The 56,651-nt window shown below is 72.6% G+C and carries 47 protein-coding genes, 1 other RNA gene and 2 pseudogenes (2 of these 50 running past the window's edge); 31 read left to right on the top strand and 19 right to left on the bottom strand.

Annotated elements, in window-relative coordinates; genetic code table 11:
• Together ACIOC1_RS09975 and ACIOC1_RS09970 are read left to right on the top strand one after the other, a co-directional pair.
• Window positions 1–521, top strand: the 3' portion of a protein-coding gene (locus tag ACIOC1_RS09975; protein ID WP_355345447.1) for a C4-type zinc ribbon domain-containing protein. The gene continues 223 nt to the left of window position 1, outside the view; only the last 521 of its 744 coding nucleotides appear in the window; the start codon falls outside the window, past its left edge; its stop codon occupies window positions 519–521.
• A 20-nt stretch (window positions 522–541) separates the two neighbouring features.
• Window positions 542–1,291 (top strand): annotated as a pseudogene (locus tag ACIOC1_RS09970) (histidine phosphatase family protein); the annotation flags it as partial.
• A 76-nt stretch (window positions 1,292–1,367) separates the two neighbouring features.
• Here the strand turns inward: ACIOC1_RS09970 and eda are convergent.
• Window positions 1,368–1,985 carry a bifunctional 4-hydroxy-2-oxoglutarate aldolase/2-dehydro-3-deoxy-phosphogluconate aldolase gene (gene eda, locus ACIOC1_RS09965; protein ID WP_355345320.1) on the bottom strand — a complete coding sequence of 206 codons (618 nt, stop codon included), beginning with the start codon at window positions 1,983–1,985 and terminating at the stop codon, window positions 1,368–1,370.
• A 93-nt stretch (window positions 1,986–2,078) separates the two neighbouring features.
• On the bottom strand, window positions 2,079–2,864 hold the full coding sequence (yaaA, locus tag ACIOC1_RS09960) for a peroxide stress protein YaaA (protein ID WP_355345317.1): 786 nt from the start codon (window positions 2,862–2,864) through the stop codon (window positions 2,079–2,081).
• A 254-nt stretch (window positions 2,865–3,118) separates the two neighbouring features.
• Here yaaA and rnpB point away from each other — a divergent pair.
• Window positions 3,119–3,524: RNase P RNA component class A (rnpB, locus tag ACIOC1_RS09955), an RNA gene on the top strand.
• 289 nt (window positions 3,525–3,813) lie between these two features.
• Window positions 3,814–5,970 (top strand): SpoIIE family protein phosphatase, encoded by a 2,157-nt coding sequence (locus tag ACIOC1_RS09950; protein ID WP_401304164.1) that lies wholly within the window; start codon window positions 3,814–3,816, stop codon window positions 5,968–5,970.
• 171 nt (window positions 5,971–6,141) lie between these two features.
• Here the strand turns inward: ACIOC1_RS09950 and ACIOC1_RS09945 are convergent, their stop codons facing one another.
• The 3 genes from ACIOC1_RS09945 to ACIOC1_RS09935 form a co-directional block, all read right to left on the bottom strand.
• Window positions 6,142–7,308, bottom strand: a complete 1,167-nt coding sequence (locus tag ACIOC1_RS09945) for a type III polyketide synthase (RefSeq protein ID WP_401714938.1) — start codon at window positions 7,306–7,308, stop codon at window positions 6,142–6,144.
• A gap of 189 nt (window positions 7,309–7,497) precedes the next feature.
• The gene (locus ACIOC1_RS09940) at window positions 7,498–7,710 is read right to left on the bottom strand and encodes a hypothetical protein (protein WP_401853144.1); all 213 of its coding nucleotides are present in this window, start codon (window positions 7,708–7,710) and stop codon (window positions 7,498–7,500) included.
• 63 nt (window positions 7,711–7,773) lie between these two features.
• The gene (locus ACIOC1_RS09935; protein ID WP_391047240.1) at window positions 7,774–8,979 is read right to left on the bottom strand and encodes an MFS transporter; all 1,206 of its coding nucleotides are present in this window, start codon (window positions 8,977–8,979) and stop codon (window positions 7,774–7,776) included.
• Between the two features lie 46 nt (window positions 8,980–9,025).
• On the opposite strand from ACIOC1_RS09935, the gene ACIOC1_RS09930 reads away from it, so the two are divergent.
• Window positions 9,026–9,781 (top strand): AraC family transcriptional regulator, encoded by a 756-nt coding sequence (locus ACIOC1_RS09930; RefSeq protein ID WP_401853141.1) that lies wholly within the window; start codon window positions 9,026–9,028, stop codon window positions 9,779–9,781.
• Window positions 9,782–9,796: 15 nt separating this feature from the next.
• On the opposite strand, the gene ACIOC1_RS09925 is transcribed toward ACIOC1_RS09930, so the two are convergent.
• Window positions 9,797–10,687, bottom strand: coding sequence for a winged helix-turn-helix transcriptional regulator (locus tag ACIOC1_RS09925; protein WP_401853139.1), 891 nt, complete (start codon window positions 10,685–10,687; stop codon window positions 9,797–9,799).
• A gap of 153 nt (window positions 10,688–10,840) precedes the next feature.
• On the opposite strand from ACIOC1_RS09925, the gene eno reads away from it, so the two are divergent.
• On the top strand, window positions 10,841–12,133 hold the full coding sequence (gene eno, locus ACIOC1_RS09920) for a phosphopyruvate hydratase (RefSeq protein WP_401853136.1): 1,293 nt from the start codon (window positions 10,841–10,843) through the stop codon (window positions 12,131–12,133).
• Window positions 12,134–12,374: 241 nt separating this feature from the next.
• Window positions 12,375–12,974 carry a molybdopterin-dependent oxidoreductase gene (locus ACIOC1_RS09915; RefSeq protein WP_391047229.1) on the top strand — a complete coding sequence of 200 codons (600 nt, stop codon included), beginning with the start codon at window positions 12,375–12,377 and terminating at the stop codon, window positions 12,972–12,974.
• Between the two features lie 40 nt (window positions 12,975–13,014).
• On the opposite strand, the gene def is transcribed toward ACIOC1_RS09915, so the two are convergent.
• A complete protein-coding gene (def, locus tag ACIOC1_RS09910) occupies window positions 13,015–13,608 on the bottom strand; it encodes a peptide deformylase (RefSeq protein WP_401853134.1) in 594 nt (197 codons plus the stop codon).
• A gap of 76 nt (window positions 13,609–13,684) precedes the next feature.
• Between def and ACIOC1_RS09905 the strand changes: the two genes are divergently transcribed.
• The 5 genes from ACIOC1_RS09905 (at window position 13,685) to ACIOC1_RS09885 (ending at window position 18,717) form a co-directional block, all read left to right on the top strand.
• Window positions 13,685–14,236 (top strand): winged helix-turn-helix domain-containing protein, encoded by a 552-nt coding sequence (locus tag ACIOC1_RS09905; protein WP_401853132.1) that lies wholly within the window; start codon window positions 13,685–13,687, stop codon window positions 14,234–14,236.
• A 510-nt stretch (window positions 14,237–14,746) separates the two neighbouring features.
• Complete coding sequence (locus ACIOC1_RS09900) at window positions 14,747–14,926, top strand: hypothetical protein (RefSeq protein ID WP_401853129.1); 180 nt, start codon at window positions 14,747–14,749, stop codon at window positions 14,924–14,926.
• Window positions 14,927–15,153: 227 nt separating this feature from the next.
• Entirely contained in the window at window positions 15,154–15,732 is a 579-nt protein-coding gene (locus ACIOC1_RS09895) for a WHG domain-containing protein (RefSeq protein WP_355334633.1), read from the top strand.
• A 6-nt stretch (window positions 15,733–15,738) separates the two neighbouring features.
• Window positions 15,739–16,953 (top strand): GDSL-type esterase/lipase family protein, encoded by a 1,215-nt coding sequence (locus tag ACIOC1_RS09890; RefSeq protein ID WP_401853127.1) that lies wholly within the window; start codon window positions 15,739–15,741, stop codon window positions 16,951–16,953.
• A 165-nt stretch (window positions 16,954–17,118) separates the two neighbouring features.
• Window positions 17,119–18,717 carry a hypothetical protein gene (locus tag ACIOC1_RS09885; RefSeq protein ID WP_401853124.1) on the top strand — a complete coding sequence of 533 codons (1,599 nt, stop codon included), beginning with the start codon at window positions 17,119–17,121 and terminating at the stop codon, window positions 18,715–18,717.
• A gap of 51 nt (window positions 18,718–18,768) precedes the next feature.
• Here the strand turns inward: ACIOC1_RS09885 and ACIOC1_RS09880 are convergent, their stop codons facing one another.
• Window positions 18,769–19,689 (bottom strand): phosphotransferase, encoded by a 921-nt coding sequence (locus ACIOC1_RS09880; protein WP_401853121.1) that lies wholly within the window; start codon window positions 19,687–19,689, stop codon window positions 18,769–18,771.
• A 351-nt stretch (window positions 19,690–20,040) separates the two neighbouring features.
• On the opposite strand from ACIOC1_RS09880, the gene ACIOC1_RS09875 reads away from it, so the two are divergent.
• Complete coding sequence (locus ACIOC1_RS09875) at window positions 20,041–20,529, top strand: DUF5959 family protein (RefSeq protein WP_401853119.1); 489 nt, start codon at window positions 20,041–20,043, stop codon at window positions 20,527–20,529.
• Here ACIOC1_RS09875 and ACIOC1_RS09870 read toward each other — a convergent pair.
• Window positions 20,521–21,323, bottom strand: a pseudogene (locus ACIOC1_RS09870) (IS5 family transposase). The gene ACIOC1_RS09875 and the pseudogene ACIOC1_RS09870 overlap by 9 nt on opposite strands.
• 209 nt (window positions 21,324–21,532) lie before the next feature.
• On the opposite strand from ACIOC1_RS09870, the gene ACIOC1_RS09865 reads away from it, so the two are divergent.
• From ACIOC1_RS09865 to ACIOC1_RS09830, 8 genes are all read left to right on the top strand, one after another.
• Window positions 21,533–22,591 carry a substrate-binding domain-containing protein gene (locus ACIOC1_RS09865; RefSeq protein WP_391043637.1) on the top strand — a complete coding sequence of 353 codons (1,059 nt, stop codon included), beginning with the start codon at window positions 21,533–21,535 and terminating at the stop codon, window positions 22,589–22,591.
• Between the two features lie 238 nt (window positions 22,592–22,829).
• Entirely contained in the window at window positions 22,830–24,506 is a 1,677-nt protein-coding gene (araB, locus tag ACIOC1_RS09860) for a ribulokinase (protein ID WP_401853117.1), read from the top strand.
• A 75-nt stretch (window positions 24,507–24,581) separates the two neighbouring features.
• Window positions 24,582–25,439, top strand: coding sequence for an L-ribulose-5-phosphate 4-epimerase (locus ACIOC1_RS09855; protein ID WP_401853114.1), 858 nt, complete (start codon window positions 24,582–24,584; stop codon window positions 25,437–25,439).
• Window positions 25,436–26,941: an L-arabinose isomerase gene (gene araA / locus ACIOC1_RS09850; RefSeq protein WP_401853112.1), complete on the top strand. Its 1,506-nt coding sequence runs from the start codon at window positions 25,436–25,438 to the stop codon at window positions 26,939–26,941. Before ACIOC1_RS09855 ends, araA begins: the two co-directional genes overlap by 4 nt.
• Window positions 26,942–27,339: 398 nt before the next feature.
• Complete coding sequence (locus tag ACIOC1_RS09845; RefSeq protein WP_401853109.1) at window positions 27,340–28,491, top strand: substrate-binding domain-containing protein; 1,152 nt, start codon at window positions 27,340–27,342, stop codon at window positions 28,489–28,491.
• Window positions 28,491–30,227 (top strand): sugar ABC transporter ATP-binding protein, encoded by a 1,737-nt coding sequence (locus tag ACIOC1_RS09840; RefSeq protein ID WP_401853106.1) that lies wholly within the window; start codon window positions 28,491–28,493, stop codon window positions 30,225–30,227. Before ACIOC1_RS09845 ends, ACIOC1_RS09840 begins: the two co-directional genes overlap by 1 nt.
• Before the next feature lie 61 nt (window positions 30,228–30,288).
• Window positions 30,289–31,305 (top strand): ABC transporter permease, encoded by a 1,017-nt coding sequence (locus ACIOC1_RS09835; RefSeq protein WP_401853103.1) that lies wholly within the window; start codon window positions 30,289–30,291, stop codon window positions 31,303–31,305.
• A gap of 370 nt (window positions 31,306–31,675) precedes the next feature.
• On the top strand, window positions 31,676–35,818 hold the full coding sequence (locus ACIOC1_RS09830; protein WP_401853100.1) for a beta-galactosidase: 4,143 nt from the start codon (window positions 31,676–31,678) through the stop codon (window positions 35,816–35,818).
• Window positions 35,819–35,981: 163 nt separating this feature from the next.
• On the opposite strand, the gene ACIOC1_RS09825 is transcribed toward ACIOC1_RS09830, so the two are convergent.
• Complete coding sequence (locus ACIOC1_RS09825; RefSeq protein ID WP_401853097.1) at window positions 35,982–36,998, bottom strand: acetylxylan esterase; 1,017 nt, start codon at window positions 36,996–36,998, stop codon at window positions 35,982–35,984.
• A gap of 53 nt (window positions 36,999–37,051) precedes the next feature.
• Entirely contained in the window at window positions 37,052–37,891 is an 840-nt protein-coding gene (locus ACIOC1_RS09820) for a polysaccharide deacetylase family protein (RefSeq protein WP_401853095.1), read from the bottom strand.
• Window positions 37,892–38,100: 209 nt separating this feature from the next.
• On the opposite strand from ACIOC1_RS09820, the gene ACIOC1_RS09815 reads away from it, so the two are divergent.
• Entirely contained in the window at window positions 38,101–38,961 is an 861-nt protein-coding gene (locus ACIOC1_RS09815; RefSeq protein WP_401853092.1) for an SAM-dependent methyltransferase, read from the top strand.
• 18 nt (window positions 38,962–38,979) lie between these two features.
• Here the strand turns inward: ACIOC1_RS09815 and ACIOC1_RS09810 are convergent, their stop codons facing one another.
• Together ACIOC1_RS09810 and ACIOC1_RS09805 are read right to left on the bottom strand one after the other, a co-directional pair.
• Window positions 38,980–39,840 carry a PhzF family phenazine biosynthesis isomerase gene (locus ACIOC1_RS09810; protein WP_355334593.1) on the bottom strand — a complete coding sequence of 287 codons (861 nt, stop codon included), beginning with the start codon at window positions 39,838–39,840 and terminating at the stop codon, window positions 38,980–38,982.
• A 67-nt stretch (window positions 39,841–39,907) separates the two neighbouring features.
• Window positions 39,908–40,663, bottom strand: a complete 756-nt coding sequence (locus ACIOC1_RS09805; protein WP_401304099.1) for an SDR family oxidoreductase — start codon at window positions 40,661–40,663, stop codon at window positions 39,908–39,910.
• Window positions 40,664–40,749: 86 nt separating this feature from the next.
• On the opposite strand from ACIOC1_RS09805, the gene ACIOC1_RS09800 reads away from it, so the two are divergent.
• Window positions 40,750–41,079: a 4a-hydroxytetrahydrobiopterin dehydratase gene (locus ACIOC1_RS09800; RefSeq protein ID WP_401714901.1), complete on the top strand. Its 330-nt coding sequence runs from the start codon at window positions 40,750–40,752 to the stop codon at window positions 41,077–41,079.
• A 156-nt stretch (window positions 41,080–41,235) separates the two neighbouring features.
• Here ACIOC1_RS09800 and ACIOC1_RS09795 read toward each other — a convergent pair whose 3' ends face one another.
• The gene (locus ACIOC1_RS09795; protein ID WP_355334584.1) at window positions 41,236–42,252 is read right to left on the bottom strand and encodes a Gfo/Idh/MocA family oxidoreductase; all 1,017 of its coding nucleotides are present in this window, start codon (window positions 42,250–42,252) and stop codon (window positions 41,236–41,238) included.
• Window positions 42,253–42,355: 103 nt separating this feature from the next.
• On the opposite strand from ACIOC1_RS09795, the gene ACIOC1_RS09790 reads away from it, so the two are divergent.
• The 3 genes from ACIOC1_RS09790 (at window position 42,356) to ACIOC1_RS09780 (ending at window position 45,067) form a co-directional block, all read left to right on the top strand.
• Window positions 42,356–43,660 carry a multidrug effflux MFS transporter gene (locus ACIOC1_RS09790; RefSeq protein WP_401714899.1) on the top strand — a complete coding sequence of 435 codons (1,305 nt, stop codon included), beginning with the start codon at window positions 42,356–42,358 and terminating at the stop codon, window positions 43,658–43,660.
• Between the two features lie 71 nt (window positions 43,661–43,731).
• Window positions 43,732–44,001: a hypothetical protein gene (locus tag ACIOC1_RS09785; protein WP_355334759.1), complete on the top strand. Its 270-nt coding sequence runs from the start codon at window positions 43,732–43,734 to the stop codon at window positions 43,999–44,001.
• Window positions 43,967–45,067 carry a serine hydrolase domain-containing protein gene (locus tag ACIOC1_RS09780; RefSeq protein WP_401853089.1) on the top strand — a complete coding sequence of 367 codons (1,101 nt, stop codon included), beginning with the start codon at window positions 43,967–43,969 and terminating at the stop codon, window positions 45,065–45,067. The genes ACIOC1_RS09785 and ACIOC1_RS09780 overlap by 35 nt, the downstream gene beginning before the upstream one ends.
• A gap of 35 nt (window positions 45,068–45,102) precedes the next feature.
• On the opposite strand, the gene ACIOC1_RS09775 is transcribed toward ACIOC1_RS09780, so the two are convergent.
• On the bottom strand, window positions 45,103–46,380 hold the full coding sequence (locus ACIOC1_RS09775) for a hypothetical protein (protein WP_401853086.1): 1,278 nt from the start codon (window positions 46,378–46,380) through the stop codon (window positions 45,103–45,105).
• Complete coding sequence (locus ACIOC1_RS09770) at window positions 46,380–47,195, bottom strand: polysaccharide deacetylase family protein (protein WP_401853083.1); 816 nt, start codon at window positions 47,193–47,195, stop codon at window positions 46,380–46,382. Before ACIOC1_RS09770 ends, ACIOC1_RS09775 begins: the two co-directional genes overlap by 1 nt.
• A 445-nt stretch (window positions 47,196–47,640) precedes the next feature.
• On the opposite strand from ACIOC1_RS09770, the gene ACIOC1_RS09765 reads away from it, so the two are divergent.
• The gene (locus ACIOC1_RS09765; RefSeq protein ID WP_401853634.1) at window positions 47,641–48,333 is read left to right on the top strand and encodes a CDP-alcohol phosphatidyltransferase family protein; all 693 of its coding nucleotides are present in this window, start codon (window positions 47,641–47,643) and stop codon (window positions 48,331–48,333) included.
• Here the strand turns inward: ACIOC1_RS09765 and ACIOC1_RS09760 are convergent.
• Complete coding sequence (locus tag ACIOC1_RS09760) at window positions 48,311–48,769, bottom strand: adenylyltransferase/cytidyltransferase family protein (RefSeq protein WP_355334575.1); 459 nt, start codon at window positions 48,767–48,769, stop codon at window positions 48,311–48,313. The genes ACIOC1_RS09765 and ACIOC1_RS09760 overlap by 23 nt on opposite strands.
• Window positions 48,770–48,987: 218 nt before the next feature.
• Here ACIOC1_RS09760 and ACIOC1_RS09755 point away from each other — a divergent pair, with 218 nt between their 5' ends.
• From ACIOC1_RS09755 to ACIOC1_RS09745, 3 genes are all read left to right on the top strand, one after another.
• Window positions 48,988–50,304 (top strand): glycosyltransferase, encoded by a 1,317-nt coding sequence (locus ACIOC1_RS09755; RefSeq protein ID WP_391043668.1) that lies wholly within the window; start codon window positions 48,988–48,990, stop codon window positions 50,302–50,304.
• Window positions 50,301–52,016 carry a lipopolysaccharide biosynthesis protein gene (locus tag ACIOC1_RS09750; protein ID WP_391160063.1) on the top strand — a complete coding sequence of 572 codons (1,716 nt, stop codon included), beginning with the start codon at window positions 50,301–50,303 and terminating at the stop codon, window positions 52,014–52,016. The genes ACIOC1_RS09755 and ACIOC1_RS09750 overlap by 4 nt, the downstream gene beginning before the upstream one ends.
• Before the next feature lie 209 nt (window positions 52,017–52,225).
• On the top strand, window positions 52,226–53,476 hold the full coding sequence (locus tag ACIOC1_RS09745; protein WP_355334747.1) for a hypothetical protein: 1,251 nt from the start codon (window positions 52,226–52,228) through the stop codon (window positions 53,474–53,476).
• Here the strand turns inward: ACIOC1_RS09745 and ACIOC1_RS09740 are convergent.
• Window positions 53,445–54,959: an O-antigen polymerase gene (locus ACIOC1_RS09740; RefSeq protein ID WP_401853079.1), complete on the bottom strand. Its 1,515-nt coding sequence runs from the start codon at window positions 54,957–54,959 to the stop codon at window positions 53,445–53,447. The two genes, ACIOC1_RS09745 and ACIOC1_RS09740, sit on opposite strands and share 32 nt — an antisense overlap.
• A gap of 152 nt (window positions 54,960–55,111) precedes the next feature.
• Here ACIOC1_RS09740 and ACIOC1_RS09735 point away from each other — a divergent pair, with 152 nt between their 5' ends.
• On the top strand, window positions 55,112–56,257 hold the full coding sequence (locus ACIOC1_RS09735) for a glycosyltransferase (RefSeq protein ID WP_401853076.1): 1,146 nt from the start codon (window positions 55,112–55,114) through the stop codon (window positions 56,255–56,257).
• Between the two features lie 155 nt (window positions 56,258–56,412).
• Here the strand turns inward: ACIOC1_RS09735 and ACIOC1_RS09730 are convergent, their stop codons facing one another.
• Window positions 56,413–56,651: the end of a glycosyltransferase family 2 protein gene (locus ACIOC1_RS09730; protein ID WP_355334560.1), read on the bottom strand. Its footprint extends 586 nt past the window's final position; the window shows 239 of its 825 coding nt (coding positions 587–825); the start codon falls outside the window, past its right edge; its stop codon occupies window positions 56,413–56,415.

Raw genomic sequence — 56,651 nt, 5'->3', positions numbered from 1 at the left:
TACGCCAGCGCTCCGCCCGCGACCAGCAGCGTCTGGACTCCGGCGCGGTCACCTCGCCGAAGGACCTGGAGAACCTCCAGCGCGAGATCACCTCGCTCGCCAAGCGGCAGGGCGACCTGGAGGACGTCGTGCTGGACGTCATGGAGCGCCGCGAGGGCGCCCAGGAGCGCGCCACGGAACTGGCCGCGCGCGTCGAGTCCGTCCAGGCCAAGGTCGCCGAGGCCGAGGCCCGCAAGTCCGCCGCCATCGAAAGCATCGACGCGGAGGGCTTCACGGCGGCCAAGGAGCGCGAGGTCATCGCCGGGACCGTGCCCGACGACCTGATCAAGCTGTACGACAAGCTCCGCGGGCAGCAGGGCGGCGTCGGCGCGGCGCGGCTCTACCAGAAGCGCTGCGAGGGCTGCCGCCTCGAACTCAACATCACCGAGCTGAACGAGGTCAGGGCCGCGCCCGCCAACACCGTCGTACGGTGCGAGAACTGCCGCCGGATTTTGGTGCGTACGGCCGAGTCCGGCCTGTAGTGGCGTTGGTTCACGAGGGTGCGGCGCCCGACATGGCGGCGCCCACCACCTTCGTCCTGCTGCGGCACGGCGAGACCGCGCTGACGGGGGAGAAGCGGTTCTCCGGGAGCGGCGGAAGCGATCCGTCGCTGTCGGCCGCCGGGCGGCGCCAGGCCGAACGGGTCGCGGCGGCGCTGGCCGTACGCGCCGAAGGGCCGGTGCGCGCTGAGGAGTCGGTGCGTGCCGAAGGGCCGGTGCGCGCCGAGGAGTCGGTGCGCGCCGAGGAGTCGGTGCGCGCCGAGGGGCGACTGAGTGAAGGCCACGGCATCGAGGCCGTCGTCAGCTCGCCGCTCGCCCGCTGCCGGGAGACCGCCCGGATCGCCGCCGACCGCCTCGGCCTGGACGTCCACCTCGAAGAGGGCCTGCGCGAAACGGACTTCGGGGCCTGGGACGGCCTCACCTTCGCCGAGGTACGGGACCGGCAGCCCGCCGAACTCACCGCCTGGCTCGGCTCACCCGACGTCCCGCCGCCCGGCGGCGAGAGCTTCACCGACGTCGCCGCCCGCGTCGCCGCGGCCCGCGACGCGCTGCTGACCGCCCACCGCGGCCGTACCGTCCTGCTCGTCAGCCACGTCACCCCGATCAAGACGCTCGCGCGCCTCGCCCTGGACGCGCCGCCCGAAGCGCTCTTCCGCATGTACCTCGCCCCGGCGTCGCTCTCGGAGGTGGCGTACTACGCGGACGGCAACGCGTCGCTGCGGTCGCTGAACGAGACGGCCCACCTGCGGTGAACGGGCCTTTCCCGTACGGGCCTTCTCCGTGCGGGCCTTTCCCGTACGGGCTTTCTCCGTACGGCTGTTGAGGGCGTCAGCCCCGCAGCGTCGCCGCCTCGCGCGCCAGGCTCTCCACGAGATCCCACCGCCGGGACCGCACCGCGTCGCCCGGCACCATCCACGTACCGCCGACGCACCCCACGTTCGGCAGCGCCAGGTACTCGGGCGCGCGGGCCGCGTCGATGCCGCCCGTCGGACAGAAGCGGGCCCGGGGGAGCGGTGAGGCCAGGGAGCGGAGGTACGCGACGCCGCCCGCCGCCTCGGCGGGGAAGAACTTCATGTCGGTGACGCCGCGTTCGAGCAGCCCGAGCGCTTCCGAGGCGGTCGAGACGCCCGGCAGGAACGGCACGCCCGCGCCGCGCATCGCGTCGAGGAGGCGGTCCGTCCAGCCGGGGCTGACCAGGAAACGGGCCCCCGCGCCCACGGCCGCGTCCGTCAGCTCGGGCGTCAGCACCGTGCCCGCGCCGACCACCGCGCCGGGGACGCCGTCCGCGACGGCCCGGATCGCGTCCAGGGCGGCGGGCGTCCGCAGCGTGATCTCGATCGCGGGCAGCCCGCCCGCCACCAGCGCCCGCGCCAGCGGTACGGCGTCCGCCGCGTCCTCCAGGACGACCACAGGGATGACGGGGGCGAGGTCGAGCACGGAAGTCATGCCCGTCATCCTGCCTGGCGGGCGCCAGCGTGCGCAACGGCCGTTGCGCAGAGTGCAACGAGGGTCTTGCTCCGTACCGTCGCGCCGCGCGCCTCAGTGGATCTCGCGCACCAGGACGTCGAGCCGACCCGTACCCGGCTGCTCCTCCACCGTGAAACCCAGCTTCCGCAGCGTTCGCGCGAGGCCCTTGGGGTCCTTCGGCCGGGCGCCGGACTCCAGCAGGGCGCGGACCAGACGGCCCTTGGTGGCCTTGTTGAAGTGGCTGACGACCGTCCGCTTCTCGACCCCGCCGACCACCGTCACCTGGAGCACCCGGACCGTCGCCGTACGCCCGGCGACCTCCCCGGCCGGCTTCCAGGCGCCCGCGTACGACGACGAGCGCAGGTCGAGCACCAGGCCGTCGCCCGCCTCGGCCGGCAGGACATCGGCCATCTGCCGCCGCCAGTACGCCGCCAGGCCGCCGACGCCCGGCAGCTTGACGCCCATCGAGCAGCGGTAGGAGGGGATGCGGTCGCCGAGCCGTACCGCGCCCCACAGCCCGGAGAACACCAGCAGCGACTCCTCGGCTCGGCGCCGCGCCGCCCGTCCGAGCGTCGCCAGGCCCAGCGCGTCGTACAGCACTCCGGTGTACAGCTCCGCCGCGGGCATGGCGGGCGCCGTCCGCAGCGCCGCGTTCTTGGCGACCTCGCCGCGCAGGCCGGGGCTGAGCCCCAGCACCTCCGCCGCCTTCTCCTCGTCGCCCGAACACAGCTCCACCAGCTCGTCGAGGACCGTCGCCCGCGCCTCGTTCAGCCCCGGCAGCGACAGCGAGTCCAGCGCGACCGCGGCCCCCGTCCCTCCGGTGGCCTTCCCCTCGGACGGCGGCAACAGGACGAGCACGGCATCTCCTTCATACGGTTCTTGCGGTTCGTACGGTCCAGGCGGTCGTACGGTGCGCGGGGTCGTACGGCTCGCGCTCGGGCCGCCCGCGCCTGGTCGGGGGGCCCGCACCAGAGTAGGACCTGGGCGGGCCGCCCACGGGACCTGTCCGGCCGCGCCCGGCCGGACGGCCCCGGCGGGCGGCCGTACGCTCGCCGCCGACCCCGCGGTGCTCTTCGCCCCCGCGCAGCCACTACCATGGTCCACACGGCAGACGAGCCGAGCGGACGGCCGCGTGGAGCCCTTTCGGGGGCTTCCCGAGGAACGTCCGGGCTCCACAGGGCAGGGTGGTGGCTAACGGCCACCCGGGGTGACCCGCGGGACAGTGCCACAGAAAACAGACCGCCGGGGATCTCGGTCCCCGGTAAGGGTGAAACGGTGGTGTAAGAGACCACCAGCGTCCAGGGTGACCTGGACGGCTAGGTAAACCCCACCCGGAGCAAGGTCAAGAGGGCGTCGTAGCGATACGGCACCCGCGCGGACGTTCGAGGGCTGCCCGCCCGAGTCCGCGGGTAGACCGCACGAGGCCGGTGGCAACGCCGGCCCTAGATGGATGGCCGTCTCCCGGCCGGCCGCGAGGCCGCCCGGCGACAGAACCCGGCGTACAGCTCGACTCGTCTGCCGCCACCGCCCCCTTGGGTTCGCCCGGGGCGCGAGCGCGGTCGGGCGGGCGGCGTCGTGCGTCCTTGATGTGCTCCTGGGTGCCGCGAGGGCTCTTGCCGGGAGTCGCGCGGCACGCGGACCGCAGGTGGGGGCGTGCGGGTCCACCGGGAGGGGCTGATCGCGCGGCCCGTACACCGTGTGAGTCATGGTGAACAAAGAGTCGCTTTACCTGCTCTTTATGTTTTTATTGGCTAATTGTCCGTAATGTCTGAAATCAACCGTTGGCGGATGATCGGACTTTGCCGTGATGACCAGCCCCAACTCCAGCCACGCTTCTTCCGAGGGTGCGTCCGGTGCGGGCGGCCGGGTCGGTGCCGTGCTGACGGAGATGATTCCGCAGCAGCCGCCCAGTGCGCTGAGCGCGCCGTCGGGGGCGGGGTCGGACGACACGCTCGGCATCATCGTCGTCGACGAGCGGCTGACCGTGCTGGAGGCCGATCTGGCCGGGACCTGGCTCGACGGGGTGGTCGACGGATCGGGCGCGCGGGCGACCGACCTCTTCCCGACCGAGGACGCGGCGGCGATCGCCGCCCGGGTGGAGCGGGTACTGGCCACCGGCCGCCCGCTGCTGGCGCGGGTCCAGCGCATGATCCGGCCGGACGGAACGCCCGCGGTGGTGTCGCTCTCGGTCCTCCCGGCGGCTCCGGGCCGGGTGGTGATCAGCCTGATCGACGTCAGCGCCCAGCTCGACGTCTTCGCCGCCTCCTCGACCCTGGGCACCTCCCTGGAGATCGAAACGACGGCGCGCCAGCTCGCCGAAGGGCTGCTGCCCTGGGGCGACGCCGTCACGGTGTCGCTGGCGCAGTGCCTGTGGAGCGGGGACCTGCCCGATCGGACCGAGCCGCGGTGCCGCGCCGCGTACGCCCGCGCGGGGAACCGGCCGTGGCCGCGCGGCTTCCTCCGCCTGGGCGAGCGCCTGCCGGACCTGCCCGCCCACCCCGCTTCCGACACCACCGGTCACCCCGGCGTCACCGTGCTGCCCGACCGCGCCGCCATCGAGCGGGCCCTGGGCGACGACCCGGACCTGATACGGGCCCTGGTGCCGGACCACGGCCCGCTCGCGGTGGCCTTCGCGCCGCTGACCGTCCCCGACGCCGACCGGCGGCAGCGCGTCCTCGGCACGGTCGCGGTCTGGCGGCGTGAGGACAACCCCCGCGGGGCCTTCGACGGCGACGACCAGCTCGCCGTCCAGGAACTGGCCTTCCGCGCCGCGATGAATCTGGAGCACGGGCGCCGTCATCAGCGCGAGCACCGGCAGGTCCTGGCGCTCCAGCGCAGGCTGCGCCCGCCGCACTCGCCGAGCCGGGCGATGCACACCGCGGGCGCCTACCGGCCCGCCGCACCCGACAGCGCCGGCCTCGGCGGCGACTGGATGGACGTCATCGGCCTGTCGGGCGGCCGGATCGCGCTGGTGATCGGCGACGCCGTCGGACACGGCCTGGCAGCCGCCGCCGTCATGGGCACACTGCGCCAGGCCGCCCAGACCCTGGCCGCCGCCGACCACCCGCCGGTCGAGGTGATGACCCACCTGGACACCCTCGTGGGGAGCCTGCACGCGACCGCCGAGACCGACGGCGAACTGGGCGCCGCGGCGGCGGCGCTGGGCACGACCTGCTGCTACGCCGTGTACGACCCGGCCGCCCGGCGGCTCACCGTGGTCAGCGCCGGGCACCTGCCGCCGGTGCTGGTCCACCCGGACGGGGCCGCGGAACTGCTCGCCCCGCCGCTGCACCCGCCGCTGGGCACGGCCCGCGAGGAACCGTACGAGGCCCTGGAGGTCACCGCCGAGCCGGGCGCCCTGATCGGGCTCTACACCGACGGCCTCGTGGAGCACCCGGGCCGCGACCTCGACGACGGGATGACCGCCCTGCTGGAGGCACTGTCCTGGCACTACGCGACCGGCGACCTGAGCGCCGTCGTCGGCCCGGTCGTCGACCACGTCACCGGGCCGCCGCCGCAGCACGACGACCTCACGCTGCTCCTGGCGCGCATGGACGGCCTGCCCGCGGCCGACATGCCCGCACTCCGCCTGCCCGCGGGCGATCTCACGGCGGTCGCCCGCGCACGGGCGTGGACCGGCGCCCGCACCGCCGAGTGGGGCATCGCCGACCCCCACGGCCGCAGCGCCCTGGTGGTGTCCGAACTCGTCACCAACGCCCTGCGGTTCGGCACCGGCGGCCCGGTGACCCTCCGGCTGCTGCACCTGTCCGACCGTCTGATCTGCGAGGTCACCGGCCCCTCGCACGGCAGGCCGCGGGCCGCCCGCCCCGCGGTGTCCGAGACCAGCGGACGCGGGCTCCTCGTCGTCCAGCACACGAGTGCCGCGTGGGGGACGCGGCTCGGGGAGACCGCGGGGGAGCGCACGGTGTGGGCGCAACTGGCCGTCACGGGCGGCCAGTTGTGACCAGGACCGACTGTCGGCGGCGGGTGGGCGTGATCCGCACTGACGGTCGGCGGCGGGCAGCTGTGCCCCGGACTGAACGCTGGCGGCGAGTAGGTGTCACCCGGACTGACCGTCAGCGGCGGGCAGTTGGGCCCGGACCGGCCCTGTGATCCGCGCGTCCCGTACGGCGGGCTAGAGCCACACTCCGTCCATCGCGGTGGCCGTCAGTCCCGGCGCCGCTCCGTACAGCACGGTCCGGGCTCCGGCGGGTACGCCCGCGCTGAGGGCGCGGTCGAGGACGTCGAATACGGCGGCGCCGCCACGGTTGCCGGTGACGATGCTGCTCCAGGAGTGGTCCAGCAGGTGGTCGGGCCAGGGCCCCGGGACGTCGGGCCAGGAGCTCGGGACGCTCTCCTGGATGAGTTCCAGCACGCGGGTGCCGCCCGGGTGGGCCACCAGCAGGTCCGGGTGCCAGTCCGGGTCGGTGTGACGGCCGCGCACCCACTCCCACATCGGCGGGAGCGTCGACTGCACCCACTTGGGCCCCGAGCGGTCCATCTCGTAGTGCACCCCGTCGGCGCGGGTGTGCAGCCGGTGGATGTCGGCGGTGCCGGGCACCGTGCGGTGCCACGCGGCGTCCAGCCGCAGGAACGCGCCCTGGTCCGGCCGGCCGCGGACGACGGCGGCGACCGCGGTGTCGGCGAACAGCAGCCGCATCAGCAGCGAGTCGATGCCGGTGTCGTCGGGCTGGTAGGTGGTGCTCAGCGCCTCCGCGATGACGATCAGCACCGTCGCGCCGGGGTCGGCGGCCAGCAGTTTCGAAGCGGTGGCCAGCGACCGGGTACCGGCGATGCAGGCCCACTGCGAGAACGGCAGCAGCAGCACGTCCTCGCGCAGCCCGAGCCGGTTGAACAAGGCGATGTCCAGGCCCGGCAGGGCGGGGGTGGTCGAGTTGCTGGTGACCACGTAATCCACCTGGTCAGGGGTGACTCCCGCGGTCTCCAGCGCCTGGCGGGCCGCCCGCTCCGCGCAGTCCTGGACCGTCACCCACACCGACGCGGTGCGCTCCTCGACGGTCTGCGGCACCGGCGGGCCCGCCTCTGCCGTCTTGCCGGTCTCACCCGTCTCGCCCGCCGCTGAGGCCGCGGGCCCGGGGAAGCCGCTGCGGCTCGGCGCCGTGATCGCCTCCAGGGGCTGCATCCACCGCCGCTCCCCGATCCCGGTGTTCTTGGCCATCCCGTCCGCGCGCTTCAGCCAACTCGCCCCCGGGTGACGGCCGTTGACCTCGGCGAGGATCTCCTCGGTAGTGATGGTGTACGGCCCCGGCACCACGGCGGGAGGCCACATGTACACGCTCATTCCGCACCCCCTTCCCGGCGCCCGGACGGCGCCGTATCACCGTATTGTCCCTCTCCCCGAAACGGAAGTCCGGATTCCACATTGACCGTTTCGACCTATCTGTACAGGAATTCGCCGATCTGACCGGTCAACTCGGCCGGATTCAGCGGCCCGTGCGGACCGGCCGTTTCCGTGGGTGCGGCGATATGTCTAGAATAAAGGGAGTTGGCCGGGAAAGTCGGGAATGGTGTAGCCGTCCAGGGTGCGTTGGGCGGCGGTGGGGGCGGCGGGGGATTTGGAGCCGGGGCAGGAGACGAGGGTGGCGGTGCGGGGGCCGGGGGGTGGGTCGTGGCGGGCGATGCGGCCCCCCACGACGGCGATCTCTCGGCCGCACTGGGGGCAGCGGCGGCGGGGGGATGACATGGGGACAGTCTGGTGGGCCGTGGCCCGGGGGCGCGGGAGGCGGCCCGGTCGACGTGTCGCGGATTAGCCCGCGAGGGCGGGGTCGGTGGCCGCGTCCTCCGGCGCGGCGGCGGGGGACGAGCGGGGCGCGGTGGGCTCGGGGAGGGACCGGAACAGCAGCCAGCTCAGGGCGGGCATGACGATGAGCGGGGCGAGAGCGGTACGCAGCGAGGTGGCGTCGGCGACCGCGCCGATGACGGGGGTGGCGAGGCCGCCGATGCTGACGGTGAGCCCGAGCGTGATGCCGCTGGCGGTGCCGACACGGGTGGGGAGGTAGTCCTGGCCGAGGGTGACCTGGAGGGAGAAGGGGACGTAGAGGCCGATCGAGGTGAGGGCGACGAAGAGGTAGAGGGCCGGTCCCGGGACGAGGACGACGCCCGCGACGGACGGGATCGAGACCAGATACGACCAGCGGGTGACGGTGACGCGGTCGTAGCGGCCGGCCAGCGAGCCGCCGAGGACGGAGCCGATCGCGCCGCCGATGTAGAGGACGAACAGCGCGGCGGTGCCCGCCACTTCACTGCCGCCCATGCGCTGCTTGGCGTACAGCGAGATGAAGGTGCTCAGGCCGATGAAGACGATCGAGCGGAAGACCACGGCCACGGAGAGCTTCACGAAGGACGCCCTGTCGTCGCGCCCGACGGCGACGGCGGCCGAGGTCCCGGTGGAGCGCCGCCGTTCCAGCTCGCGCAGCACCGGCAGGCACAGCACGCTGCCGACGAGCGCGGGCAGCACCAGCAGCGGGGTGAGGCGCAGGCCGCCCGTCGCGACGACGGCGGCGACCATGAGCGGGGCCAGCGCGAAGCCGATGTTGCCGCCCACCGAGAACCACCCCATCGCGCTGTGGCTGCCCCCGCTCGCGAGGCGGGCGACGCGCGCGGACTCCGGGTGGTACGCGGCCACGCCGACGCCGGAGACCGCGACGAAGACGAGCGTGAGCGCGTACGAGCCGCTGACGCCGCTGAGCGCGATGCCCGCACCGCCGAGAACGGTGCTCACCGGCAGCAGCCACGGCATCGCCCACCGGTCGGTGAGCAGGCCGAACAGCGGCTGGGCCACGGAGGACAGGACGGACGCGGCGAGCACGATGCCGGAGGCGGCGGCGTAGCTGTAGGCGCGTTCGGCGACGAAGTAGGGGACGAGGGCCGCGACGGCGCCCTGGTAGATGTCGACGCAGGCATGCCCGAAGGACAGCAGCGTGATCGAGGTGTTTTTCGGCACGTCACCCATGGTCTTCAGGCGGTGATATGTCGGGCTTCCGATAAACTGCCAACCAATGACGAAAATCCGCCATGAGCCGGTCGCGCCGACCCGTACCGAGCGGCTGGCCCCCGGCGCGGAGATCGACCCGCACCGGCACGACGACCACCAGATCGTCTACGCCGGACGCGGAGTGCTGGCCATCACCACGAGCGCGGGCTCCTGGGTCGCCCCCGCCACCCGCGCCATCTGGGTCCCCGCCGGTACGGTCCGCGCCCACCAGGCCCACGGCGAACTCGAACTCCACCTGGTCGGCCTCCCGGAGAACGAGAACCCGCTCGGCCTCGACACCCCGACCGTCCTGGCCGTCGCCCCCCTGCTGCGCGAACTGCTCCTCGCCCACACCCGCACCCCCGACGACGGCAGCCCCGAACGGGCCCGCCTGCGCGCGGTGTTGCTCGACGAACTGCGCGCCTCACCGCAGCAGCCGCTCCACCTGCCCTGGCCGGCCGCGCCCCAACTCCGGTCCCTGTGCGCGATCCTGCGCGCCGACCCGGCCGACGACCGTACGCTGACCGCCCTCGGCCGCCAGGTCGGCGCCAGTGACCGTACGCTGTCCCGGCTCTTCAAGAGCGACCTCGGCATGACCTTCCCGCAGTGGCGCACCCAACTCCGCCTCCACCACGCTCTGGTGCTGCTCGCCGAGAACACCCCGGTCACCGCCGTGGCCCACCGGTGCGGCTGGTCGTCCGCCAGCGCCTTCATCGACGTCTTCCGCCGCACCTTCGGCCATACGCCGGGCGCCTACCAGTCGCGGGACCAGGCCGGATAGCTCCTGCGCGGACGGTCAGGGACCGGCCGTCGCCAGGCGAAGCGTCTCCTCGACGGCCGCCGGAATGTCCTCGACGGGGAAGAGGACGTGCCGCACGGTGCGGTCAGGGGCGAGGACGAGGATGAGCCGTTTGAGGCGGAGCCGCCCGGCCCCGCGGAAGGTCGGCAGTCGCAGGGCGGCGGCCAGACGCTGCTGGGCGTCGGAGAGCAGCGGGTACGGGACGGCTTCGGCGGTGGCGAACGCCGCCTGTTCGTAGGGGAGTTGGGTGCTGACGCCGTGGACCGCGACGTCGGCGCGGCGGAAGTCGGCGTAGGCGTCGCGGAAGAGCCGGTTCTCCAGTGTGCAGCCGGGCGCGCCGGGGATCGGGTCCTCGCCCCAGTCGACGCCGGTGCCGGGGTAGGTGAACAGGACGGTGGCGGCGGCGTCCGGGGCGACGACGGGGCGCTCGGCGCCGTCGCTCGCGGGCAGTCGGAGATCCGCGGGCAGCCGCGCGCCCGTACCCGTACCCGTATCGGTACCGCCGCCCGCCAGGGCGTGCACGCGTGCGTGCTCCGCCCCGTCCGGCGGCGCGGTCGCCGTGGCCGACCCGTCGCCGAGGACCCAGCGGTCGCCCCAGTCCTGCATCGCCACCAGCAGCGGGAGCAGGGCGAGTCCCGAGTCGGTGAGCAGGTATTCGTAGCGAACCGGGCGGCGTTGGTAGAGGCTGCGCCGCAGGACGCCGCGCGCGACGAGCGCGCCGAGCCGTTCGGTGAGCACCTTGCGGGAGAGGCCGAGTTCGGAGGCCAGGGCGTCGAACCGCACGTGGCCGCGCGCGATTTCGCGCAGCACGAGCACGTTCCACCAGTCGGCCATCACCACGGCGGCCTGGGCGATCCCGCAGTCCTCGTCGGCGTTGTGCATCCTCATCCGCACAGAGTACATTCACTTTCTGAACTCACTTTGTTCTCGCTCGGAACTTAATCGTCGCCGTCCGTGTCATCGTCATCCGCGTCGTCGCCGTTCGCGTCGTCGTCGTCCGCGTCGTTGTCGTCCGCACCGCACGTGAGGAGCACCACCGCCATGGCCGCCAGGACCACCATCACCCGCGTCGTCGCCCGCGAGATCATCGACAGCCGGGGCCATCCGACCGTCGAGGTCGACGTCGAACTGGCCGACGGTTCCACCGGCCGCGCGGCCGTACCCTCCGGAGCCTCGACCGGCGCCCGCGAGGCGGTGGAACTGCGCGACGAGGACCCGGCCCGCTTCCACGGCAAGGGAGTTCGACGGGCCGTCGACGCCGTCAACGAGTCGATCGTGGACATCGTCGTCGGCCTGGAGGCGGAGGACCAGGCCGCCGTGGACGCGGCGCTGATCGAGCTGGACGGCACGCCCGACAAGTCCCGGCTCGGCGCGAACGCGATCCTCGGCGTCTCCCTGGCCACCGCCAAGGCCGCCGCGCACGCGCACCGGCTGCCGCTCTACCGCTACGTCGGTGGCGTGGACGCCCGGCTGCTGCCGGTGCCGATGATGAACATCGTCAACGGCGGCGCGCACGCCGACAATCCGCTGGACTTCCAGGAGTTCATGATCGCGCCGATCGGCGCGGCCACCTTCGCCGAGGCCGTACGCATCGGCTCCGAGGTCTTCCACACCCTGCGCGGCGACCTGCTGGCCGCGGGGCACAGCACCGCGGTCGGCGACGAGGGCGGCTTCGCCCCCGACCTGCGGACCGCCGAAGAGGCGCTGGACTTCGTCGTACGCGCCGTCGAGCGCAGCGGGTACAAGGCCGGCACCGACATCACCGTCGTCATGGACCCCGCCGCGTCGGAGTTCTTCCGCGACGGGGTCTACGACTACACCGGCGAGGGCGTACGCCGCAGCGTCGAGCAACACGCCGAGTACCTGGCCCAGTTGGTGGCGAACTACCCCGTGGCGTCCATCGAGGACCCGATGGCCGAGGACGACCGCGACGGCTGGCGGCTGCTCATGGCGCGGCTCGGCGACCGCTGCCAGCTCACCGGTGACGATGTCTTCTGCACCAACGAGACGCTGCTGCGCGAGGGAATCCGCGACGGCGTCGCCAACTCCGTTCTGGTGAAGGTCAATCAGATCGGCACGCTCACCGAGACGTTGGCGACCGTCGGCACCGCGCACCGCGCGGGCTACACCGTCGTGATGTCGCACCGCTCCGGCGAGACCGAGGACACCACCATCGCCGACCTGGCCGTCGCGACCGGCTGCGGTCAGATCAAGACGGGTTCGCTGTCGCGCTCCGACCGCACCGCCAAGTACAACCAGCTCATCCGGATCGAGGAGGAGCTGGGGACGCAGGCGCGGTACGCGGGCCGCGAGGCGCTCGGGCTGCGGCGCTAGGGCGTGTCGGGGGGCGAGCGGGTCCAGGGAACGGTTTTCGTGGGGCGCCCGGCGAATGCGAGGCGAAAGGGCCGGATGCCGCCGCATGTGATAATCGTTAACGGTGTCTGGCCTCGCATGAGCGGACGCCTGATCTCCTCGCACCACCGGATTCCAGCGCGCCGCTGGAACTCCACCGCACCACCGGGACCGCCGCCGTGCCATCGACCCGCATCGACCCGCAGGGAAGGACGATCACCCAGTGGGAAACGACGAGCTTCCCCCGGGACAGCGCAAGGTCAGGGGCTGGCCCGTCTCGCACTACGGACCCGTGCCCAGATTCCGGGCGGACCGGTGGAGCCTGAAGGTGTTCGGCGCCACCGCCGCCGGCGGCGAACACACGTGGACCCTTGAGGAGTTCAGCGCGCTGCCGCGCGCCACGGTCGCCGCCGACCTGCACTGCGCGTCCGGGACGACCTCGACCGGCCACGAGTGGTTCGGCGTCACCGCCCGCACCCTGCTGGACCTGGCGCCCCCGGCGCCGCACGCCACCCACGTCATGGCCTGGGCGGAGTACGGCTACAGCGCCAATCTCCGGCTCGCCGACTTCACCGCCGACGGCACCCTGCTGGCCACCCACCACAACGGTGACCAGCTCACCGCGGAACACGGCTTCCCCGTACGCCTGGTCGTACCGCATCTGTACAGCTGGAAGGGGCCCAAGTGGCTCCGTGCCATCGAGTACATGACGACGGACCGGCGCGGCTTCTGGGAGGAGCGCGGCCACCACAACCTCGCGGACCCCTGGAAGGAGCAGCGCTACACCCACCAGGAGGAGGACGGCGACGGCCCGGCGGTGTGACGACCGGCCTGACGCGTCCCCCGAGCCCCGTGCGCGGAGGTCAGCGGCCCAACTCGGCGGCCCTGGCCGCGCGCAGGGCGAAGACGTGTTCGCGGCGGTCGGCCATCTGACGCAGCGCCTCGCGCCGGTCGCGCCGTGAGAGGCGGTCGAGGTAGAGGCGGCCGTCCAGGTGGTCGGTCTCGTGCTGGAGGCAGCGCCCGAACTGGCCGTTGCCCGCGACGACGACCGGCTCGCCGTACTGGTCGAAGCCGCGCGCCACGGCGTGGTCGGTGCGCGGCACGTCCACCGTCGCGCCCGGCACCGACAGACAGCCCTCGGCGTCGTCGACGAGCCGCCGGTCGGCAGGCGCGGGTTCGTCGAGCACGGGATTGACCAGGTGCCCGGTGTGGTGGACGCCGTCGTCGTCCCAGCAGTCGTACACGAACAGCCGCAGGCTGACGCCCACTTGATTGGCCGCCAGGCCCGCGCCGTCGGCGACGTGCATGGTGAGCACCATGTCCTCGATCAGCTCGGCCAGTTCCGTGGTCCCGAATTCGGTCACCTCGCGGCAGGGGCGGTGCAGGATGTCGTCGCCGGTGACGGTGATGGCGCGCACGACGGCGCGCTCGGACACGTCGAAGGGGCGGGAGACCAAGGGGCTCACTCTCCTCGGAGCGGTGGCGTCGGCCAGGAGCTTGCAAAGCTCTTTGCAAAGTAGCAGGCTTTGCAAAGTGACAGAAGAAGAAGCGGAGACCGGAACCTCGGCGGACAGCGGTCTGCCCGACCACGACGTACGCCGCGACCTGCTCGGCCTGCTCGCCGAGGTCGGTACGGTCACGGCCACACAGGCGGCCGGGCGGCTCGGCTACAGCTCCGGCCTGTGCTCGTTCCATCTGCGGCAACTCGCGCGCTACGGCTACATCGAGGAGGCCCCGCACCGCGGTGGCCGCGCCCGGCCGTGGCGGATCCGGCAGGCGGGGGAGCCGGAGAAGGGGGAGGGTCCCGCGACGGAATTCGGGGAGCTGGCCCGTGGGTTGGAGGACGAGAGCTACCGGCGCTGGCAGACCCAGCGCGACAGCGCTCCCGCCCCGTGGCGGCAGGACGAGGCGTTCAGCGCGGTCGCGTATCTGACCCCGGAGGAGATGGCCGCCGTGGCCGACGCGATCCGGCAGACCCTCGCCCGCTACCGCGACCGGGAGCCGAATCCGGCGGTCCGCCCCGCCGCGGCCCGTCCGGTCGCGGTCGTCGCACGGCTCTTCCCGCTGCTGCCCGACGAGGGCTAGGGCCTGAGGTCGCAGGGTGTCGATGCGGGTGTACGGGGGCCGGCGCGGGAGAACCGGCGTCGGTCACAGGGCGTTGCGCGCGCCCCAGCGTCCGCGGCGCCTTCTTGTGCGGGCCGCCGAGGTGGCCCAGCAGCACGAGCGCCGGCTGTTCTGGGCGGGAAAGCGGCGGCCGGAGCGGGCCATTGACCTCACCCATGGCGACGTCTCGTTCACGGACGCCTTTTGACGTCGTCCGCGCGGTGAACCGCACAGAAGACAGGCGGTGTTGCGCGCGGGAAGCGACCGGGCGATCCCGGCGCCTGCGGTGACGTCCACGCGGGCCGTCCACGCCGTGAGGAGGACAGGGAGCACCCCGTCAGAACCGGCCTTCACGGGTTCCACCTCCTCGCCTGGTGTGACGGTCCTGCGGACGCTACCAACGGCGCATCGCCCGCCCAACCGGTTTTACGGCCAAGCCCGCCCCGGCTCCGGCGCGTCGGTGCGGCCGGAACGGATGGATAGGCTCCCCGCATGGACGCCCGCATGGACGCCCGCGTGGAGATCGTCCGGGAGATCAGCCCGGAGACCGGTCAGGAACTCGTCGACACCTTCGCCCGGCTGCTGCCGCAGCTGTCCGCGACGGCGCGGCCCCTCGCGCGGCTGGCCTTCCGGGCCCGCGAGTCGACGGTCTACCGCTTCCCGATCGACTAGCCGGGCCCCGGGCCCTTCTGTCCCACGGCGAGTGGGCTCTACGGCGAGCGGCCCCCGCGGTGAGCGGCCCGACACCGAGCGGTCCCACACCGAGCGGTCCCACGCCGCGCGGCCTCACGGCGGCGGTCCGACCATGAGCGGGGGTCCGCCGTCACATCGGGCTGCGGTCATTTGCCTAAAGCCTTTAGGTATGTGCATGATGGACTTAGGTAACGAGGAGGACGGCTGTGGTGCGCGTAGGACTGACACGGGAGCGTTTGGTGCGGGCGGGGGCGGAGCTGGCCGACGAGGTCGGGTTCGACGCGGTGACCGTCTCCGAGCTGGCCAGGCGGTTCGACGTGAAGGTCGCGAGCCTGTATTCGCACGTGCGGAATTCGCACGATCTCCAGACCGGGATCGCGCAGCTCGCACTGGCGGAAATGGCCGATCGCGGTGCCGCCGCCCTGGCGGGCCGGGCCGGGAAGGACGCGCTCGCCGGACTGGCGAACGTGTACCGCGACTACGCCCGGGAGCACCCCGGACGGTACGCGGCGGCCCAGTTCCGGCTCGATCCGCAGGCCGCCGCCGCGAGCGCGGGCGGGCGGCACGCGGAGATGACACGGGCGATCCTGCGCGGCTACGACCTCGACGAGCCGGACCAGACGCACGCGGTGCGGCTGCTCGGGAGCGTGTTCAACGGCTACGTCGGCCTGGAGATGGGCGGCGGGTTCAGCCACAGCGCGCCCGACACCCAGGACACCTGGGAACGCGTCATCGACGCCCTCGACGCCCTGTTGAAGAACTGGCCGGAAAAAGACGGAAGTTGAAGAGCAATGCCTACCGAGAACGACGCACGAACCGAGCACGGCGACTGGACCACGACCCTGTTCACCACGCCCGAGGGCGCGGAACTGGTGCGCGGCGCGCTGGAGTTGGAGCCCACCGGACACGGCGTACTGCCGCACCGGCTGCCCGCGCGGGCCCGCGCCCAGTGCGCCGACGCCCAGCTCGCCATGGCCGAGTCCCAACCCTCCGGCGTACGGCTGGTGTTCCGCACCCGCGCCACCACCGTGGAGCTGGACACGCTGCCCACCAAGCGCGTGTACGCGGGCGCGCCGCCGCGCCCCGACGGCCTCTACGACCTGCTGGTCGACGGCCGCCCCGCGGGCCAGGGCAGCGTGGCCGGCGGCCACACCCTGACCGTCGACATGAGCACCGGAACCGCCGAGCACAAGCCCGGCGACCCCGGCACCCTCCGCTTCGCCGAACTGCCCGACGCGGACAAGGACATCGAGATCTGGCTGCCGCACAACGAGACGACCGAGATCGTCGCGCTGCGCACCGACGCGCCCGTCGGGCCGGTCCCCGACCGGGGCCGTAAGGTCTGGCTGCACCACGGCAGTTCGATCAGCCACGGCTCCGACGCGGCGAGCCCCACCACCACATGGCCCGCTCTCGCGGCCTCCCTCGGCGGTGTGGAGCTGATCAATCTGGGTCTGGGCGGCAGCGCGCTGCTCGACCCGTTCACGGCCCGCGCCCTGCGCGACACGCCCGCCGACCTGGTGAGCGTGAAGATCGGCATCAATATCGTCAACGCCGACCTGATGCGGCTGCGCGCCTTCGGCCCCGCCGTGCACGGCTTCCTCGACACCATCCGCGAGGGCCACCCGGACGCCCCGCTGCTGGTCGTCTCGCCGATCCTGAGCCCGATCCACGAGAACACCCCGGGCCCCGCCGCCTTCGACTTCGAAGCGCTCAGCACCGGAAAGCTGCGGTTCCGCGCCACCGGCGACCCGGCGGAGCTGGCGGCGGGCAAGCTGACCCTGACCGTCATCCGCGCGGAACTGGAGCGGATCGTCGCCGAGCGCGCGGCCACCGACCCGCACCTGTACTACCTCGACGGCCGCGAACTCTACGGCGAGGCGGACTACGCCGAACTGCCGCTGCCCGACGAGCTGCACCCGGACGCCGCCACCCACCGGCGTATCGGCGAACGCTTCGCCGAGCGGGCCTTCGCGGAGAGCGGCGCCTTCGCCGCGAGCCGGTAGCAGTACCCCTGAACAGGGCGGATGTGCGTCCGGGACCCCTCCCGGCGCAGGCGGTGACAATGGGCGACGGCCGCCGCCCACCGCCCGACGAAGGGGACCGAGAGGGACCACCCGCCCCAGCCTGCACCGGACCCCGAGCCCCGGCACGTATCCGAACAGGACGGCGTGCCGAAGCCGCCGCCGGGACCGCCGCCGGGGCCCCCGCTGCGACCGCCGCCGGGGCCCCCGCCGGGTTATCTGCCGGGGCAGCGTCCGGGCCCCGTTGACGGGAACGAGGACGGCGGCGCGGGCCGGGCCATCGCCGGAGCCGTCAGGGGCGCGGGCGACGGCGGGCGCTCGCACGACCCGCTGGCCGTCGCCCTCGCCAACGCCTCACTCCTCAGCGCCGGTTACCTGCTCCTCGGCCGCCGGGGCCCGGTCCTTCGGCAGCGGGTGATCGCGCTCGCCGTCCTCCTGCCGATGCTGCTGGTCGCGGGGCTGCTGCGGCTCGACGCCTCGCGGACCGAGGGGAAGGTGGCCGCCGCGCGCCGGAGCGGCGACTGCGCCCAGGCGTTGAGCGCCCAGGACGGTCTCTGGTTCGGCCCCCGTGTGACCGACGCGCCGCTGACCGCGAGCGGCGACCGTACGGTACGGGCCTGCCACCGGCTCGGCGTGGCGCAGCACGAGCTGACCACCGGACTGAGCGGTGACACCCACGCGTTGACGGCGGACTTCGACGGCCTGGCCGCCGTACTCGCGGATCTGCCGGGCCACGAGAAGATGGTCGACACCGTGCTGAACGGCTTCCTCGGCCGACTGCCCACCAAGGTGCCCTGCGACACCGTCACGGTCACCGACTGGCTCCGCCAACACAATTCCGTCCAGGGCGACTTGGGCCGGGCGGCGGCCGTCGTCCCGAAGACCGCGCCCGCCGCGCTCGTCGGCTGCGGTGACGACCTCATGGAGGCCAAGGAGTGGGCGAAGGCCCGCGACCGCTACCAGCAGCAGCTTGACCAGTACCCCGGCGACCGGCTCGCCGCCAAGGCCCGCAGCGGCGTCGAGCAGGCCACCTTGACCATCGAGCTGGACAACGTCCGTACGCTGCTGGGCACTTCGACCGACACTGAGCCCGACTACTGCTCGAAACCGGCGAAGTACAGCGCCGCCGCGCCCTACCGCAAGGGCACCCACCACGCGCTGTTCTACGGCGACGACGAGTTCACCCGCGAACTGCCCGGCTCCTGGTCGGCCGACGACGTCACCAAGGCGGTACTCGTGGTCTGCGTCGGCGACAAGGACTACGGCACGACGGTCACGACCTGCCCGTACGAGAACAAGCTGCTGCCCGACTTCCCCCGCGAGGTGAAATTCCGCAAGATCGCGATCCCGGTGAAGATGTTCGAACTGCGCACCGGCAAGCTCGTGTCGAGCCGTACCGTGCAGATCGGCGGCGGGAGTTGCCCCGGCTCCCTGTCGTACACCACCTACGGCACCATCGACACCGGGCCGCCGTCCGAGGTGTACGTCACGCCGTCCACGTCCGACATCCGGTCCGCGTTCAGACCGCTGCGCTGTACGCGGACTGGTCGCGGAATCGCCCGCGAGTGCGTCGGGGCGCTGCGGATGGACGCGGGCCGCGATCCCGACGATCCCGAGGTGGCCGCGCTCGTCGGTGAACTCAGCCTCCGGGAAGTGGACTTCTGGATCTGGTGGGCGAGCCACCAGGTCCGCGGGTCCCGGCAGCCGGGCGGGCGGCGCGACGACGAACCGGCCGACCGGGCGTAGGCGTACCGGGGCTGGTCGACCGGTCTGGTCAACCGGACTGGTCAACCGGGCCTAGGCGTCGGCCAGTACGCGCTCCAGGGCCGCGCGCCCGGCGACTCCCCAGGTGGGCTTTCCGCCGGGCAGGCCCTTCTCGGCCGCCTGTCCGACGCTGATGAGACCCAGCGTGGCCCGGACCGCGTAGCCGCGGGCGCGGCGGATCGTGGCCGGGTCCGTACGGCCGTAGGCGGCGAAGAAGCGGGGCGCCGCGCCCGCGGGCAGGAGCAGCCAGGCGGCGGCGAGGTCGTTCGCCGCGTCGCCCGCGCACAGCTCGCCGAAGTCGATCACGCCCGCGAGGGTGCCGTCCGTGACGACGACGTTCGCGGGGTGGAGGTCGCCGTGCAGCCACGTCGGCGGGGCGGTGCTCTCGGGGGCGGCGACGGCGTCCGCCCAGACCCGCCGGGCCCCGTCGGCCAGGCGCGCGTCGAGGCCGCCTTCGGCGAGGGCGGCCACGCCGTGGTCGAACCCGTCGGCCAAGGACTTCAGCGGGACACCGCGGTCCGGGTTGGCCGGTGCGTCGGCGGGTGCCTCCCGATGCAGCGCCGTGAGGAACCCCGCGAGCGCGTCGGCTGCGTGCTCGCCCCGGCCGATCGGCGTGAGGTCCGCCGGGCTCCCCGGCACCCACCTCGTGACGGCCCACGGCCGCGGGAAGCGCGCGGACGGCTCACCGTCGCGTACCGGCGTCGGAACCGGCAGCGGCAGGCGCGGCGCCAGAAGCGGGAGCCACCGCCGCTCCTTCGCCAGCAGCGCCGGTGCGCGCGGCGTACGCGGCAGCCGTACGGCCAACTCCTCGCCCAACCGCCACAGTTGGTTGTCCCAACCGCCGTCCGCCGGACGCAGTTCCAGCTCCGCCAGGTCCGGGTGCTGCTCCCGCACCAGCCACCGTACGACCTCCGCGTCGGCCGTCACGTGCCCGTGCCCGTCCACTTCCACCACGCGCCGTCCCGCCTCTCGCCGTGAGGTTCCCTCTGTGACCGTATCCCCACAGACGCGCCGTCCGCGCCGCCCGCCCCCTCCGGCGGGTGGTGAGGTGCGGGACCCCGCGCCGCTGAAAGGATCGGCTCGCCGTCCGGGCGAGAGACGGTGCCCCGTCAGGGGCGCGGGGAACTGCGCGGGTTACCCATCACCGGCCGGTGGTCCGGGGGCAACCGGTTTGCCCCGTTGGGGCGGGTGGTGAGGTGCGGGAGCGCTTCGGCTGAGCGCGCAGTTCCCCGCGCCCCTTAAAGGCAGGCCCTGCGCCAGCGCGGCGCGCTTTCCCCGTGCCCTAAGAACTTCTAACAAAATGAGATGAAGGATGGGCTCCGTCCAGGCGAGGATCGCTCAGTACTCAGCGATGAAAGGGCCGCTATGGGCGACAGTCCTCCGAGGGAACTCATCTCCCTCTCTGATGACGAGGGGAACAGCGTCACGGTCAACGTTCTGGGACGTAATCCCAGGTGGACCGCAGGACTCGACGCCGAGATCGTCGTCAGGACGCCCTTCGTGTCCGGCCGCATCGATCTGGCGTTGTACATTTCCGACCTGGAAAGCTGGGCCGACGCACTGGGCCGGCTCGACGCCGGCGAAGACGTCGCCTGGATGGAGATGAGCAGAGGGCCGTCCATCTTCATCCAGCTCACCGGCGAGCGTGACTGCCCGGAGGTGGTCGTTGAGGACGAGTCGGGGTCGATGGTCACCGTGCGCGTCCCCCTCGTCCCGCCGGACGACTGGATTGCCGACCACCGGCAGCGCCTGCACCAGGTGATGAGTTACTGGGCGCCGTTGCTGTCAGGGTAGGGAGACAAGCCGCCGCCAGCAGATGAGCGCACAGCCGAGGGCAAGGAAGGCTTCGTGGATGTCGTCGCGGGTCTCCCACCGGATCCGCAGCCGACGAAACCAGTGCAGATGGGCGAACGCACGCTCCACGACCCAGCGCTGGGTTCCGAGCCCGGAGCCGTGCTCGGTGCCGCGTCGGGCGATCGCCGGCTTCACGCCGAGGGCCCAGACGAGGCGGCGGTACTTGTCGTGGTCGTAGCCGCGGTCGCCGAGCACGACGCCTGGGGCGGCCTCGCTTGCCGCGTACCGGCGGCACGGCTTCGAGCAGCGGGATGAGCTGGGTGACGTCGTTGCGGTTGCCGCCGTTCAGGGTAATGGCGAGCAGAACGCCGGTGGCGTCGGTGATCAGGTGGTGCTTGCTGCCGGTTCTGCCCCGATCAACAGGGCTTCGTCCGGTCTGCGGGCCCCTTTAACGCCCGGATGTGGGAGCCGTCGACCGCTGCCCGGGAGAAGTCCAGGGCATTCGCAGCGCGTAGCTCGGCCAGAAGAGCCTGACGCAGCCGGGGCCACACGCCGGCTTCGGTCCATTCGGCCAGGCGGCGCCAGAACGTCATGCCCGAGCCGAAGCCGAGCTCCTGCGGCAGATATTCCCAGGCGATCCCGGTGTGCAGCACGACCAGGATGCCCTGGAACACCAGCCGGTCCGGATGCCGCTTGCGCCCGGGATACCGAACCCGACGCTCCACCTTCGGCAACAGCGGCTCAACCACCGCCCATAGCTCGTCATCAACATGCCACGGCTTCGGCTGAGCCATCCCACGCCCCCGGATCATCAGTCCCGGAGTGATCCAATCACCTTGAAGATCATTTCGTTAGGAGTTCTAAGGGGTCCAAGCCCTTGGGAGGGTCGCCCCCGCCGGGGGGCCTGGTAAAGGCGTGTCTTCCTCCGCCAAGCGCGAGCGTACGGCCTTGACGGATGGGACTGTGAGCGCTAACACTTAGCAGCATCACGGAACGGAGAGCCATGTCTCGCACCGCGGACCCGGCAGCGCCCCGCAGGGCCCCCACCATGGCGGATGTCGCCCAGGTGGCGGGCGTCTCGCATCAGACGGTGTCGCGGGTGCTGAGCGATCACCCGAATGTGCGGGACACCACGCGCGCGGAGGTGCTGCGGGCGATCGAGGCGCTGGGGTACCGGCGCAACTCGTCGGCGCGGGCGCTGGTGACGCGGCGGACGCTGACGCTGGGGGTGGTGGCGTGCAATCCGACGCTGTTCGGCCCGGCGAGCACGCTGTTCGGGCTGGAGGAAGCGGCGCGGGACGAGGGCTACATGGTCTCCGCGGTGACCCTGCGGCGGCACACCCCGAAGGCGCTCGCGGACGCGATCGACCACCTCAGCGACTGGGGGGTGGAGGGCATCGTCGTGATAGTGCCGGAGCGGGAGGCCGTCGCCGCACTGGCCGAGCTGAAGCTGCCGTTCCCCGTCGTCACGGTGGAGGGCGGGCACGGCCTGCCGATCCCCGGCGTCTCGGTGGACCAGGAGCTGGGCGCGCGGCTGGTCACGGGCCATCTGCTGGCCGGCGGCCACCGCACGGTCTGGCATGTCGCGGGCCCGCAGAACTGGCTGGAGGCCGAAGCCCGTGTGCAGGGCTGGCGCGCCACGCTGGAGGAGGCGGGCGTCGAGGTGCCGTCGCCGCTGGTGGGCGACTGGACGCCGCTGTCGGGCTACCGCGCGGGACAGGAGCTGGCGGGCCGGGTCTCGGCGGGCTCCGGGCGCCGCGGTTCACCCGAGGTGTCGGCCGTCTTCGTGGCCAACGACCAGATGGCGCTGGGGGTGTTGCGGGCCTTCCGCGAGGCCGGTCTCTCGGTGCCGGGCCAGGTCGCCATCGCGGGCTTCGACGACATCCCTGAAGCCGAGTTCTTCGCGCCGCCGCTGACCACCGTCCGGCAGGACTTCACCGCGGTCGGCCAGGCCAGCATCCGGCTGCTGGTCGACCAGTTGGAGTCCGGCACCACCCGCGGCGGCGAACGCGTCGTCATCGAACCGCGCCTGATCGTCCGCAGCAGCAGCAACCCGTCCTGAGGGCGGCGGTCCGTACGGGCGGCGCACGGCACCGCGGCACGGATCGCAGCACGCGTCGCCACAGGTCCGGCCACCGGACCGGCACCGAGTCCGGCCGCACATCCCGCAGCACCTCTCGCAGTACGTCCCGCAGCACGTCCCGCAGGACAGAACAGGACCGCACCGCCGCAGAGTTCACACCGCAGGGCAATCGGTACGCGACCGGCTGCCGGAGCCCCCGGCGCATGGGGAGACACGCATGATGACCGATCCTCCCGCCGTCACCGTCGGCATCGATTTCGGCACGCTGTCCGGGCGCGCCCTGGTCGTGGCGGTCGACGACGGCAAGGAGCTGGGCAGCGCCGTCCACGAATACACCCATGGGGTGGTGGACGGCGCGCTGCCGAACGGCCGTGAGCTGCCGCCCGATTGGGCGTTGCAGATTCCGCAGGACTGGCGGGACGTGCTGCGCTTCGCCGTGCCGCGCGCGCTGGAGGCCGCCGGGGTGCGGGCGGAGCAGGTCGTGGGAGTGGCGACGGACTTCACCGCCTGTACGGTGCTGCCCGCGACGGCGGACGGCACGCCGTTGTGCGAGCTGCCGGACATGGCCGAACGCCCGCACGCCTACCCGAAGTTGTGGCGGCACCACGCGGCCCAGCCGGAGGCGGAGCTGATCGTGCGCCGCGCCGGGGAGTCCGGGCAGCCGTGGCTCGGCCGCTACGGCGGGCGGATCTCCAGCGAGTGGCAGTACGCCAAGGCGTTGCAGGTGCTCCGGGAGGACCCGGAGGTCTACGCGGCGGCCGACCGGTGGATCGAGGCGGCCGATTGGATCGTCTGGCAGTTGACCGGGGCCGAGAACCGCAATCCGTGCACGGCCGGTTACAAGGGCATCCACCAGGACGGCGGTTATCCGGACGCCGCGTTCCTGGCCTCCCTGCACCCGGACTTCGCCGGCTTCACGGCGAAGCTGGACCACCCGCTGTCCCAACTGGGCACCGCCGCCGGGGGTTTGAGTGCTTCGGCCGCCGCGCTGACCGGGCTGCGCGCGGGCACGGTCGTGGCGGTCGGAAACGTCGACGCGCATGTCACCAGCGCCGCCGCGCGGGCCCTGGACCCCGGCCATCTGCTGGCGATCATGGGGACCTCGACCTGTCACATCATGAACTCCGACGTGCTCGCCGAGGTGCCGGGCATGTGCGGGGTGGTCCGCGACGGCGTGGTCCCCGGCCTGTGGGGCTACGAGGCGGGCCAGAGCGGGGTGGGGGACATCTTCGCCTGGGCGGTGCGGACCGCGACACCGCAGCCGTACGCGCTGGAGGCCCGGCAGCGCGGCATCAGCCCGCACGAGCTGCTGACGGAGAAGGCCGCCGCCCAACCGGTCGGCGGACACGGGCTGTTGGCGCTCGACTGGCACAGCGGCAACCGCTCCGTACTGGTGGACCACCACCTGTCGGGGCTCCTGGTGGGGCTGACGCTGGACACCCGCCCCGAGGACATCTACCGGGCGCTGGTCGAGGCGACGGCCTTCGGCACGCGGACCATCGTGGAGGCGTTCGAGGGCGCCGGGGTGCCGGTCACCGACTTCACGGCGGCGGGTGGCCTGCTGAAGAACACCTTCCTCATGCAGACCTACAGCGATGTGCTGAACCGGCCGGTCAACGTGCTGTCCTCGGAGCAGGGCCCTGCGCTGGGCGCCGCGATCCACGCGGCCGTCGCGGCGGGGGCCCACCCCGACATCCGCACCGCCTCGGCCGCGATGGGCCGCCTGCGTCGCAACGCCTATCTGCCCGACCCCGCACGCGCCGCCGCCTACGACGACCTCTACGCCGAATACCGCGCCCTGCACGACCACTTCGGCCGGGGCGGCAGCGATGTCATGCACCGCCTGCGGGCGCTCCGAGGGCGGGCGCAGGCGGACACCCCGGCTCAGCCGTAGGGCGGCGTCTCGTGGCACCGCTCTTTGTTAGCGCTCACCCAGAATGTTAACGCTCACTCCCTGCCGAGGTCCCGTATGAGCAGTCACCCCTTTCCGCCCCCTGCCGCAGAGGCCGTCGTACGCCTGCGACAGCAGGTCAGCGACCTGCATCAGGAGCTGGTCCGCTACCGGCTGGTCGTCTGGACGGCGGGCAATGTCTCGGCGCGCGTGCCGGGGCACGGCCTGTTCGTGATCAAGCCGAGCGGTGTGGACTACGACCGGCTGACACCGGACGCGATGATCGTGTGCGACCTCGAAGGGCGGGTGGTGGAAGGCGACTTGTCGCCGTCCTCGGACATCGCCGCGCACGCCTACGTCTACCGGCACCTGCCGGAGGTCGGCGGGGTGGTGCACACCCACTCGACGTACGCGTGCGCGTGGGCGGCGCGCGGCGAGCCGGTGCCGTGCGTACTGACCGCGATGGCCGACGAGTTCGGGGCCGAGATCCCGGTCGGGCCGTTCGCGCTGATCGGTGACGACTCGATCGGCAGGGGCATCGTGGAGACGCTGGCCGGGCACCGCTCGCCGGCGGTGCTGATGAAGAGCCACGGGGTGTTCACCATCGGCAAGGACGCCCGCGCGGCCGTGAAAGCGGCGGTGATGTGCGAGGACGTGGCCCGTACCGTGCACATTTCCCGGCAGTTGGGCGATCCGCTGCCCCTCACCCGCGCCGACATCGACCGGCTCCACGACCGCTACCAGAACGTCTACGGGCAGCAGGCGGCGGCCGATCGCGCCGATGCCGCCGATAGCGTCGATTCCGGCGGCCCCGCCGGGCCGCCCCCCGCCGGCCAGGAGCCGCAGGCCGTCGTGCGCGACGGTCCGGCCGCCCCCATTGACACCGCCGATCCCGCGGATACCGCCGCCCCCGCCGACCGAGGAGCCCTGGCATGACACCGTCCGACGAGCGCGAGGTCTGGTTCCTCACCGGCAGCCAGGGCCTGTACGGCGAGCAGACGCTGCGGCAGGTCGCCGAGCAGTCGCGCGCCATCTCCGACCGGCTCGCCGCCACCCCCGGCGGCCCGGTGCGGATCGTGTGGAAGCCGGTGCTCACCGACGCCTCCGGCATCACCGGCACGGTCGTCGACGCCAACTCCAGCCGGGCGTGCGTGGGTCTGATCGCGTGGATGCACACCTTCTCGCCCGCGAAGATGTGGATAGCGGGCCTCGACCTGCTGCGCAAGCCGCTGCTGCATCTGCACACCCAGGCCAATGTCGAACTGCCGTGGTCCACCATCGACATGGACTTCATGAACCTCAATCAGGCCGCCCACGGCGACCGCGAGTTCGGCTATCTCCAGGCCCGGCTCGGCATCGCCCGCAAGACGGTCGCGGGCCATGTCTCCGATCCCGCCGTCGTGGCCCGCGTCCACACCTGGATGCGCGCCGCCCTCGGACACGACGCGCTGCGCCGTCTGAAGGTGGCCCGCTTCGGCGACAACATGCGCGACGTCGCCGTCACCGAGGGCGACAAGGTGGAGGCGCAGTTGCGGTTCGGCGTCTCGGTGAACACCTACGGCGTCAACGACCTGGTGGCCGTCGTGGACGAGGTGGACGACGCGGCCGTCTCGGAGGTGGTCAAGGAGTACGCGAGCGCCTACCGGCTGGCGGGCGAGCTGGCGGCGGGCGGCGAGCGCCACGACGCGCTGCGGTACGCGGCCCGGATCGAACTGGGCCTGCGCGCCTTCCTCACCGAGGGCGGCTTCTCCGCTTTCACGACCAACTTCGAGGATCTGGGCGGCCTTCGGCAACTTCCGGGCCTCGCGGTGCAGCGGCTGATGGGCGACGGCTACGGCTTCGGCGGCGAGGGCGACTGGAAGACGTCGATGCTGCTGCGCACCGTGAAGGTCATGGGGGCCGGTCTGCCGGGCGGCACCTCCTTCATGGAGGACTACACCTACGACCTGACGCCGGGCGGTGAAGTGATCCTGGGCGCGCACATGTTGGAGGTCTGCCCGACGATCGCGGCGCACCGGCCCTCGTGCGAGATCCACCCGCTGGGGATCGGCGGCCGGGAGGACCCGGTACGGCTCGTCTTCGACGCCCGGCCGGGGCCCGCGGTCGTCGTGGGCCTGGCCGACATGGGCGACCGCTTCCGGCTGGTCGCCAACGAGATCGAGGTCGTCGCGCCCGCGGAACCGCTGCCCCGACTGCCCGTGGCCCGCGCGGTGTGGCGGCCCGCGCCCGATCTGCGGACCTCCACCGAAGCCTGGCTGACCGCGGGCGGCCCGCACCACACCGTGCTCTCCAGCGCCGTCGGCGCCGAGGAACTGGCCGACCTGGCCGACATGCTCCGCACCGAACTCCTCCTCATCGACCACGACACCCAACTGCGCCGCTTCACCCAGGAGATCCGTTGGAATCAGGCGTATTACCGCATGGCGGGCGGCCTCTGACTGACCGTCGGGGCTGCCCTCGCCCCCGCACCCGCCCCGCGCCGCACGGCCGACCGCGTCCGCGGGCGCGGCCCTGTCCGCGCGCCCCGCCGCGGGGGGAGCCGCACCGCGACCGCCACCGCACCGGAGGCGGGTTTTTCTCTGTGCAACGTCTTGACGACCGATCAGTGAGCGCTAACACTCATAGGCGACAGCTGACGGCGCGCCTGGCGATCGGGTCAGTGGGTCCGGCCTGTTCAGCGGCCCGCTCAGCAGCCGGAACACCCGTTGGTGCCGTAGGAGATCGGCGAGTTACCGCGAGGAGAGAGCAGATGCCCCGCTCTGCGTGATTCTGTTCCCACTATTTGTTAGCGCTCACAAAACTGGCTGAGAGGCCACTGCCCGAACAGGATGCAGCCATGCGCGACGCCCGAAAGGCCCTTGCCCGGCACGGACGATGGGGAGCCGCAGCGGTGACGCTGGCGGTGGCCCTGTCCGCGACGGCGTGCAGTAAGAGCGGTGCCGGTGACTCGTCCGCGGCGGACGCGGCGAGCGGCGGGAGCCCCGCCGCGGTGACGATCAAGGGCGACATCGCGTTCAACGACGCGAATCTCGCGAAGCTGGACGCGGCGCTGAAGGCCGCGCTGGCCGGGAAGGACCTGTCGAAGCTGCACGAGGCCATGGTGGTCAACGTGGCGGTCGACTACTGGAACGCGGGCAAGTCCGGCTTCACCAAGGGCCTGGCCGACCTCGGCGTGAAGGGCGTCTACCAGGCGCCCGCCAACGGCCGTCTGGACCAGCAGCTCTCCCTCATCCAGACATTGCGCGGCCAGGGCATCACGGGCTTGAGCGTGTCGGCGATCGACCCGACGGCGATCAAGGCGCCGATCGCGTCCGCGAAGAGCGCCGGGATACCGGTGCTGGCGATCGACTCCCCGCTGCCGCCGGAGGACGGCGCCGACCTGTATCTGGGCACGCCCAACTACCAGGCGGGCCAGAAGGCCGGTGAGGCCATGAAGCAGGCGCTCGGCGGCAAGGGCCAGGTCGTCGTCCTCGTCGGCTCGCTGACCACGTCGAACGCGGTGGAGCGGATCCAGGGTTTCGAGGACGCGCTCAAGGGCACCGGCATCAAGGTCGCGCAGAAGCTCAGCGACGGCATGGACGCGGCGAAGGCGCTCACCAACGCGCAGACCGCGATCCAGACCAACCCGAACATCAACGGCCTGTACGGCGTCTACTCCTATGACGGACCGTCAGCCGGGCAGGCGGTGCAGGCCGCGGGGAAGTCGGGCCGGGTGAAGATCATCTCGGACGACAGCGACCCGCAGACGCTGAAGTTCATCAAGTCCGGTGTCATCCAGGCCACCGTCCTCCAACAGCCCTACCAGCAGGGCTACACCGGTGCCTATCTGCTGGCCGCGTTCAAGGTGCTCGGCAAGGACGCCACCCTCCGGATCGTCAAGCCGTATCTGGAGTCGGACGGCACCACGCTCAGTTCGGGCGTCGGCCTGGTCACCCAGGCGAACCTGGCCGCGTACCAGACCAAGCTGACCGACCTGGGCATCGGCTGATGGCTTCGGGTCCGGCCCCGTACGAGGCTCCGCGGTCCCCGGCCCCGGCCCAGACCCCGGCCCCCGCCCCGGCCTCCGCCCCGGACGCGGCCCCGGCCCCGGCCCCTGAGGTCGCCGTCCGGCTGCGGTCGGTGAGCAAGTCGTACGGGCCGGTGAAGGTGCTCGACATCCCGAGCCTGGACCTGGCCCGTGGACAGATCGTCGCGGTGGTGGGGGAGAACGGCGCGGGCAAGTCCACCTTGATGGGCGTGCTGTCCGGCACCGTCACGCCCACCACCGGCAGCATCGAGATCGCCGGTACGCCGCTCCACGCCGGACGGCCCGACCACTCCAAGGAGTTGGGCGTCGCCCTGGTGGCCCAGGAGTTCCCGCTCGTCGGGCAGTTGAGCGTGGCGGAGAACCTGCTGCTGGGCCGCCGTCCCGCGCGGGCGGCGTCCCGCCCGCTGGGCCGGGTCGTCTACGACCGCGCCGGTACGAGGGCGGAGGCGCGCGCATTGCTCGCCGAAGTCGGCGTCAGCGGGGTGGACGTGGACCGGCCGGTGGAGCGATTCCCGGTCCCCGTACGGCAGATGATCGAGATCGCCAAGGCGTGGGGCCACCATCCGCTGGTGCTGATCCTGGACGAACCCACCTCCTCGCTCGGCCCGGTCGAGGCCGAGCGCGTCCTCGGCTTGGCCCGTACGCACGCGGCGGCCGGCGGGGCGGTGCTGTTCATCGGCCACCGCCTGGACGAGGTCCAGGCCGTCGCGGACCGGGTGATCGTGCTGCGCAGCGGCCGGATGGTGGCCGATCTGGCCCCGGCGGAGGCGAGCGAGGAGCGGATGATCCGGGAGATGGTCGGCAGTGAGCTGGCCCGCGCCGATCTGGCCCCGCCGTCCTCCGTCGAGCGCACGACGACCCTGTTGGTACGGGGGCTGACCGCGGACGGCCTCGGGCCCGTCGACCTCGACGTGAGGGCGGGGGAGATCGTCGGCGTGGCCGGGCTCATGGGCTCGGGGCGCAGCCGCCTGCTGCACACGCTGATGGGCGCGCAGCCGCGTACCGGTGGCACGGTCGTCTTCGACGGCGCCGACTTCCGCCCGCGCCGCCCCGCCGACGCGGTGGAGGCAGGGGTCGGACTGGTGCCCGAGGACCGCAAGGTCCAGTCGCTGCTCCCGGCGCACTCGGTGCGCTGGAACGTCACGCTGGCCACGCTGCGCCGGATCAGCGCGCACGGAGTCCTGCGGCCGAGGGCGGACAAGGCGCACGCGGCCAGGATCGTCCAGGACCTCGGGGTGCGGCTGCGCAGCCAGGAACAGCTCATCTCGGACCTGTCGGGCGGCAATCAGCAGAAGGTGGTGTTCGGGCGCTGGCTGGCGACCGAGCCCCGGCTGCTGCTCCTGGACGAGCCGACCCGCGGCGTGGACGTCGGGGCCAAGGCGGAGATCTACAGCCTCATCGACACCGCGGCGCAGGACGGCCTCGCGGTGCTGGTGGCCTCCTCGGAGCTGGAGGAACTGCTGTGGATCTGCCACCGGATCGTGGTGATGGCGCACGGCCGGGTGGTCGCCGACCTTCCCCGCGACCGGTTCGGCAAGGAAGCGATCATGACCGCAGCGGCCGGTACGCGGAACGGCGCGCCCGGTACGCGCGACGGGGCCGGGGCGCGGCACGGAACCGGGGAACAGGCCGGGGCGCTCGGGCCGCGGACCGGCGCCGGCGACGTCGCCGACCGTCAGGGGAAGGCACGCGCATGAACGACAACAGACCCCTGCCGATGACCGCCGTCGGCGTCGGCACTCACGGGAAGGCGAGGCCATGACCACCAGCACCGCACCGATCGAGGCCACGGAGGACGCCGCGAGCGGCGGCCGTACGTCGCCGGTCCGCCGCCTGGCCGAGACGCCCGAGGTCGGCGTGGTCGCGGCCTGCGTCGTGGTCTTCGTCGCGCTCGCGCTGGACAAGTCGACGTTCGCCAGCGCCGTCAACCTCCAGGGCATGGGCTTCGACCTGTCCCAGTACGGGCTGATCGCGATCGGCGAGTCCCTGGTCATCCTGACCGGCGGCATCGACCTGTCGGTGGGCGCGCTGCTGGGCACCAGCGTCATCCTGATGTCCTGGTTCAACGTCCGCGCGGGACTGCCCGCGCCGCTCGCGATCCTGCTCACGCTGGCCGTCACCGGCACGGTCGGCCTCGTCCACGGCCTCGCCGTCACCCGGCTGAGAATGCCGCCCTTCGTCGTCACCCTGGTCACCTACACGGTCGCGCAGGGCGTCACGCTGGCCATCACCTCCGGCACCTCCATCACCGGCATCGACGGCGCTTTCGGCGACCTGGGACAGACGTACGTGGCGCAGATCCCCCTCCCGCTGATCGTCTTCGCGGTCGTGGCCGTGGCGGCGTGGTTCTTCCTGGAACGCACCTACACCGGCCGCCAGGTGTACGCGGTCGGCGGCAATCCCGAGGCGGCCCGGCTGGCGGGCATCCGCGGCGACCGCCGCATCGTCTCGATGTACGTGACCAGTTCGCTGCTGTCCGGCTTCGCCGGGATCTTCGTGCTCGGCCGGATGGGTGTGGGCTCGGCCAGCGGCGTCGGAGTCGGGTGGGAGCTGTCGGCCATCGCCGCGGCCGTCATCGGCGGGGTGAGCCTGGTCGGCGGACAGGGCCGGATTCTCGGCATCGTGGCGGGCACGATCCTGCTCGAACTGATCAACAACGGCCTGACGACGCTTCAGATCAACTCCAACTACACCAATATCGTGCTGGGTTGTGTGCTCGGGCTGGCCATCACCGCCGACCGGCTGCGGGCGAGAAGCGTGGCCCGCCGCGGCTGACCCGGCATCCGACCGACCGCTGACCGGCCACCGTCCAGCCGCCGTCGCCCCGCCGCTGACCGACCGTCGCCGGGCCACTGGCCGCCCGCCGCCCGCCCGCCGCCCGCCCGCCGGTCAGCCGCCGATCAGGGACTGTTCCGCCCCCGGACGCACGGCCGTCCGGGGGCCGCGCCGCGTGGCGCCGCCCTCCTTCGAATCCGGCTGAATCGTTTCGGCCCGAATGGTTGCGTTACCCATCGGAGACTGCGACACTTCCCGTCGCTATGCGACTCGTTCGCACATATATCAACAGGGAATCTGCTCTTTCCTGGCTGTTCATGAGCGACCGCTGAAGCTCGCGACCACTCCCGCACGTGACGTGGAGGTAGGAATGGCTGTTCATCGCACGTACCGATGGGTGCTGCGGCGCTGTCTGGCCCTGGGGGTCACCGCCGCGCTCATGGTCGGTCTCGGCGTCGGCGTGGGGGCCGCCGCCGAACCGCCGGCGCGGGCGCCGGACACGGCGCACGCGGGCGCCCCGCACGCCACCCACTCGGTCACCTACGACGGCTATTCGTTCATGATCGACGGAAAGCGCACCTACCTGTGGGGCGGCGAGTTCCACTACTACCGGCTGCCGAGCCAGGATCTGTGGCTGGACGTGCTCCAGAAGATGAAGGCGGCCGGATTCAACGCCGTCTCCCTCTACTTCGACTGGGGCTACCACTCGCCCGCCCCGGGCGTCTACGACTTCACCGGCGTCCGCGACGTGGACAAGCTCCTCGACATGGCCGACGACCTCGGCATCTACGTGGTCGCCCGACCCGGCCCGTACATCAACGCCGAGGTGGACGGCGGCGGTTTCCCCGGCTGGCTCTCCACCAAGGCGGGGGACACCCGCACCGGCGACCCGGCGTATCTGAAGTACAGCGACGAGTGGCAGACGCAGATCGACCGGATCATCGCCCGGCACCAACTCACCGACGGCAAGGGCTCGGTGATCGAGTACCAGGTCGAGAACGAGTACTACAACGGCAGCGCGGCGGGCCGCGCCTACATGAAGCACCTGGAGGACAAGGCCACCGCGGACGGCATCAAGGTGCCGCTGGTCGGCAACAACAACGGCACCTTCAACTCCGGTGACGCCGAACTGGCCGTCGACGCGGCCGACTCCTACCCGCAGGGCTTCAACTGCTCCAACCCCACCCGGTGGAACGGCGTGCCCGACATCAGCTACGACCACGTCCCGGGCAAGCCGCTGGCCACCGCCGAGTTCCAGGGCGGCGCCTTCGACCCGTGGGGCGGCCCCGGCTACGACAAGTGCGCGCAGCTCATCAACGACCAGTTCGCGGACGTGTTCTACAAGCAGAACATCGCCGTCGGCGCCACCTCGCAGAGCTTCTACATGCTCTACGGCGGCACCAACTGGGGCTGGCTGGGCGAGCCGCAGAACTACACGTCGTACGACTACGGCGCCGCGATCCGCGAGAACCGGCAGCTCGACCCGAAGTACGACCAGGACAAGCTGATCGGCTACTTCACGCAGGCGCTCGCGCCGCTCACCAAGACCGACGCGCTTCCCGCCACCCCGACCGACAACGCGAAGATCGTCGACACCGCGCGCCGCAACCCCGACACCGGCACGCAGTTCCACGTGCTGCGGCACTCCGACTCCACCGCGACGACCACCGACAGCGGGCACGTGACGATCGACCTCGGCGCGCACCCCGGCTACACGTACGACGACGTCGACCCGGCGCTCGCGTACACCGGCGCCTGGTCGCACGTCGGCGCGGAACAGAACTACACCGGCGGCGACTACCAGCACACCGAGTCGTTCTCCGACACCGCGGGCGACAGCGTCTCGGTCGGCTTCACCGGCACCGGCGTGAAGTGGGTCACCAACCTCGACGGCAACCACGGCATCGCGGACGTCTACCTCGACGGCGCCAAGGTCAAGACCGTCGACCTGTACGGCGCGACCAAGCAGAACCAGTACGTGGCCTACCGGGCGACCGGGCTCGCCGCCGGGGCGCACACCCTGAAGATCGTGGCCACCGGCACCAAGAACACCGCCGCGTCAGGGCAGTTCGTCACCATCGACGCGATCGACGTCGACAACGGCCAGGGCTCCACCGCCCCCGTCTACACCGTCCCGCAGCAGCCCGGCACGGCGCTGACCCTCAACGGCCGCCAGAGCAAGATCATCGTCGCGGACTACAGCCTCGGCGGTAACCAACTCCAGTACAGCACCTCGGAGATCATGACGAACGCCACCATCGGCGGCCGTGATGTCGCGGTGCTCTACGGCGACCACGGCTCCGACGGCGAGACCGTCCTGCACTACGCGACCCGCCCGACGGTCACCGCCACCGGCGGCGCCGTCACCTCCGCCTGGGACCCGGCCACCGGCGACCTGCGGCTCAACTACGCCCACACCGGCCTGACCCGCGTGCGGATCAGCGGCGGCGCGCACCCGCTGCTCCTGCTGCTCGCCGACACCGACACCGCCAAGACCTTCTGGCGGCAGGACACCGCCGCAGGGCCCGTGCTGGTGCGCGGCACCCACCTGCTGCGCGGCGCGGTCTCGAACGGCTCGGCGCTCGCCCTGACCGGCGACGTCGCCACCGACGGCGCGATCGAGGTCTTCAGCACCGCCGACTCCGTGACGTGGAACGGCAAGAACGTTCGTACCGCCACCACGGCCACCGGCAGCAGGACCGGCACCGTACCGACCGCGGCGGCCGTCAGCCTGCCCGCCCTGACCGGCTGGAAGCACATCCAGGAGTCGCCCGAGTCGGCCGCCGGCTTCGACGACTCGACCTGGCAGGTGGCCGACAAGACCACCTCGAACAGCCGCACCACGCCCGCCACCTTGCCGGTGCTGTTCGCCGACGACTACGGCTTCCACACCGGAAGCACCTGGTACCGCGGCCGGTTCACCGCCACGGGCAAGGAGACCGGCATCACGCTGTCCGCGCAGAGCGGCGGCGGCGCCGCGGCCTCCTCGGTCTGGCTCAACGGCACCTTCCTCGGCAGCGCGACCGCGGACGGCCAGAAGACGTACGCGTTCCCGGCCGGAGTGCTCAAGACGACCGGCGACAACGTCGTCTCGGTGCTCACCGTCAACATGGGCCACGAGGAGGACTACAACCCGCCCAACGGCAACAAGGCCGCCCGCGGCCTGACCGGCGCCTCACTGGCCGGCGCGCCGCTGGACACGATCACCTGGCGGCTCCAGGGCGTACGCGGCGGCGAGACCCCCGTCGACACCGTGCGCGGCCCGCTCAACTCCGGCGGCCTGTACGGCGAGCGTGCCGGATACCCGCTGCCCGGCCACCCCACCGACGGCTGGACGCCGGTCACCCTGCCGACCACCGACACCACGCCCGGCGTCTCCTGGTACACCACCGACGTCAACCTCGACCTCCCCAAGGGCCAGGACACCTCGCTCGGCCTGACCTTCACCGACGACCCGTCCCGCAAGTACCGCGTCGAGATCTACGTCAACGGCTGGAACATGGGCAACTACGTCAACTACGTGGGCCCGCAGCACAGTTTTCCGCTGCCCAACGGCGTCATCGACCCGCACGGCAGGAACACCGTCAGCCTCGCCGTGTGGAATCTCGACGGCACGACCGGCGGACTCGGCAGGGTCGCGCTGACCGACTACGGCAGCTACGCCTCCTCGCTGACCGTCGCCCGGAACCAGAGCCCCCGCTACGACAAGGCCCGTTACGCGATGCCGGGCGCCCCGGCCTCCGCGGTCTCCCTCCAGGTCCCCGGATCGGTGGGCGGCGGCGCGACGTTCACCGCGACCGCGACGGTCACTGTCCCCAAGGGCGGCCCGACCGCCACCAAGGTCACGGCGGCACTCGACGTACCGCCGGGGTGGACCGTGAGCCCGCGGTCCGCGCCCGCCGCCGTCGACCGGATACGCGGCGGCTCCTCGGCCGCCTTCACCTGGAAGGTCACCGCGCCGCAGAGCCCCGCCAAGGTCAACTCCCTGACGGTGAAGGCCCGTCTGACGCAGGGCCGGTCCACCACGGCCCAGCGTGACGTACGGATCGTCGGGGCGGTGCCCGCGCCGCCGCCGGCCGGGGACAACCAGGTCAGCGACCTGGAGTTCCTGTCCGCGACCAACGGCTGGGGACCGGTGGAACGCGACCAGAGCGTCGGCGACACCGCGTCCGACGACGGCACCCCGCTGAAGCTGGGCGGCGTCACCTACGCCAAGGGCCTGGGCACCAACTCGCCCAGCGACGTGCAGATCTACCTCGACGGGCGCTGCACCAGGTTCACCGCCCTGGTCGGCGTCGACAACGGCGATCCGGGCACGGTCACCTTCTCCGTGTCCCTCGACGGCAAGGCGCTCACCACCACGCCCGTGCTGAACGGCGGTTCGGCCCCAGTCGCGATCGACGTGCCGGTCGCCGGCGGCCAGGTCATCGACCTGGGCGTCGGCGACGGAGGCGACGGCAACGGCAACGACCACGGGGACTGGGTCAATCCGACCCTGACCTGCACGGGCTGACCGCGGCCGACAGCGGCGACGACGACGAGCCCGCGTCACCGCGACCGCGGTGCGCGGGTTCGTCGTCGCGCTGCCTCTTCTCCGTGGAGCGGCTACTCCTCCAGCGGGCCGAGGTCCGGGGTGTCGCGCGGGTCGTCCTCCTGCGCGCAGTTGAGGCGAGGATTCACGGCCCCGACGGGGCGGGGCTCCCGTCCTCCGAGGCCGGGTGGCGGGGGGTGAGGTGGTTGGGGAGCCAGTCGAGGCGGGTGGCCTCTTGGTGAGGACCACCGCCCTCGTGACCGTTGAAGTCGTAGATCTCGATCTGCTTGTCGGCGTGCGCGTAGGCGTTGAAGGCGGCGAAGACGGTGGACGGCGGGCACGTCTGGTCTTCGAGCGCGGTGGAGAAGAGGGCGGGGGCGTTGGCGCGGGCCGCGAAGTGGACGCCGTCGAAGTAGGACAGCGTCCGGGTGACCCGGTCGACGCTCGCGCGGTGGGTGTTGAGGTAGCGGCCCACCTCGCGGTACGGGTCGCGGTCGGTGAGCCGGATCGCGCGCGGGAAGTCGCACAGGAAGGGGACGTCGGGGGCGACGGCCGCCAGGTCCGGTACGAGGCCCGCGACGGCCAGCGTGATCCCGCCGCCCTGACTGGTGCCGAGCGCGACCGTACGCGCGGCGTCGGTCAACGGGTGCGCGCGGCCCGCCTCGACGGCGCGCACCGCGTCGGTGAACACCCGGCGGTAGTAGAAGGATCGCGGGTCCTCGATGCCACGGGTCATGAAACCGGGGACGGCGGGCCCGCTGCCCGCCTCGTCGGGGGTGTCACCGACCGACCAACCGCTGCCCTGGCCACGGGTGTCCATCACCAGGTGCGCGAAACCGGCCGAGGCCCACAGCAGATGGGTGTGCGGCAGGCCGCGGCCACCGCCGTAGCCGACGAACTCGACCAGCAGCGGCAGGGGTTCGGCCGCGTGGGCGGGCGCCACGAACCAGCCCTTGACCGGCTGGCCGCCGAAGCCCGCGAAGGTGACGTCGTACACGTCGACCGTCGAGAGCCCGGTCCGTACCGGCTCGAACCGCGCCTCGAGCGGGTGCGCGCGGGCCTCCTCCAGGGTCTGCGACCAGAAGGCGTCGAAGTCGGCGGGCTCCGCGGACCGGCTGCGGTACGCGCGGAGTTCGTCGAGGGGCAGGTCGAACAGGGCCATCGGGTCCGCCTTCGTCAGTCAGGGCTTCGCTGTGAACGTCGTTCGGGGCGTGGCTACTTGTAGACCTTGCCGGGCTGCGGTGTGCCCGGCGCGAGGAGTTGGGAGACGGTGACGAAGGTGTAGCCGCGGGCCTGGAGCGTGGAGACGATCGGCGCGATCGACGCGACCGTGCCGTTGTAGCCCTTGTTCGTCGGGTCGACCAGATCGTGCAGCAGGATGATGCCGTCGGGCTTGGTCTGCTGGAGGATGCGCTTGGCGATCAGCGCGGAGTCGGTGGTCCGGTAGTCCTGGCCGTTGGCGCTCCACACCACCTCCGCCATGCCCAGGTCCCGCGCGATGGCCGTCACCTTGCTGCTCGTACGGCCCTGCGGCGGGCGCAGCAGCATCGGCCGGACGCCGGTCACCTTCTGCACCGCGTCCCGCCCCTCGGTGATCTCCTTGCGGATCTCGGACGAGCTGATCTTGGTGAGGATCTGGTGGGACCAGGTCAGCGTCTCCACCTCGTCGCCCTGCGCCACCATGTCCCGCACCATCTGCGGGTGCTTCATCACGTGGTTCTTGCCGAGCGTGAAGAAGGTCGCGTGCACGTGGAACTTCCGCAGAATGCTCAGGATCTGCGGCGCCCGCACGCTCGGCCCCGCGTCGAAGGTCAGCGCCACGCACTTCGCCTTCCGGCAGTCCACGGGCCCGTCCGCACCCTGCGCGAAGGCGGCCGTCCTGCCGTCCGCCGCCACATGCTTGCGCGCGGCCGACGGCGACGTGCTCTGGTACCCGTTGCACCCGGCCAGCCCGAGCCCCAGCGCCGCCGTGACCACGACCGCGGCCCCGAGCCGCACCCGCCGCCCGGCCTCGGCCCCGATTCCGGCCCTGCGTGCCCCGGTCGTGCTGCGCATGCGCGAGTTCCCCCTCGTCGTGACGGACGCCCGCTCGCGCGGACCGTCCAGCACTCTATCCACGCCGTATCCGCCCACCTCACGGCCCCCCGGCCAGGACAGCGCGGGCGGCCGGGGCGGCGGTGCAGGCCGGTGCAGGCCGGTGCAGGCCGTGGTGGCCGGGAATAATCGGGCGCGGCCGTCCCGAGGATCGGGTTAGCGTCCGGCGCGTGAGCAATGACGACGGACACGACGACGGACACGACGACGGGTACTTCGGCGAAGACGTGGCCGGGCGGTACGACGCGGACACGAGTGAGGAGTTCGATCCGGGCGTGGTGCGGCGGACGGTGGACTTCCTCGCGGACCAGGCCGGCGGCGGGCGGGCGCTGGAACTGGCCATCGGGACCGGCCGGATCGCGGTGCCGCTCGCCGAGCGCGGTGTGCCGGTGGCGGGCATCGACATGTCGCGCGCGATGGTGGCCCGGCTGCGGGCCAAGCCCGGCGGACGGGACATCCCCGTCACGATCGGGGACATCGCGACGACGACGGCGGAAGGGTCCGCGGCGGGGACCGCGGAAGGGAACGCGAGCACGGACGGGACCGCGGGCGGAAACGCGAGCACGGACGGGAACGGGAACGGTGACGGCGGCGGATACGCGCTGGCCTACCTGGTGTTCAACACCGTCATGAACCTCGCCACGCAGGAGTCACAGGTCGCCTGCTTCCGCAACGCGGCGGCGCACCTGCGCCCCGGCGGCCGGTTCGTCGTGGAGGTCATGGTCCCCGAGCTGCGGAAGATCCCGCACGGACAGAACGTCGTGCCGTTCCACACCGGCCCCGACGGCTGCTCGTACACCGTCTACGACACGGTCACGCAGGACGCGACCTGCCACTACGTGACGGTCACCGAGGACGGCAGGGGACAGGTCACCTCGACGCCGTTCCGCTACGTCTGGCCCGCCGAGCTGGACCTGATGGCCCAACTGGCGGGCATGCGGCTGCGGGAGCGGTGGGCGGGCTGGTCGCGCGAGCCGTTCACGCAGGACAGCACCCGGCACGTCTCGGTATGGGAGAAGGAAGCGGTCTGACCCGCCGGGACGGTGGCCTTACGCCGGGATCGGGACGGCCGTGCCCGTGACCTGGATGTACGGGGTCGCGGGCGGCGGGACGGTGACCGTGAGGGTGGCCGGGCGGCCGAGGTCGTGGCCCTGGTGGAGGGTGAGGGTGGCCGGCGGGGCGACCAGGCCGAGGTCGCGCAGGTACGCGCCCAGGGCCAGCGCGGCGGCGCCGGTCGCCGGGTCCTCGACCACACCGCCGACCGGGAACGGGTCGCGGACGTGGAAGACCGACGGGCTCTCGCGCCACAGGAGTTGGACGGTGGTCAGGTCCACGGCGGTCATCAGCGCGGCGAGCCGGTCGAAGTCGTAGGCGAGGTCGGCCAGCCGCTCGCGGGTGGCCGCGGCCAGCACCAGATGGCGGGCGCCCGCGTACGCGACCCGGGGCGGGAAGGCCGGGTCGAGGTCGGCGGCGGGCCAGTCGAGGGCGGCCAGCGCCTCGGCGAGGGCGTCGGGCGCGATGTCCTCGACGTACGGCTCGACGCTGGTCATCGTCGCCAGCGGCGTACCGTCCGGGCCGGTCGAGACGGTGACCGGGACGTCGCCCGCCCGGGTGCGGAACAGCAGGTCGCCCGCGCCGAGTCGGTCCGCCACCGCCACGGCGGTGGCGAGGGTGGCGTGGCCGCAGAAGGAGACCTCCGCCTTCGGGCTGAAGTACCGCACGGTCAGCGTGCGGCCGTCCGTCGCCGTGACGAAGGCGGTCTCGGAGTAGCCGACGTCGGCGGCGACGGCCAGCATGCCGGGGGCGTCGAGCGCCGAGGCGTCGAGGACGACCCCGGCGGGGTTGCCGCCTTCGGGGTCGTCGGAGAAGGCCGTGTAGCGCAGGATGTCGGGCCCCGAGGGTGTCGTCATGACCGCTCCAACCCGGCGCCGTCCCGCGCGTATTCCCGTGGCTGTCGCCGCCGGGCGCGGCGCGCCCTCAGCCGCGTCCGATGAACGGCATCGTCGTCGCCGTCACCGTCGCGAACTGCACGTTGGCCTCCAGCGGCAGCTCGGCCATGTGCCGCACCGTACGGGCCACGTCGGCGACGTCCATCACCGGCTCGACGGCCGTGGTGCCGTTCGCCTGGAGAATCCCGGTCCGCATCCGGGCCGTCATCTCGGTCGCCGCGTTGCCGATGTCGATCTGCCCGCAGGCGATGCGGTACGGGCGGCCGTCCAGCGACAGCGACTTCGTCAGGCCGGTCATGGCGTGCTTGGTCGCGGTGTACGCGATGCTGTGCGGGCGCGGGACGTGGGCCGAGACGGAGCCGTTGTTGATGATCCGGCCGCCGGACGGGTCCTGGTCCTTCATCCGCCGGAACGCCGCCTGCGCGCACAGGAACGCGCCGTGCAGATTCACGTCCACGACGGCGCGCCACTCGTCGTACGACAGGTCCTCGACCGGGACCGGCGGGCCGAACATTCCGGCGTTGTTGAACAGCAGGTCCAGGCGGCCGGGGGCGGTGTCCCGCGCGAACAGTCGCTCCACGTCCTCCGGACGGGTGACGTCGGTCGGTACGGTCAGAGTCCGTCCGGGGCCGGCCGCCGCCAGCTCCGCCGTCTCGGCCAGCGCCTTTTCGCGGCGGCCCGCCAGCAGTACCGTCCAGCCGGCCGCCGCCAGTTCCACCGCGACGGACCGGCCGATGCCCGAACCCGCACCCGTGACGACCGCGACTCGCTCGTTCTCGCTCATGGCACCGCAGGTTATGCGCTGGGCGGTGCGAGGATGAATTCGCCCGCCCGCCCACCCGCCCGCCCCTTTTCCGTGGAGGCCCCCGGATGCCCTACGCCGAACCGCTCTCGTCCGACCAGGTGGCCGCGCGGCTCGCCGGGCTTCCCGGCTGGGAGGTGCTGCCCGGTGGTGACGGGGCCGACGCCGCCGCCTCGCTCCGGCGGGTCTACCGGTTGGCGCACCTTCCCGCCGCGATCTTCGCGCTGCACATCGCGGGGATCCAAGCCGAGCTCGACCATCACTCGGAACTCACCCTCGGCTACGACACCTTGACGGTGGCCCTCACCACCCACGCCGCCGGTGGGCGCCTCACCGCCAAGGACTTCGACCTCGCCGCCCGCATCGAGGCCATCGCCCCGGCCCACTCCGCCGCCTGAGCCGCGGCGCTCCCGCGGGTCACCACCCGCCCCGGCGGGGCAGCCCGGTGGTCTCCGGACCACCCGCCGGTGACGGGTTGCTCGCGCGGTTCCTCCCCCGGCCTTCGGCCGGGAGGTGCCCCCGGCGCCCGTGACGGGGCACGTCCTGGACAGGCCCTAGTCGATGCCGGGGTAGGTGACGCCGGTGTGTTCGCGGATGGTGTCGAGGGTTCGCATGATGGAGAGGGAGCCGGCGAGGGGGACGAGGGGGGACTCGAGTTCGTCGGCGCGGAGGCAGCGCATGACTTCGGCGGCCTCGTAGGCCATGGTGCCGCGGGTGAGGCCGTCGGCGACGACGTCGGAGAAGAGGACGGTGCGGGGCTCCTCGCCCTGGCGGTGGACGACGAAGCGCTCGGGGTTGAAGAAGCCCTCGGGAAGCTCGATGCGGCCGGCGCTGCCGGTGACGACGGCGCGGGCGCCGGTGTCGGCGGTGATGGAGCAGGTCAAAGTGGCGACGGCGCCATCGTTCCAGCCCAGGACGATGCCGGTGTTGTCGTCCACGCGCTCGGGCGTGAGGTGGGACCACGCCCGGACCTCGTCGGGCTCGCCGAGCAGGAGCTGGGCGAAGGAGACCGGGTAGACGCCGAGGTCGAGCAGGGCGCCGCCGCCCTGGTCGGGGTCGCGCAGCCGGTGGGTGGCGGGGAAGTCCCCGGAGAAACCGAAGGCGGCCGAGACGTCCCGCACCTCACCGATCAGGCCCTCGGCGATGAGCGCGAGCATGTGCCGGATCAGCGGGTTGCAGTACATCCACATGGCCTCCATGAGGAACAGGCCGCGGTCGCGGGCGAGGTCCACCAGCTCGTGCGCCTCACGGGCGTTGATGGTGAACGCCTTCTCGCACAGCACGGCCCGCCCGGCCTCCAGACAGATCCCGGTCGCCTCGCGGTGCGCGGAGTGCGGCGTGGCGACGTACACCACGTCGACCCCGTCGTCCGCGGCCAGCTCCGCCCAGGAGCCGTACGCGCGCGCGATCCCGTACCGCTCGGCGAACGCCTTCGCGCCCTCGAGGGTGCGCGAGCCCACGGCGACGACCTCCGCGTCCGGCAGCGTCAGCAACGCCTCGGTGAAGGTCGCGGCGATCCCGCCGGTCGCCAGGATGCCCCAGCGGATGGTCCGTACGCCGTCGTCGCTCATCGGTCGGTCTCCCACTCGTCGGTCAGGGTCAAAACGTGGTCTCGGTCGTGCGCGATCACTGGAAGGATAGAGAACGGTTCAACTACCACCTACGGAGAGTGCCGTGCAGGACGCCGGGCCGCCCATACCCGCGCACACCGCTGACATCACCGATGTCACCACCACCCACACCACCACCCCTACCCCGACCATCGGCACGCAGCGCCGTACCGGCCTGCTCGTCACGCTCGTTCTCGGCGGCCTCACCGCGGTGCCGCCGTTGTCGATGGACATGTATCTGCCCGCGCTGCCCCAGGTCACCGACGCCCTGCACAGCACCGCGGCGACGGCGCAGCTCACCCTCACCGCCTGCCTCGCGGGCATGGCGCTCGGCCAGCTCGTGGTCGGGCCGCTCAGCGACCGCTGGGGACGCCGCCGTCCCCTGCTGACCGGCATGGTCATCTACATCCTCGCCACCGCCGTCTGCGCCTTCGCGCCCTCGGCGGGCCTGCTGATCACCTTCCGGCTGATCCAGGGCCTGGCGGGCGCGGCGGGCATCGTCATCGCCCGCGCGGTCGTCCGCGACCTCTACGACGGCGTGGAGATGGCCCGCTTCTTCTCCACTCTGATGCTGATCTCCGGCGTCGCCCCGATCGTCGCCCCGGTGATCGGCGGCCAGATCCTGCGGATCACCGACTGGCGCGGCGTCTTCGCCGTCCTCACCGTGATCGGCGTCCTGCTCACCCTGGTGGTGTGGCGCTGGCTGCACGAGACGCTGCCGCCCGAGCGCCGGCACTCCGGCGGGCTGCTGGGCACCTTCGGCGCGGTCAAGCGGCTGCTCGGCGACCGGATCTTCACCGGGTACGTGCTCTCGGGCAGCTTCGCCTTCGCGGCGCTGTTCACCTACGTGTCCGCGTCCGCCTTCGTCATCCAGGACATCTACGGCGCCTCGCCGCAGACCTTCAGCCTGCTGTTCGGGCTGAACTCCATCGGCATCGTCGGCGTGGGCCAGCTCAACGGCAAGGTGCTGGTCGGCCGGGTCGCGATGGAGAAGATCCTCACGATCGGGCTCGCGCTGATCACCGCCGCCTCGGTGGCGCTGGTGCTGCTGACCACCGGCGTCTTCGGCCGGGCGGGACTGCCCGCCGTCTCCGCCGCGCTCTTCGTGCTGATGGCGTCGATGGGCCTGACCCTGCCCACCGCGAACACGCTGGCGCTGCTGCGCGTCAAGCGGGACGTGGGCTCGGCGTCCGCGCTGGTGGGCACCTCGTCCTTCCTGATCGGCGCCCTCGCGTCGCCGCTGGCCGGAGTGGCCGGTGACGGCACCGCGGTGCCGATGGCCCTCGTGCAGTTGACCTGCGCACTCGTGGCCGTCGCCTGTTTCGTCGGGCTGTGCGTGCGCGGGCGTCGTACCGTGGAGGGACCCTAGGCGGCACGCGGGCCATCAGGCGGCTCGCGGCGCGGACCATCAGGAGGCCCGCGGGCCATCAGGAGGATGCGATGTCCGATACCGCGGACGAGAGCCCCGGAAAGAGCGTGGGCGCGCGTACCGACCGGCTCGCCGAGCCGGGCGACGACGAGCGCACATGGGCGTTCAAGAGCGCCGACAGCTCCCTGCGCACGGGCGCGGAGGGGGCGGCCGACGGCTCGGTGAGCCCGGAGGACCTGGTACTGCTCTCCGGCCGTGAGCCCACGCCGGAACGGATCGAGAAGGCCCGCAGAGCACTGGAGGAACATGGCGCCGCCGCTGTCGAGAGGTACCTGCCCTGAGGCGGGTCTCGACGCCGCAGAGCTGAGCCGTATCGTCCCCGCGCTGGCCGCGTACACGCGCCCGGCGCCCGCGCACCCCTGGTGCGCGGGCGCCGTCGTGCTGGCCGGCCGGGGCAGGACCGTCGCGTTGCACGAGGCGGTCGGCTGGGCGGTGCGCTACGGCGCGTACGACGAGAGCGCGGACGTCGGCGTGGAGCTGCCGCCGGGGCAGTGGGTGCCGATGCGCGAGGACACCGTCTTCGACCTGGCCTCGCTCACCAAGCTCTTCACGGCCACCGTCGCGGCCACCCACCTCGACCAGGACCGCGAGGTCGCCGCGTACGTGCCGGAGTTCGGCGCGGCGGGCAAGGGCGCGATCACCGTACGGCAGCTCCTCGACCACACCTCGGGCCTGCGCCCCGAACTGCCCTTCTACGACCGGCCGACGGCGCAGGGCCGGGCGCGGATGCTGTGGGACGAGGAGCCGGTGCACCCGCCGGGCACCCTGCGGGTCTACTCCGACCTGAACCTCATCGCGGTCCAGTACGCGCTGGAGGCCGCCACGGGCCGCCCGCTCGCGGTGCTGATCAGCGAGGAGGTCACCGGCCCCCTCGGCATGCTCGACACCGGCTTCAACCCGCCGTCCGCCGCGCTGTCGCGGATCGCGGCCACCGAGGACCAGCGGCGGCCGTGGGGCAGGCTCGACCGCGGCATGGTGCGCGGGAGCGTGCACGACGAGAACGCGTACGCGATGGGCGGGGTCAGCGGGCACGCCGGGCTGTTCTCGACGGCCTGGGACCTGGCGCTGTTCTGCCGGGCGCTGCTCGACCGGGGCGGGCCCTGGGGCGGCTTCGAGACCGACCAGGCGTGGTTCATGGGCGAGTTGGCCGGGCGCGGCGCGTACGGGCACACCGGTTTCACCGGTACGAGCCTCGTGGTCGACCCGGAGAGCGACAGCTTTCTCGTGCTGCTCGCCAACTCCGTCCACCCGACCAGGACGTGGCGCGACGGCAGCGCGCCACGCGCCGCCGCCGCGACCGGACTGGCCAGGGCGATCCTCAAGGCCGAAACCGCGGGGCCCGGGTAGCGGGCCTGCTCAACGCGGGTCGCCCTTGCGGCCGTTCAGCGGAAGATGCCGGTGTGGCCGAGCGAGTAGCGGCCCGGCTGCGGGTAGACGGCCAGGCCGTGCGGTCCCGAGCCGACCGGGATCTTCGCCAGGGTGCGCCCGTCGGCGGTGTCGATCGCGTACACCTCGCCGTCGTACCGCCCGGACAGCCACAGCACCTTGCCGTCCGCGGACACCCCGCCCATGTCGGGGCTGCCGCCGCCCTCGATGTGCCACTTGCGGACCAGCTTGCCGGTGGCGAAGTCGAGCAGCGAGATCGAGCCCTCGCCGCGGTTGGAGATGTACATCACCTTCGAGTCGCGCGAGACGTACAGGCCGTGCGCGCCCTTGCCGGTGCGCAGCAGCGTCGGCTTGGAGAAGGTGTCGCCGTTCATCACCCACACGCCGTCGGCCATCATGTCGGCGATGTACCAGGTCTTGCCGTCCGGCGAGATCTTCACGTCCTGCGGCATCGCGCCCTCGAACGGCAGCCGCTGCTGGCCGACGACCTTCATCTCCGCCGTGTCGACCTTCAGCAGTTCGCCGGAGAACTCGCAGGACACGATGAAGTACCGGCCGTCGGGCGAGAAGTCCGCGTGGTTCACGCCGTAACAGCTCACCGGCACGGTCTTCTTGACCGCCATCGTGTGCGCGTCACGGAAGACCAGCTCGCGGTCGAGCGACGCCATCACCACCGCGTACTTGCCGTCCGGCGTGAAGTACAGGTTGTACGGGTCGTGCACGTCGACCGTCGGACCCGCCTTGCCGGTGGCCGGGTCGAGCGGGGTGAGGGTGTTGCCGACGTCGTTGTTGACCCACAGCGTCTTCAGGTCCCACGACGGCACCACGTGCTGCGGCTGCTCGCCGACCGGGATCGTCTCGATGACCTTGTACGTCTTCGGGTCGATGACCGAGACCGTGTTGGAGTCGGTGTTCGGCACGTAGACCCGCGAAGGGAAGTTCCGCACCACGGGGGACAGCGCGTTCGGCCGGTCGGCGGCGTAGACGTCCTTCGGGTCGAGCGGCGGCGGCATGCCCGGCAGGCCCTGCCCGGCGGCCGGGACGCGCGGCGCGGACTGCGGTGTCGCCCCGACAGCGGCTTTGGCGGCCTTGGCGGAGGCGGTCGCGTGCGGGTGCCCGCCGGTGGCCGTCGTACCGCAGCCCGCGGTGAGCACACCGCCCGCGAGTACGGCGACGGTGGCGGCGCCCGCCACGAGGAGCGTGCGGGCGGAGACCGCGGGCGGCCGGGAGTGGCCGGGGGCCGGGTGCGGGGAACGGAACGGGATGCGGCGCATCAGGTCAGCAGCTCCGAGGTCGTGACCGCGCGGAGGCCCCGGCGGTGCAGGTCGTCGAGGATCCCGGGCAGCGCGGCGACCGTGCCGGAGTGCCCGAAGTGCAGGGAGACCACCGAGCCCGCGCGTGCCTGGGCGGCCACCGCGGCGCGCACCCGGTCGGCCCCCGGGTCGGTGTAGTCGAGCGGGTCGACGTCGTACGACAGCACGTGCGGGTAGCCCGCCTCGCGGGCGAGTCTCACCACCAGCGGGGTTGCCATCCGTGCCTGGGACGGGCGGAACCAGCGGCCCCGCGAGCCCGTGAGCTCGGTCAGCCGCCGGGCGCAGCCCTCGATCTCCGCGGTGGCCGCGGCGGCGTCCATCGCGCCGATGTCGCCGTGCGTCTGGGTGTGGTTGCCCAGTTCGTGACCGCCGTCCAGAATCCGGCGGGCGAGCCGCGGATACGTGTCGAGCCAGGCGCCGACCGCCAGCACGGTCACCCGCGCCCCGGCCTTCTCCGCCTCGGCCAGCAGCGCCGTGGCCAGCGCCGGTTCGCCCTGGCCGTGGAAGGTGAGGGCGAGCCGCTCGCGGTCGCGCGGGCCGTGCTCGATCTGGTCGGGCAGGCCGGGCGGCAGCGGCGGCGGCGCGGACGTGGCGGGCTTCCCCGCGGGCGCGTGCGGCGGGGACGAGGGCGCGCCGGTGGGGGCGGGGGACGAGGGCGAGGACGACGTGCCGGGCGCGGGGGCGGGTGCGGCGCCGGACGGACGGCCGTCGGAGCACCCGGCCAGCAGCGCCCCGGACGCGGTCACTTGCAGCAGATTTCGGCGGGAGATGGACATCGGGCATCACCTTATGACGTAACGCCACTTTCGGCCCATGTCGCCGGGCCCGCGTCGCGCGGAGTCGCACGGATGAGTCAGTCCGCTGGGCCGCCTGCCATCATGGGCCGACGAAGGCACCGCGCCGCGGTGACCGGGGGGTGGACCGCGGGTGACCGCGAAGAGGTGCGTGGGGGGCTGCGTGGCCGGGACAACGGCGGGGACGGGTGCCGGGACGGACGGCGGCACGGATGCCCGTGCGGGCGACGGCGCCGACACGGGCGCCGGTAGCGGCGTCGGCATGGACGCGGGCGGCGCCCCGGGCGCCGGGACCGCGCCGGGGACGGACGGCGACGCGGGCGAAGGTCCGGCCGCCGCGACGAACGGCGGCGCGGGCCCGGTGGTGGCGCGCGGCACGCGTACCGCGCCTGTCCGCGACGCCGGATTCCTGACCGCCGTCCGGCGGCTGCGCGCCGCGCAGAAGACCGCCAAGGGCGTGTCGCTCTACTCCCGTTACGTGAACCGGCCGGTCGGCCGGGTGCTCGCCGCGGGGGCGTACCGGATCGGACTGACGCCCAATCAGGTGACCCTGGTCAGCGCCGTGTTCAGCGGCGCGGCCGTCGCCGCGCTCGCGCTCGGCCGCCCCTCGTGGCCGCTGGCCCTCGCCGTGTGGGCGGGCCTGGTGGTCGGCTTCGCCTTCGACTCCGCCGACGGACAGCTCGCCCGGCTGCTCGGCGCGGGCAGCCCGGCGGGGGAGTGGCTCGACCACGTCGTCGACTGCGCGAAGATCACCGCCGTGCACGCGGCCGTGCTGATCACCTTCTACCGGCACTTCGACCTGCCGGGCGGCGGCTGGCTGCTGCTGCCGCTGGGCTTCCAGCTCGCCGCCGTCCTGATCTTCTTCGGCGGCCTGCTCACCGACAAGCTCAAGCCGAAGGAGCCGAAGAGCCAGGGCGCGGCCCCCGCGCCGTCACCCCCGCCCTCACGGCTGCGCGCGGTCGCCCTGCTGCCCGTCGACTACGGCGTCTTCTGCCTGGTCTTCCTGCTGCTCGGCAGCCAGAGCGCCTTCAGGACCGGATACCTGGTCCTCTTCGCCGCGCACGCGCTCTTCCTCGCGGCCTTCCTCACCAAGTGGTTCAGAGAGCTTCGGAGGGTCTGACCGAGGGCTGCGCCGGCTCGGTCAGCACGTCGAGCGCCTTGCGGAGCTGGGTGCTCGACGTGTGCACGGTGTACGGGAAGTAGACGATCTCCACGCCCACCGTCGCGAAGTCCCGCTCCAGACGGCGCCCCTTGTCCGTACCGCGCCAGTCGTCGCCCTTGAACAGCACGTCGAAGCGGACCTGCTGCCAGGTCTCCAGCTTGTCCGGCACCGTCTCGACGAAGGCCGCGTCCACGAAGCGCACACTGCGGACGATCTCCAGCCGCTCCACCAGCGGCACCACAGGACTGCGGCCCTTGGCGAGCTGCGCCATCTCGTCCGAGACGACGCCCGCGACCAGGTAGTCGCACTGGCTGCGGGCGTGCCGCAGGATGTTGAGATGCCCCACGTGGAAGAGGTCGTAGACCCCAGGCGCGTAACCGACCCGATGTGACATAAAACGACCCCCCGGTCGTACGGTGAGCTGTGCGACGCTCCCCAGCGTCGCGGAGTCTCAGACGATAGCCGTGCCGTGTTGCGGTCAAGCGGCGATTAGCGAAAGTACAACCGATGGTAAGCGGGCGTGTGCTCTCCTGGTGAACAGCTAGGGTGGGCACTTGTTCGTCATTGGCGGTCTCTGGGGGGTCTGGGGACGCCGGGGGAAGGGAACACTCCGTGGCTGAGTCCGGCGCGCGCCGCCGTCTGCTGCTGGTCTCCACGAATTACGCGCCTGAGCACGCCGGGATCGGTCCGTACGCGACACAGATCGCCGAACACTGGGCGGCGAACGGCGACGAGGTGCACGTCCTGGCCGGTATGCCGCACTACCCGGCCTGGCGGCTCGACCCGGAGTACGCCCGGGTGTGGCGCACCGAGGAGCGGCGCGCGGGGGTCAGCGTGCACCGCCGCAAGCACCTCGTGCCGCCGCGCCAGAGCGCCGTCACCCGCGCCCTGTTCGAGGCCACCGTGCTCGGCCACGGCCTGCTCGCGCCGCCCGCGATGAACCGCCCCGACGCGGTGATCGCCCAGATGCCCAGCCTCGGCGGCGGCCTGGTCGGCGCCCGGATCGCCCGGCGGCACGGCGTCCCGTACATCCCCGTCGTGCAGGACCTGATGGGCGCGGCGGCGGCGCAGAGCGGCATACGCGGCGGCGGCAGGGCGGCCTCCGCGGCGGGCGCGGTCGAGGCGTACGCGCTCAAGCGCGCCACGCTGGTCGGCGTCATCCACGAGAGCTTCGTCGCCAAGGTCGCCGCGATGGGCGTGCCCGAGGAGCGAATACGGCTGGTGCCCAACTGGTCGCACGTCAAGCGCCCGAGCAGGCCGCGCGAGGAGATGCGCGCCAGGCTGGGCTGGCGTCCGGGCCAGACGGTGCTGCTGCACTCCGGGAACATGGGCCTCAAACAGGGCCTCGAAGTGCTCGTCGAGGCCGCGCGCCTCGACCCGGCGCTGCGCGTGGTGCTGATGGGCGACGGCAACCAGCGCGAGCACCTGCGCTCGCTGGCCGGCGGCCTGCCCAACCTGGAATTCGCGCCCCCCGCCGATGACGACGACTTCCCCGACATGCTGGCCGCCGCCGACGCGCTCGCGGTCACCCAGCGCGCCTCCGTGCTCGACATGAGCATCCCCTCCAAGCTCACCTCCTACTTCGCCGCCGGGCGGCCGGTCGTCGCCTCCGTCGCGGCCGAGGGCGGCACCGCCCAGGAAGTGGAACGCTCGGAGGCGGGAATCGTCGTACCGCCGGAGGATCCGCGTGCACTGCTGGACGTAGTACGCGCTCTGGCCGATGATCCTGGTAGGGCCGACGCGCTGGGGGCGCGCGGGCCCGAGTACGTGGACGCGCATCTCAGCCGCGAGGCGGGTCTCGCGCGGATCGACGCACTGCTCGCGGAGGCGCTGGGGGCGCCCCGCGAGACGCCTCCTGAGGACGGGGAGGCCCGGGAGCCCGGGACGGCCGGGGGAACCGGGGAGATCGAGGGGGCAGTGGGCAAGTGAGCGACACGACGCGCGCCACCGAGGCGCAGGACGAACCGGATCTGCTCCGCGACCAGTTCCGCCAGCTCATCCGCTACCGGGCGCTGATCGTGGCCGGTGTGCTGGTCGGCCTCCTCGGCGGCGCCTGGCTCGCGCTGACCGGCGCCGACTCCTACGCGGCCACCAGCGAGGTACGGATCAGGGCCGCCACCGTCGACCCGTTCGCCACCGGCGCCTCCGCCGACAAGGGCATCGACATCGGCTCCGAGCGGCAGACCGCGGTCAGCAGCACCGTCTCCGACGCGGCGGCGAAGATCGTCAAGGCGCCGGCCGACGCCATGGAGCACTGCCTCCAAGTCACCAACCCGCCCAACACCCTCGTGCTGCGCTTCACGTGCAGCACCGGGAACGCTGCCAAGTCCGCGCTGTGGGTCAACGCCTTCACCAAGGCGTATCTGGAGAACCGGCAGGCGCAGACCAAGTCCACCATCAACACGATGGTCAACGGCTACAAGGCCCAGCTCGACCCGCTGAACAAGCAGCGCGACGACCTGCTCAAGCAGATCGACAACACCGTCAACGCCCAGGTGATCAGCGCCCTGACCACCCAGCAGACCAACCTGCTCTCGCGCATCCTCGAACTCAACGGCAACATCAGCGGCCTGCGCGCCCTGGACACCACGCCCGGCTCGATCATCAGGCCCGGTGTGGCGCCCAAGGCCCCCGCGGGTCCCGGACTGCCGATGATGCTCGGCCTCGGCGGCGGCGTCGGTATCGCGCTCGGCCTGCTGGGCGCCTGGGTCAGGCTGGTCTTCGACCCGACCGTCCGCTCCGAGGGCGAGGTCACGCGCACGCTCGGCGCCCCGGTGCTCGGCACGCTGCCGCGCGGCCGCCGCCGGCGCGGCAGCGGCCCCGCGTCGCTGCTCGCCGAGGGGCAGAGCGGCGGACGGCTCGCCGAGGAGTACCGCGCGGTCGGCTTCCGGCTCGCCCACGACAAGCGCTTCGCCGACCGGCGGCGGCTGCTGGTCGTCGCGCCGCGCGGCAGCAGCGACACCGCGGCGGGCGTCGCGGTCAACCTGTCCGCGTCCTTCGCCGAGATGGGCATGGAGGTGCTGCTGGTCGAGGCCGATCTGCGCACCCCGTCGCTGTCGGCCCGGCTGCGCACCGCCGACGGCGGCGCGCGCCCCGGCTGGGCCCGCTCGCCGGGCCTCGGCGAGGGCGGCTGGCCCGCCGGGCTGCAAGTCTCCATCGACGCGGGCGAGTCCGGCTCCTTCGACCTCGTGCCCGGCCGCCGGGTGCGCAATGTGGCGCGCGCGCTCACCTCGGCCCCGGCCACCAGGCTCTTCTCCGAGGCCGACACCCCCGGCGCCGCCGTGGTCGTACTGGCCCCCGCGGTCCTCGCCTACGCCGACGCGCTGGCGCTCGCCGACCGGGTCGACGGCGTGGTCGTGGTCTGCGACCCGCGCGAGGTGCACCGCGCCGACCTCGTCCGTGTCCGCGAGCTGGTCAACGCGGCGGGCGGCGCCGTGCTCGGCGTGGTCCTGCACTCGGCCGCGGAGACCGGCGGCGGGCGCCGCTTCCGCCTCGGCCGCCGCAGGGCCGCCACCGGCCGCACGGGGAGCGGCGGTTCCGGCGGTGGCGGCGGGATACCGCAGCAGCCCCGGCACCACGACGGGGAGCCGTCCGCCCAGTCCCACAGCCCGGCCGCTCCGGAACGACACCCGGTCCCTTGACGGGCCCCGACCCGCGGCGCCCCGTCACCCACCCGGTCACGACGGCGGCCGTGGGCCCCGGGGCCGAGTTCGCGTACGGCGGCCCGCCCGATCCCCCGGGCGCCTCAGCGCCGTCCGGCCCGACCGACGCGTCGGCGGACGGCGAGGACGAGTCCGGCGACCCGGCCGGGTCCGGCACGTCCAAGGGCGGGCCCGGCACCAAGGCCGCCATCATCAGCTCGGTGGCCGACCAGGGCGTCGCCGCCTTCACCAACATCATCGTGCTCGTCGTGGCCGCCCGGCTGTCCAGCGCCGCCGGATTCTCCGTGTTTTCCATGGTCTACATGGTGTTCACGGTGCTGCTGGGCGTCGGCGTCTCCTACGTGGGACAGGCACTGGTGCTGGAGCGCGGCGCCGCGCAGGTGCGGGCGGCCTGCCGCAGCGCGGCCACCTTCACCGCCGTGGCGTCCACCGTGATCGGCTTCTCGATGGCCGCGGGGCTCGCCTTCGTACCCGGCGGCACCGCGCGCGGCCTCGCGGTCCTCGGCCTGGTGCTGCCGATCGTGCTCACCCAGGACGGCATGCGGTACTGCTTCTCCGCCCTGCGGCTGCCGCACTACGCGCTCGCCGCCGACACCGTACGACTGGCCGTCGCCGTACCGGCGCTGGCCATGCAGCCGCACGGCGCGGGCGCGGTCCGGCTCGTCGCCGTCTGGGGCGTGTCCGCCGTGCCCGCGCTGCTCGTGGGCGCCGCCCTGCTGTGGCCGAAGGTCAAGGGCGCGCCGGTGGACCTGCGCAAATTCGTCCGCCGCGGGCACCTCGGGCAGCGCTTCGTCATCGAGTTCGGCGTCGGCAACGCCACCAGTCAGCTCGCGGTCGTCGGCCTCGGCCTGTTCGCCGCGCCGCTGGCCGTCGGCGCCCTGCGCGGCGCCACCACGCTCTTCGGCCCGATGAACGTGCTCTTCAACTCCGCGACCGCCTTCGGGCCGCCGCTGCTCAACCGGGTCCGCGGCTCCGACGACAAGGTGCGCGCGACCGCCGTCCTCGCCACCGTCCTCGCCTGGATCGCGGTGTCCTGGACGGTCGTGCTGATGCTGCTGCCCGCCCATGTGGGCCGCCAACTGCTCGGTGACACCTGGGCGTCGTCGTCCGCGCTGCTGGCCGCCTCCGGCAGCCAGTACGCGTGCATCGCGCTGGGCACCAGCGCCCTGCTGACGCTGCGCGTGCTGCGGCCCCGCGCCACGCTGCCGATCCAGGTGGTCTTCTCGCTCGCGTCCGTGGTCTTCATGCTCGCCGGCTACCAGTGGGACGGCGTGATGGGCGCCGCCTGGGGCCTGGCCCTGGGCTCCGCGCTCAAGGCGGTGGCGCTGTGGCTGCGGATCGTCGCCGTCAAGCGCGCGCCCGCCGCCGCCACCGACCCTCAGGCGCCGGACGCCTCGGCGGAGGGCGTCACCGCAGGATCTTCCGCCGGTCCGCGCTGAAGGTCGTCACCAGCAGCAGGCACACCGCCGCGATGCCGATCCGGCCCGACGCCTGGAGCAGCGGGCCGCGCAGCAGGATGAAGGAGTAGCCGCACACCAGCGGGATCACCACGGCCATCACCGTGCCGGGGCGGCCGTCCTCCAGCGTGCGCTGGGCGTATCTGCGGTCGCCGCGGGCGCAGAAGTAGCCCAGCAGCAGGAAGCCGCCGGTCATGCCGACCGGGCCGAAGTCCAGCCACAGCTCCGCCCACAGCGGCGACGACAGGTTGGTGTTGGTCATGCCCATCCACTGGCCGACCTGCACACCGGAGTCCAGCGGCTTGCCGTGCCAGATCGAACGCGGCACGAAGAAGAAGACGTCCGCCGCGAGCTGCCGCCCGTGGGAGTGGCCCTCGCCGGACTGCACGAAGGTGATGGTGTTCGCGAACATCCCGATCTGGTCGTAGTCCTTGAGCGTCAGCGGCTCCAGCGCCGACGTCGTCTCCACCGGGTGGTAGCCGCCCGAGTCGTACCGGAAGCGGTCGAGGAACGGGAAGAGCAGCAGCGCCGCCACCACGCCCGTCACCAGGGCCGTGCGGTACATCACCGGGCTCTTGGGGAAGGCCGTGAACAGCAGCGAGAACACGACGGTCAGGAACCAGTACCGCGGGTTGGAGATCGGGTTGTTCACGATCACGTTGATCAGCACCAGGCCGGTGAGCGCGGCGATGGCCAGCGGCCTGCGGCGGGCGATCCGGGACGTGATCATCCAGCGGATCAGGAAGAGCATGGCCAGCAGCGCCGGTACGGTGCCGAAGCCGCGGATGAAGGCCGAGCCGACATGGCTGTCGCCGCCGCTGCCCGCGAGACCGCTGGCCTGCACCGACTCGCTGATGCCCTGACGGCTGGAGAAGAAGACGGTCGGGCCGCCGAGCTTCATGATGCACAGCGCGCTGCCGAGGTACGCGGCCACGATCAGCAGCCACAGGCGGCGCCGCGACACGGACGCCTGCGGGCGGGCCTTGCGGATACGGGCCGCCGGGCGGTGCCGGGCCAGCAGCGCGCCGACGTCGAAGGCCACGCAGCCGATCAGGACGAGCGTGATCGCCGTCGTCGTGTCGGAGCGCGGGCCCACCACCGGCGTCGGGACCTGCCCGATGACCGCCTGCGCCAGCGGGGCCACGCCCATCGCCACGTACACGAACAGCCAGAACGCGCCCTGGATCAGCCGCCGTCGCCGGGTCAGCACCATCGCCGCCAGCCGGCCGCCGCCGTACACCGTCAGCGTCAACTGGAGCCAGTACGCGGTGTCCCGCACGCCCGTGCCGGGCTGGGCCGCCACGTACGCGGGCAGGAACCCCACCAACGCGATGACCAGCGGCACCGCCAGCGCCCGCGACAGCGCCGCACGCGGCACCGACGTCGTGGCCTGCGCCTCGTCCGGGCCGGGCCGCTCCAGCGGCCCGCCCGCACCGGCCTGGTCCTGTGCCACGTCCAGGGCCATGGCCCACCCCCTTCATGCTCCCCGCGCCGAGTCTATGGCCTCCGGCCGGGAGGATCAGGGCGTCCGGGGCCGGAAGTGCCCCGATGAGGGTTCGGTGTCGATATTGTGAACCCGAGGCGCGGGGGCGCCGAAAATCAGGGGTGGGGAGTCATATGAAGGTGCTGCATGTCGTCACGCTGCATACGCCGACGAACGACTTCGGCGGCCCGACACGGGTGGCGCTGAATCTGTCCAAGGGCCTGCGGGCCCAGGGTGTCGACGCCCGGATCGCGACGCTGGGCGACGGCTTCACGGGCCCGCTGCCGACGGAGCTGGAGGGCGTGCCGTCGTTCGTGCACCAGGCGCGCCACGTGCTGCCGTTCGAGGTGAGCGGCATCACGTCGCCGGGGCTGCTGGCGAAGGCGCGCCGGATGGTGAAGTCGGCGGACGTGGTCCATGTGCACCTGATGCGGGACCTGATCACGCTGCCGTTCGCGCTGGTCGCGCTGGAGGCCGGGGTGCCGCTGGTGATCCAGACGCACGGCATGATCGACCCGACGGAGAAGCTGTTCGCGAAGGCCGTCGACGTCCTGGGCATGAAGCGGGTGCTGCGCAAGGCGGACGCGATCTTGCACCTGACGCGGATGGAGCGCGACGGTGTGCAGGCGGTGGTGCCCGACACTCCGCTGACCACCTTCCACCGGCTGGTCAACGGCGTGACGTTGCAGGACCGCAGGCCCGCGCGGGCCGCCCGCCCGCCGACCGTGCTCTATCTGGCGCGGGTGCAGAAGCGCAAGCGCCCCGAGGACTTCGTGTCGGCGATGCCCGTGGTGCTGGCCAAGTACCCGGACGCGCGCTTCGTGCTGGCGGGCCCCGACACCGGCGATCTGACCGGCCCCATGCGGGAGCTGGCGGCGAAGCTGGGCGTGGCGGACTCGCTGGAGTGCGTCGGCGCGCTCGGCCACGAGCAGGTGCTGGAACAGCTCAGGAAGTCCGATGTGTACGTGCTGCCGTCGGTGGTCGAGCCGTTCGCCGTCTCGATCCTGGAGGCGATGTCGGTCGGCCTGCCCGTGGTGGTGACCCGGACCGGCGGCCTGTCGCCCGACGTCGAGGCGGCGGGCGCGGGGCGGATCACCGACAGCGACCCCGACGCGGACAACGGCCCGCTGGTCGGCCAGGCCATCCTGGAACTGCTCGACCCGGCCGCCAACGAGGAGGCGTCGGACGCCGCCTGGCGGCTCATCCGCGACCGCTTCTCCATCGGCGCCGTCGTCGACACGCTCATGGAGGTGTACGGGGGCGTCACCCGCGCCGGGTGACGCCCCCGCGTGCGCTTCCGGACCCCGGGTCCCGGAGCGCGGTCCGCGGGCCGGCCCCGGGAGGACCGGGGCCGGCCTCGGGCGGCGCGATCAGCGACCGCGGGTCACGGCCGACCGCGGGTCACGGCCGACCGCGGGTCACGGCCGACCGCGGGTCAGGGCTTGCGCCCCTCCCGCGTCTTGAGGCCGATCTGCCAGCGGTAGAAGCTCATGGCGAGCGCGTAGTCGAAGCCCGCCCGGCCGTCGAGGAAGCCGCGCTTGTAGACGTAGGCGTAGGTGAAGGACACCAGCGGCTTGAACGGCGCCTTGTGGAAGAGCTGGCCCTGGCGGGTCTTGACCTGCCGGATCTCCTCCTTCACCCGGGGGTTCAGCTCCAGCCACGCCTCCCAGTCGG

It is taken from the genome of Streptomyces sp. NPDC088197 (assembly GCF_044741185.1).
Classification (GTDB): Bacteria; Actinomycetota; Actinomycetes; order Streptomycetales; family Streptomycetaceae; genus Actinacidiphila.
Note: the sequence above shows the minus strand (reverse complement) of the source record. Positions and strands in the feature narration are given on the sequence as shown.

What these genes read in the sequence shown, in the direction of transcription:
- eda (WP_355345320.1), bottom strand. Translation starts at nt 1,985, where the DNA reads ATGACTTCCGTGCTCGACCTCGCCCCCGTCATCCCTGTGGTCGTCCTG.
- ACIOC1_RS09950 (WP_401304164.1), top strand. Translation starts at nt 3,814, where the DNA reads ATGACCAGCCCCAACTCCAGCCACGCTTCTTCCGAGGGTGCGTCCGGT.
- ACIOC1_RS09945 (WP_401714938.1), bottom strand. Translation starts at nt 7,308, where the DNA reads ATGAGCGTGTACATGTGGCCTCCCGCCGTGGTGCCGGGGCCGTACACC.
- ACIOC1_RS09940 (WP_401853144.1), bottom strand. Translation starts at nt 7,710, where the DNA reads ATGTCATCCCCCCGCCGCCGCTGCCCCCAGTGCGGCCGAGAGATCGCC.
- ACIOC1_RS09935 (WP_391047240.1), bottom strand. Translation starts at nt 8,979, where the DNA reads ATGGGTGACGTGCCGAAAAACACCTCGATCACGCTGCTGTCCTTCGGG.
- ACIOC1_RS09930 (WP_401853141.1), top strand. Translation starts at nt 9,026, where the DNA reads ATGACGAAAATCCGCCATGAGCCGGTCGCGCCGACCCGTACCGAGCGG.
- ACIOC1_RS09925 (WP_401853139.1), bottom strand. Translation starts at nt 10,687, where the DNA reads ATGAGGATGCACAACGCCGACGAGGACTGCGGGATCGCCCAGGCCGCC.
- eno (WP_401853136.1), top strand. Translation starts at nt 10,841, where the DNA reads ATGGCCGCCAGGACCACCATCACCCGCGTCGTCGCCCGCGAGATCATC.
- ACIOC1_RS09900 (WP_401853129.1), top strand. Translation starts at nt 14,747, where the DNA reads ATGGACGCCCGCATGGACGCCCGCGTGGAGATCGTCCGGGAGATCAGC.
- ACIOC1_RS09890 (WP_401853127.1), top strand. Translation starts at nt 15,739, where the DNA reads ATGCCTACCGAGAACGACGCACGAACCGAGCACGGCGACTGGACCACG.
- ACIOC1_RS09875 (WP_401853119.1), top strand. Translation starts at nt 20,041, where the DNA reads ATGAAGGATGGGCTCCGTCCAGGCGAGGATCGCTCAGTACTCAGCGAT.
- ACIOC1_RS09865 (WP_391043637.1), top strand. Translation starts at nt 21,533, where the DNA reads ATGTCTCGCACCGCGGACCCGGCAGCGCCCCGCAGGGCCCCCACCATG.
- araB (WP_401853117.1), top strand. Translation starts at nt 22,830, where the DNA reads ATGATGACCGATCCTCCCGCCGTCACCGTCGGCATCGATTTCGGCACG.
- ACIOC1_RS09855 (WP_401853114.1), top strand. Translation starts at nt 24,582, where the DNA reads ATGAGCAGTCACCCCTTTCCGCCCCCTGCCGCAGAGGCCGTCGTACGC.
- araA (WP_401853112.1), top strand. Translation starts at nt 25,436, where the DNA reads ATGACACCGTCCGACGAGCGCGAGGTCTGGTTCCTCACCGGCAGCCAG.
- ACIOC1_RS09845 (WP_401853109.1), top strand. Translation starts at nt 27,340, where the DNA reads ATGCGCGACGCCCGAAAGGCCCTTGCCCGGCACGGACGATGGGGAGCC.
- ACIOC1_RS09840 (WP_401853106.1), top strand. Translation starts at nt 28,491, where the DNA reads ATGGCTTCGGGTCCGGCCCCGTACGAGGCTCCGCGGTCCCCGGCCCCG.
- ACIOC1_RS09835 (WP_401853103.1), top strand. Translation starts at nt 30,289, where the DNA reads ATGACCACCAGCACCGCACCGATCGAGGCCACGGAGGACGCCGCGAGC.
- ACIOC1_RS09830 (WP_401853100.1), top strand. Translation starts at nt 31,676, where the DNA reads ATGGCTGTTCATCGCACGTACCGATGGGTGCTGCGGCGCTGTCTGGCC.
- ACIOC1_RS09825 (WP_401853097.1), bottom strand. Translation starts at nt 36,998, where the DNA reads ATGGCCCTGTTCGACCTGCCCCTCGACGAACTCCGCGCGTACCGCAGC.
- ACIOC1_RS09820 (WP_401853095.1), bottom strand. Translation starts at nt 37,891, where the DNA reads ATGCGCAGCACGACCGGGGCACGCAGGGCCGGAATCGGGGCCGAGGCC.
- ACIOC1_RS09810 (WP_355334593.1), bottom strand. Translation starts at nt 39,840, where the DNA reads ATGACGACACCCTCGGGGCCCGACATCCTGCGCTACACGGCCTTCTCC.
- ACIOC1_RS09805 (WP_401304099.1), bottom strand. Translation starts at nt 40,663, where the DNA reads ATGAGCGAGAACGAGCGAGTCGCGGTCGTCACGGGTGCGGGTTCGGGC.
- ACIOC1_RS09800 (WP_401714901.1), top strand. Translation starts at nt 40,750, where the DNA reads ATGCCCTACGCCGAACCGCTCTCGTCCGACCAGGTGGCCGCGCGGCTC.
- ACIOC1_RS09795 (WP_355334584.1), bottom strand. Translation starts at nt 42,252, where the DNA reads ATGAGCGACGACGGCGTACGGACCATCCGCTGGGGCATCCTGGCGACC.
- ACIOC1_RS09785 (WP_355334759.1), top strand. Translation starts at nt 43,732, where the DNA reads ATGTCCGATACCGCGGACGAGAGCCCCGGAAAGAGCGTGGGCGCGCGT.
- ACIOC1_RS09780 (WP_401853089.1), top strand. Translation starts at nt 43,967, where the DNA reads ATGGCGCCGCCGCTGTCGAGAGGTACCTGCCCTGAGGCGGGTCTCGAC.
- ACIOC1_RS09775 (WP_401853086.1), bottom strand. Translation starts at nt 46,380, where the DNA reads ATGCGCCGCATCCCGTTCCGTTCCCCGCACCCGGCCCCCGGCCACTCC.
- ACIOC1_RS09770 (WP_401853083.1), bottom strand. Translation starts at nt 47,195, where the DNA reads ATGTCCATCTCCCGCCGAAATCTGCTGCAAGTGACCGCGTCCGGGGCG.
- ACIOC1_RS09760 (WP_355334575.1), bottom strand. Translation starts at nt 48,769, where the DNA reads ATGTCACATCGGGTCGGTTACGCGCCTGGGGTCTACGACCTCTTCCAC.
- ACIOC1_RS09740 (WP_401853079.1), bottom strand. Translation starts at nt 54,959, where the DNA reads ATGGCCCTGGACGTGGCACAGGACCAGGCCGGTGCGGGCGGGCCGCTG.
- ACIOC1_RS09735 (WP_401853076.1), top strand. Translation starts at nt 55,112, where the DNA reads ATGAAGGTGCTGCATGTCGTCACGCTGCATACGCCGACGAACGACTTC.